General features: G+C 63.7%; 49 protein-coding genes and 2 tRNA genes (1 of these 51 running past the window's edge). 37 read left to right on the top strand and 14 right to left on the bottom strand.

What is annotated here, in order from left to right; all coding sequences use genetic code 11:
* The 5 genes from AC3WR3_RS19710 to AC3WR3_RS19690 form a co-directional block, all read left to right on the top strand.
* Nucleotides 1-319 carry the 3' end of an AzlC family ABC transporter permease gene (locus AC3WR3_RS19710; RefSeq protein ID WP_492293099.1) on the top strand. It extends 395 nt beyond the left edge of the window, so only the last 319 of its 714 coding nucleotides appear in the window; its start codon lies beyond the left edge, outside the window; its stop codon occupies nucleotides 317-319.
* Nucleotides 320-321: 2 nt separating this feature from the next.
* Entirely contained in the window at nucleotides 322-663 is a 342-nt protein-coding gene (locus tag AC3WR3_RS19705) for an AzlD domain-containing protein (protein ID WP_139439610.1), read from the top strand.
* Between the two features lie 115 nt (nucleotides 664-778).
* Entirely contained in the window at nucleotides 779-2305 is a 1527-nt protein-coding gene (locus AC3WR3_RS19700; protein WP_492293097.1) for a YjjI family glycine radical enzyme, read from the top strand.
* A complete protein-coding gene (locus AC3WR3_RS19695) occupies nucleotides 2295-3197 on the top strand; it encodes a YjjW family glycine radical enzyme activase (protein WP_492293095.1) in 903 nt (300 codons plus the stop codon). The genes AC3WR3_RS19700 and AC3WR3_RS19695 overlap by 11 nt, the downstream gene beginning before the upstream one ends.
* A gap of 118 nt (nucleotides 3198-3315) precedes the next feature.
* A complete protein-coding gene (locus AC3WR3_RS19690) occupies nucleotides 3316-3639 on the top strand; it encodes a DUF1820 family protein (protein WP_492293093.1) in 324 nt (107 codons plus the stop codon).
* Between the two features lie 15 nt (nucleotides 3640-3654).
* On the opposite strand, the gene AC3WR3_RS19685 is transcribed toward AC3WR3_RS19690, so the two are convergent.
* Both AC3WR3_RS19685 and AC3WR3_RS19680 read right to left on the bottom strand, forming a co-directional pair.
* Nucleotides 3655-4581, bottom strand: coding sequence for a LysR family transcriptional regulator (locus AC3WR3_RS19685; protein WP_492293092.1), 927 nt, complete (start codon nucleotides 4579-4581; stop codon nucleotides 3655-3657).
* A gap of 100 nt (nucleotides 4582-4681) precedes the next feature.
* On the bottom strand, nucleotides 4682-5878 hold the full coding sequence (locus AC3WR3_RS19680; RefSeq protein WP_404837749.1) for an amino acid aminotransferase: 1197 nt from the start codon (nucleotides 5876-5878) through the stop codon (nucleotides 4682-4684).
* A 397-nt stretch (nucleotides 5879-6275) separates the two neighbouring features.
* On the opposite strand from AC3WR3_RS19680, the gene bcsG reads away from it, so the two are divergent.
* Genes bcsG through bcsC form a run of 7 tightly spaced genes read left to right on the top strand, consistent with a single transcriptional unit; the run spans nucleotide 6276 to nucleotide 18132 of the window.
* Nucleotides 6276-7928, top strand: coding sequence for a cellulose biosynthesis protein BcsG (bcsG, locus tag AC3WR3_RS19675; protein WP_492293089.1), 1653 nt, complete (start codon nucleotides 6276-6278; stop codon nucleotides 7926-7928).
* A 14-nt stretch (nucleotides 7929-7942) separates the two neighbouring features.
* Nucleotides 7943-8143, top strand: a complete 201-nt coding sequence (bcsR, locus tag AC3WR3_RS19670; protein ID WP_041998134.1) for a cellulose biosynthesis protein BcsR — start codon at nucleotides 7943-7945, stop codon at nucleotides 8141-8143.
* A complete protein-coding gene (gene bcsQ / locus AC3WR3_RS19665; protein WP_492293087.1) occupies nucleotides 8140-8808 on the top strand; it encodes a cellulose biosynthesis protein BcsQ in 669 nt (222 codons plus the stop codon). The genes bcsR and bcsQ overlap by 4 nt, the downstream gene beginning before the upstream one ends.
* The gene (bcsA, locus tag AC3WR3_RS19660; RefSeq protein ID WP_492293085.1) at nucleotides 8802-11369 is read left to right on the top strand and encodes a UDP-forming cellulose synthase catalytic subunit; all 2568 of its coding nucleotides are present in this window, start codon (nucleotides 8802-8804) and stop codon (nucleotides 11367-11369) included. Before bcsQ ends, bcsA begins: the two co-directional genes overlap by 7 nt.
* Entirely contained in the window at nucleotides 11369-13591 is a 2223-nt protein-coding gene (gene bcsB, locus AC3WR3_RS19655) for a cellulose biosynthesis cyclic di-GMP-binding regulatory protein BcsB (protein ID WP_492293083.1), read from the top strand. Before bcsA ends, bcsB begins: the two co-directional genes overlap by 1 nt.
* Nucleotides 13592-13594: 3 nt before the next feature.
* Nucleotides 13595-14704 carry a cellulose synthase complex periplasmic endoglucanase BcsZ gene (bcsZ, locus tag AC3WR3_RS19650; protein WP_492293081.1) on the top strand — a complete coding sequence of 370 codons (1110 nt, stop codon included), beginning with the start codon at nucleotides 13595-13597 and terminating at the stop codon, nucleotides 14702-14704.
* Nucleotides 14689-18132: a cellulose synthase complex outer membrane protein BcsC gene (bcsC, locus tag AC3WR3_RS19645; protein WP_492293079.1), complete on the top strand. Its 3444-nt coding sequence runs from the start codon at nucleotides 14689-14691 to the stop codon at nucleotides 18130-18132. The genes bcsZ and bcsC overlap by 16 nt, the downstream gene beginning before the upstream one ends.
* A 28-nt stretch (nucleotides 18133-18160) precedes the next feature.
* Here bcsC and AC3WR3_RS19640 read toward each other — a convergent pair whose 3' ends face one another.
* Nucleotides 18161-18436: a metal/formaldehyde-sensitive transcriptional repressor gene (locus tag AC3WR3_RS19640; RefSeq protein ID WP_265437033.1), complete on the bottom strand. Its 276-nt coding sequence runs from the start codon at nucleotides 18434-18436 to the stop codon at nucleotides 18161-18163.
* 71 nt (nucleotides 18437-18507) lie between these two features.
* Between AC3WR3_RS19640 and dmeF the strand changes: the two genes are divergently transcribed.
* Nucleotides 18508-19455, top strand: a complete 948-nt coding sequence (gene dmeF, locus AC3WR3_RS19635; RefSeq protein WP_492293076.1) for a CDF family Co(II)/Ni(II) efflux transporter DmeF — start codon at nucleotides 18508-18510, stop codon at nucleotides 19453-19455.
* Between the two features lie 22 nt (nucleotides 19456-19477).
* Here dmeF and AC3WR3_RS19630 read toward each other — a convergent pair whose 3' ends face one another.
* Nucleotides 19478-19891, bottom strand: coding sequence for a hypothetical protein (locus tag AC3WR3_RS19630; RefSeq protein WP_247627867.1), 414 nt, complete (start codon nucleotides 19889-19891; stop codon nucleotides 19478-19480).
* A gap of 266 nt (nucleotides 19892-20157) precedes the next feature.
* On the opposite strand from AC3WR3_RS19630, the gene pulA reads away from it, so the two are divergent.
* Entirely contained in the window at nucleotides 20158-24198 is a 4041-nt protein-coding gene (pulA, locus tag AC3WR3_RS19625; RefSeq protein ID WP_492293074.1) for a pullulanase-type alpha-1,6-glucosidase, read from the top strand.
* A gap of 210 nt (nucleotides 24199-24408) precedes the next feature.
* On the opposite strand, the gene AC3WR3_RS19620 is transcribed toward pulA, so the two are convergent.
* A complete protein-coding gene (locus tag AC3WR3_RS19620; protein WP_492293072.1) occupies nucleotides 24409-26805 on the bottom strand; it encodes a zinc/cadmium/mercury/lead-transporting ATPase in 2397 nt (798 codons plus the stop codon).
* Nucleotides 26806-27028: 223 nt separating this feature from the next.
* Between AC3WR3_RS19620 and tpx the strand changes: the two genes are divergently transcribed.
* The 3 genes from tpx to AC3WR3_RS19605 all read left to right on the top strand — a co-directional run bounded on the left by tpx (nucleotide 27029) and on the right by AC3WR3_RS19605 (nucleotide 30529).
* Nucleotides 27029-27529, top strand: coding sequence for a thiol peroxidase (gene tpx / locus AC3WR3_RS19615; RefSeq protein WP_025325781.1), 501 nt, complete (start codon nucleotides 27029-27031; stop codon nucleotides 27527-27529).
* Between the two features lie 188 nt (nucleotides 27530-27717).
* Nucleotides 27718-28938: a DEAD/DEAH box helicase gene (locus AC3WR3_RS19610; RefSeq protein ID WP_492293069.1), complete on the top strand. Its 1221-nt coding sequence runs from the start codon at nucleotides 27718-27720 to the stop codon at nucleotides 28936-28938.
* Nucleotides 28939-29026: 88 nt separating this feature from the next.
* Nucleotides 29027-30529 (top strand): alkaline phosphatase D family protein, encoded by a 1503-nt coding sequence (locus AC3WR3_RS19605; RefSeq protein ID WP_492293067.1) that lies wholly within the window; start codon nucleotides 29027-29029, stop codon nucleotides 30527-30529.
* A gap of 73 nt (nucleotides 30530-30602) precedes the next feature.
* Here AC3WR3_RS19605 and AC3WR3_RS19600 read toward each other — a convergent pair whose 3' ends face one another.
* From AC3WR3_RS19600 to AC3WR3_RS19580, 5 genes are all read right to left on the bottom strand, one after another.
* A complete protein-coding gene (locus AC3WR3_RS19600; protein ID WP_492293065.1) occupies nucleotides 30603-31388 on the bottom strand; it encodes a F0F1 ATP synthase subunit delta in 786 nt (261 codons plus the stop codon).
* A complete protein-coding gene (locus tag AC3WR3_RS19595; RefSeq protein ID WP_492293063.1) occupies nucleotides 31385-32701 on the bottom strand; it encodes a sphingomyelin phosphodiesterase in 1317 nt (438 codons plus the stop codon). Before AC3WR3_RS19595 ends, AC3WR3_RS19600 begins: the two co-directional genes overlap by 4 nt.
* Before the next feature lie 204 nt (nucleotides 32702-32905).
* On the bottom strand, nucleotides 32906-34465 hold the full coding sequence (locus AC3WR3_RS19590; RefSeq protein ID WP_492293061.1) for a methyl-accepting chemotaxis protein: 1560 nt from the start codon (nucleotides 34463-34465) through the stop codon (nucleotides 32906-32908).
* Nucleotides 34466-34632: 167 nt separating this feature from the next.
* Entirely contained in the window at nucleotides 34633-34932 is a 300-nt protein-coding gene (locus tag AC3WR3_RS19585) for a hypothetical protein (RefSeq protein WP_139439058.1), read from the bottom strand.
* 109 nt (nucleotides 34933-35041) lie between these two features.
* Nucleotides 35042-36646 (bottom strand): peptide ABC transporter substrate-binding protein, encoded by a 1605-nt coding sequence (locus AC3WR3_RS19580; RefSeq protein ID WP_492293059.1) that lies wholly within the window; start codon nucleotides 36644-36646, stop codon nucleotides 35042-35044.
* A 173-nt stretch (nucleotides 36647-36819) separates the two neighbouring features.
* On the opposite strand from AC3WR3_RS19580, the gene AC3WR3_RS19575 reads away from it, so the two are divergent.
* On the top strand, nucleotides 36820-37527 hold the full coding sequence (locus AC3WR3_RS19575; RefSeq protein ID WP_492293057.1) for a ParB-like protein: 708 nt from the start codon (nucleotides 36820-36822) through the stop codon (nucleotides 37525-37527).
* A gap of 35 nt (nucleotides 37528-37562) precedes the next feature.
* On the opposite strand, the gene AC3WR3_RS19570 is transcribed toward AC3WR3_RS19575, so the two are convergent.
* The gene (locus AC3WR3_RS19570; protein ID WP_404837765.1) at nucleotides 37563-38228 is read right to left on the bottom strand and encodes a CatB-related O-acetyltransferase; all 666 of its coding nucleotides are present in this window, start codon (nucleotides 38226-38228) and stop codon (nucleotides 37563-37565) included.
* A 291-nt stretch (nucleotides 38229-38519) separates the two neighbouring features.
* On the opposite strand from AC3WR3_RS19570, the gene AC3WR3_RS19565 reads away from it, so the two are divergent.
* Nucleotides 38520-38948 carry a DUF2753 family protein gene (locus AC3WR3_RS19565; RefSeq protein ID WP_429110390.1) on the top strand — a complete coding sequence of 143 codons (429 nt, stop codon included), beginning with the start codon at nucleotides 38520-38522 and terminating at the stop codon, nucleotides 38946-38948.
* On the opposite strand, the gene AC3WR3_RS19560 is transcribed toward AC3WR3_RS19565, so the two are convergent.
* Complete coding sequence (locus AC3WR3_RS19560; RefSeq protein ID WP_492293054.1) at nucleotides 38941-39696, bottom strand: enoyl-CoA hydratase-related protein; 756 nt, start codon at nucleotides 39694-39696, stop codon at nucleotides 38941-38943. The two genes, AC3WR3_RS19565 and AC3WR3_RS19560, sit on opposite strands and share 8 nt — an antisense overlap.
* Before the next feature lie 89 nt (nucleotides 39697-39785).
* On the opposite strand from AC3WR3_RS19560, the gene AC3WR3_RS19555 reads away from it, so the two are divergent.
* The 3 genes from AC3WR3_RS19555 (at nucleotide 39786) to AC3WR3_RS19545 (ending at nucleotide 41695) form a co-directional block, all read left to right on the top strand.
* Nucleotides 39786-40226 carry a copper chaperone PCu(A)C gene (locus tag AC3WR3_RS19555; RefSeq protein ID WP_492293052.1) on the top strand — a complete coding sequence of 147 codons (441 nt, stop codon included), beginning with the start codon at nucleotides 39786-39788 and terminating at the stop codon, nucleotides 40224-40226.
* 92 nt (nucleotides 40227-40318) lie between these two features.
* Nucleotides 40319-40948, top strand: a complete 630-nt coding sequence (locus tag AC3WR3_RS19550; protein WP_139439071.1) for a TIGR04219 family outer membrane beta-barrel protein — start codon at nucleotides 40319-40321, stop codon at nucleotides 40946-40948.
* 66 nt (nucleotides 40949-41014) lie between these two features.
* Entirely contained in the window at nucleotides 41015-41695 is a 681-nt protein-coding gene (locus tag AC3WR3_RS19545) for an SDR family oxidoreductase (protein WP_429110383.1), read from the top strand.
* A 201-nt stretch (nucleotides 41696-41896) separates the two neighbouring features.
* Here the strand turns inward: AC3WR3_RS19545 and AC3WR3_RS19540 are convergent, their stop codons facing one another.
* Both AC3WR3_RS19540 and AC3WR3_RS19535 read right to left on the bottom strand, forming a co-directional pair.
* The gene (locus AC3WR3_RS19540) at nucleotides 41897-42526 is read right to left on the bottom strand and encodes a 3'-5' exonuclease (protein ID WP_371159738.1); all 630 of its coding nucleotides are present in this window, start codon (nucleotides 42524-42526) and stop codon (nucleotides 41897-41899) included.
* 195 nt (nucleotides 42527-42721) lie between these two features.
* Nucleotides 42722-44446 (bottom strand): proline--tRNA ligase, encoded by a 1725-nt coding sequence (locus AC3WR3_RS19535; RefSeq protein ID WP_492293049.1) that lies wholly within the window; start codon nucleotides 44444-44446, stop codon nucleotides 42722-42724.
* A 256-nt stretch (nucleotides 44447-44702) separates the two neighbouring features.
* Between AC3WR3_RS19535 and ruvA the strand changes: the two genes are divergently transcribed.
* From ruvA to AC3WR3_RS19460, 15 genes are all read left to right on the top strand, one after another.
* Nucleotides 44703-45317 carry a Holliday junction branch migration protein RuvA gene (gene ruvA / locus AC3WR3_RS19530; protein ID WP_043128860.1) on the top strand — a complete coding sequence of 205 codons (615 nt, stop codon included), beginning with the start codon at nucleotides 44703-44705 and terminating at the stop codon, nucleotides 45315-45317.
* Nucleotides 45318-45392: 75 nt separating this feature from the next.
* On the top strand, nucleotides 45393-46403 hold the full coding sequence (gene ruvB, locus AC3WR3_RS19525) for a Holliday junction branch migration DNA helicase RuvB (RefSeq protein WP_043128861.1): 1011 nt from the start codon (nucleotides 45393-45395) through the stop codon (nucleotides 46401-46403).
* 937 nt (nucleotides 46404-47340) lie between these two features.
* Nucleotides 47341-48897: a cytochrome ubiquinol oxidase subunit I gene (gene cydA / locus AC3WR3_RS19520; RefSeq protein WP_139439078.1), complete on the top strand. Its 1557-nt coding sequence runs from the start codon at nucleotides 47341-47343 to the stop codon at nucleotides 48895-48897.
* 12 nt (nucleotides 48898-48909) lie between these two features.
* A complete protein-coding gene (gene cydB / locus AC3WR3_RS19515; protein ID WP_042650005.1) occupies nucleotides 48910-50046 on the top strand; it encodes a cytochrome d ubiquinol oxidase subunit II in 1137 nt (378 codons plus the stop codon).
* Between the two features lie 14 nt (nucleotides 50047-50060).
* Entirely contained in the window at nucleotides 50061-50177 is a 117-nt protein-coding gene (gene cydX, locus AC3WR3_RS19510; RefSeq protein ID WP_005331536.1) for a cytochrome bd-I oxidase subunit CydX, read from the top strand.
* The gene (locus AC3WR3_RS19505; protein WP_111913291.1) at nucleotides 50164-50475 is read left to right on the top strand and encodes a cyd operon YbgE family protein; all 312 of its coding nucleotides are present in this window, start codon (nucleotides 50164-50166) and stop codon (nucleotides 50473-50475) included. Before cydX ends, AC3WR3_RS19505 begins: the two co-directional genes overlap by 14 nt.
* A 208-nt stretch (nucleotides 50476-50683) precedes the next feature.
* Nucleotides 50684-51091: a tol-pal system-associated acyl-CoA thioesterase gene (ybgC, locus tag AC3WR3_RS19500; RefSeq protein WP_005331541.1), complete on the top strand. Its 408-nt coding sequence runs from the start codon at nucleotides 50684-50686 to the stop codon at nucleotides 51089-51091.
* Nucleotides 51081-51770: a protein TolQ gene (gene tolQ / locus AC3WR3_RS19495; protein WP_025325802.1), complete on the top strand. Its 690-nt coding sequence runs from the start codon at nucleotides 51081-51083 to the stop codon at nucleotides 51768-51770. Before ybgC ends, tolQ begins: the two co-directional genes overlap by 11 nt.
* Complete coding sequence (tolR, locus tag AC3WR3_RS19490) at nucleotides 51771-52217, top strand: protein TolR (RefSeq protein WP_005331545.1); 447 nt, start codon at nucleotides 51771-51773, stop codon at nucleotides 52215-52217. It abuts the gene before it with no gap.
* Nucleotides 52218-52222: 5 nt separating this feature from the next.
* Nucleotides 52223-53362 carry a cell envelope integrity protein TolA gene (gene tolA, locus AC3WR3_RS19485; protein ID WP_492293044.1) on the top strand — a complete coding sequence of 380 codons (1140 nt, stop codon included), beginning with the start codon at nucleotides 52223-52225 and terminating at the stop codon, nucleotides 53360-53362.
* Nucleotides 53363-53455: 93 nt separating this feature from the next.
* Entirely contained in the window at nucleotides 53456-54781 is a 1326-nt protein-coding gene (gene tolB, locus AC3WR3_RS19480; RefSeq protein ID WP_025325804.1) for a Tol-Pal system beta propeller repeat protein TolB, read from the top strand.
* 50 nt (nucleotides 54782-54831) lie between these two features.
* On the top strand, nucleotides 54832-55356 hold the full coding sequence (gene pal / locus AC3WR3_RS19475) for a peptidoglycan-associated lipoprotein Pal (RefSeq protein ID WP_005331552.1): 525 nt from the start codon (nucleotides 54832-54834) through the stop codon (nucleotides 55354-55356).
* A 158-nt stretch (nucleotides 55357-55514) separates the two neighbouring features.
* Nucleotides 55515-56318, top strand: coding sequence for a tol-pal system protein YbgF (ybgF, locus tag AC3WR3_RS19470; protein ID WP_319912526.1), 804 nt, complete (start codon nucleotides 55515-55517; stop codon nucleotides 56316-56318).
* 174 nt (nucleotides 56319-56492) lie between these two features.
* A tRNA-Lys gene (locus AC3WR3_RS19465) sits at nucleotides 56493-56568 on the top strand.
* 32 nt (nucleotides 56569-56600) lie between these two features.
* Nucleotides 56601-56672 (top strand) — tRNA-Val (locus AC3WR3_RS19460).

Here is a 56672-nt window from a genome sequence, read left to right as displayed (position 1 = left end):
CCACGGCGTCTTCAACCCCGCCTATGCCCTGATCGCGGGCTTCGTGTTCTACCTGTTCTGGAACCTGGCGACCCTGCTCGGCATCGCCGCCGGCCAGTACATCGAGGGGCTGGACAAGATGGGGCTGGACTTTGCCATCGCCGCCACCTTCATCGCCATGACCATACCCGCCATGAAGAACCTGCCCATGGTGGCGGCGACTGTGGTGAGCGGCGGCACTGCGCTGCTCACCAAGCCGCTGCTGGCGGAGATCCACATCATCATCTCGGCCCTGGCTGGCATGGTGGTGGGCTATGTATTGCACCGGATGAGGAGATGACCATGGGCTGGCTGATGATTGGCCTGCTGGCCCTGATCACCTTCTTCAACCGCTTCGCCTTCTTCTCGCGGCTGACCCGCTATCAGCCCGGTGCCGAGATGGGGGCCTTCCTCAGCTTCTCGGCCCAGTCGGTGCTGACCGCCATCTGGCTGCCCATCGTCTTCAGCTATGAGCCGGGCAAGGGACTGGAGTGGGATCCGGACTACCTGGCCGCGACCCTGCTGGTGACGGTGCTGACCCTGCTGCGGCTGCCGACCCTGGTGGTGGTGGTGGTCGGCATGGGGGGCTTCTTCCTGCTGCGCTGGCAGGGGGGACTGGCGGCGCTGCTGCCCTGGTTGGGTTGAGCCGTGATCCGACATAACGGATGTCTCTATCAGACATCCGTTATGTTATGAATGTCACTTCAAAAAAGGCCTCTCGAGTGTGAGGATTTAGGCATCATCCGCCAAGGAGTTTCCCATGTCCCTCACCGCCAGCTGCCAGCGCATAGTGCGCGACCCCCTGCTCTCACCCGCTCAGAAGAGCCATGCCCTGGCGCTTGCCGCCGAGAATGCGCTGCCCTATCCCGCGCTGCCTGCCGAGGTGGCCGAGGCGATGGCGCAAGGGGTGCTGTGCGACATGTTCGAGGGACATGCCCCCTACAAGCCACGCTATGTGCTGCCGGACTACCAGAAGTTCCTGCGCCAGGGCTCCTCCTGGCTGGAGCTGGCGCCGCCACGGGATTTCGACGAGGCCCTGGATGCCCTGCGCATCCTCTATCACCATGTGCCCTCGGTCACCGGCATGCCGGTCTGGCTGGGGCGCCTCGATCACCTGCTGCTGCCCTTCGTCGGGGAGCTGGATGACGAGACGCTGTATCGCAAGCTGAAAGGCTTCTGGATCTACCTGGACAGGGTGCTGCCGGATGCCTTCATGCACGTCAACCTAGGCCCCGACGACAACAGGATCTGCCGCCTGATCCTGCGCATCGACGGAGAACTCAAGCAGGTGGCGCCGAACCTCAGCCTGTTTCACGATCCCGCATCGACCCCGGACAGTCTGCTGATGCAGGGGGTGCAGAACATAGCCCTGTGCGGCAAGCCCCACATCGTCAACTACCCGATCCACAGGGAGACCTTCGACGAGCGCGGCTTTGGCATCGTCAGCTGCTACAACGCCCTGCCGCTCGGGGGCGGCGCCAATACCCTGGTGCGCCTCTCCCTCAAGGGGATGGCCGAGCAGAGCGCCGACCTCGAGGAGTTCATGACGCGCTGGCTGCCCCACTACTGCGAGCAGGCCTCCCGGCTCATCGAGGCAAGGGCCGCCTTCCTGCACGAAGAGTCCGGCTTCTTCGCCAGCTTCCTGGTGGAGGAGGGCTTGATCGAGGAGGCGCGTTTCGTCCCCATGTTCGGCATCTTTGGCATGGCGGAGGCGGTGAACCTGCTGATGGATAAGGCGGGGCTGCCCGGACGCTATGGCCACGACGAGGGGGCGAACCAGCTCGGCCATCGCATCTCGGCCCGGCTCTCGGCCTGGGTGACGGCCCGGCCCCAGCCCCACGCCTGGGGCGGGCGTGCCCTGCTGCACTCCCAGGGCGGGCTCAGCCTGGACCAGGGGGTCACCCCCGGGGTGCGCATCCCTTATGGGGAGGAGCCGGATCCCGCCAGTCACCTGCTGGCCCTGGCGCCGCACCACGGCTACTACCACTCCGGGATCAGCGAGATCCTGACCCTGGATCCCACCATACGCCAGAACCCGCAGGCGCTGCTGCAGCTCTGCAAGGGGGCCTTCGCCCTCGGCATGCGCGAATTCAGTGCCAACGTGGCGGACAGCGATTTGGTGCGGGTGACCGGCTACATGATCCGCAAGAGCGACCTGGCCCGCTTCGCCGCCGAAGGGTCGCGGTTGCAGACCACCTGCCTCGGCGCCGAGGCGAGCGAGCTGACCGGGATCCGCCAGCGGGCGCCGCGGGTGCTGGGCCTTGAGGCAAGCCTGTGTGACTACTGAGGATGACAAGGGGAGGCGCACGGCGACGGTCAGTCGCTGGCTGCCCTTCTCCTGCGTGGATGGGCCGGGCAACCGGCTGGTGCTCTTCCTGCAGGGGTGCAACTTTCGCTGCCCTGGCTGCCACAACCCCCACACCATAGGGCGGTGCGATCACTGTGGCGACTGTGTGCCCGGCTGCCCGAGCGGGGCCCTGACGCTGGTCGAGGGCCGCCCTGGCGAGAGAAGAGTGCGCTGGCAGGCGTCGCTCTGCACCGATTGCGACCGCTGCCTGGATGCCTGTCCCCGCAGCGCCAGCCCCAAGACCCACCCGATGTCGGTGGCCGAGGTGCTGGCCCTGCTGCGGCGCTACGGCCCGCTGCTCAACGGCCTCACAGTCTCCGGCGGCGAGGCGACCACCCAGCTGCCGTTCGTGATCGCGCTGTTTGCGGCCATCAAGGCCGCGCCGGATCTGGCCCACCTGAGCTGCCTGCTCGACAGCAACGGATCCCTTGGCGAAACTGGCTGGCAGCGGCTGCTGCCGGTGCTGGACGGCGCCATGATCGATCTCAAGGGGTGGTGCGAGTCGGTGCATCACTCGCTCACCGGCCAGGGCCGCGAGCGGGTGCTGGCGTCACTGCAACTGCTGGCGCAGGCGGGCAAGCTGGCGGAAGTGCGGCTGCTCCATGTACCGGGGCGCACTGATTTCATCGATGCAGATGGCAAGCTGGAGGCGGGCCTGGCCAGCTTTCTGCAAAGCCTGGGGCCCGTCCCCATTCGTCTCAACGGCTTTCGCCATCACGGGGTGCGCGGGGAGGCGACGCTCTGGCAGGAAGCCGCCATGGAGGAGCTTGAGAGGTTGTCCAACGCATTGAAGGTGAAAGGATTTGGCCCTGTTTCCCTGCCGCCGCTGTGACGGGCGCCGAATGTTCTGCCTCCTGAGACCCGATATGACGCAACTGTGAAGTCTGTCTATTTGGTGTGCGCAACGTGGCGGCTAGAATGGGAAAACCGCCCACCATCAACAGATACCCATGAGTGAAGCCAACTCCATATATCGAGTGCAGTTTATTTGTCACAACGAGCGTTACGAGGTCTATGTCAGGGACGTGAATCAGGGCCAGCTGTTTGGCTTCATCGAGATCGCGAACTTCGTGTGGGACAACCACACGGCGCTCATCGTCGATCCCAGCCACGAGAAGCTCAAGAGTGAGTTTGCCGACGTCAACCGCACCCTGATCCCCATGCACCAGGTGCTGCGCATCGATCAGGTGCGCAAGCAGGGGGCTGCCCGCATCACGGAGCTTGGCAACAACGTCGCCTCCTTCCCGAGCCCCATCTACACCAAGAAGCCCTGAGCCCCCCGGGCACTCTCAGGCACCCAGCTCCCGTGCGAGCTGCAGGATCCGCTGGCGGAACCAGTGCAGGGCGGGATCTTCCCCCAGGGGGCCGTACCACACCAGGCTGTGGGTCACGGCGCCGTAATCGAAGGGGACGGGCCGGCTCACCAGCCCGGACGGCCTGGCCTGCCCGGCCCAGCCGTCGATGGCGGTGAGGATGAGATCGCTCTGGCGCAGCAGGGCGGTGGCACTGCCAAAGTCCGGCAGGGTCGCACCAATCTGGCGCCTTACCTGGCGCTGGGCCAGGCTCTGCTCGAAGAAGGGGTCGGCCAGCTCGCTGTCGCGAATGACGATATGGCGCCAGCTTAAGTAAGCATCCAGATCCCAGGGCTGATCCTGCGCCGGATGATCCGCGCGCAGCAGGCAGACCAGCTTGTCTTCCCACAGCGTCTCCCATACCAGGCCAGGCTGGCTGGGCAGGGGCTGGCTCTGATCGTGGGGCAGGATCACGAAGTCGAGCTTGCCCGCCGCCAGCGCCGCCAGTCCCTGCTGATCCTTGTTCCAGATGACGGGCACCAGCCCGGGCACCTCCCGCATCAATTTCCCCAGCACGGGCCCCATGGGCCAGATCATGCTGCTCTCCCGCATCGCCAGATTCAGCTCCCCCTGCCAGCTGGCGGGGTTGAAGCCCTCCGGACTGGTGAGGCCGTTCAGCTCGCTCAGCAGCCGGCGCAGGCTGGGGCCGAGCCGCTCGGCAAAGGGGGTCAGCAACAGCTGGTTGCCCTGGCGGTAGAGCAGCTGATCCCCCAGCAGCTCCCGCAGCTGGTTGAGGGTCTTGCTGACGGTGGAGGGGGTGGTGCAGAGACGCTCGGCGCTGCGGGTGACGCTCTGGGTGTCCAGCAGCAGGTGCAGGGTCACCAGATGGCGTCCGCCGAGGCGTGAGAGCGCGATGAGATCCATGAAACCTCCCGGGATGAAGCCCGTGCGGGCGAGGATGAGGGGGGCGTCTGCCCTTCCAGCCGGAGCAAACAAAAAGCCCCGCCTGAGCGGGGCATGGGGCTTAACCCTTGAGCACGGCGGCCATGGCATCCGCCACGTAGTCGACGTTGCGGCTGTTGAGGCCCGCCACGCACATGCGGCCGGAGCGCACCAGATAGACGGCGAACTCCTCGCGCAGGCGGTCCACCTGCTCCGGCGTGAAGCCGGTGTAGCTGAACATGCCGCGCTGGCTGATGAAGTAGCCGAAGTCGCGGCCCGGCACCTTGGCGCTCAGCACCTCGAACAGCTTCTGGCGCATGGCCTTGATGCGGGTGCGCATCTCGGTCACCTCGCCGACCCAGAGGGCGTGCAGCTCGGGCTGGCTCATCACGGCCGCGGCTACCTGACCACCGTGAGTGGGGGGGCTGGAGTAGTTGCGGCGCACAGTGGCCTTCATCTGGCCCAGCACCCGGCTCGCCTCTTCGGCATCCTGGCAGATGACCGACAGACCGCCGCAGCGCTCGCCGTAGAAGGAGAGGTTCTTGGAGAAGGAGTTGCTGACGAAGAAGCTGACACCGGCGGCCACCATGGCGCGGATGGCGTAGGCATCCTCTTCCAGCCCGTCGCCGAAGCCCTGATAGGCGATATCCATAAAGGGGATCAGGTTCTTCTCGACCACCAGGGCGATCACCTGGTCCCACTGGGCGCGGGAGAGATCCACCCCGGTCGGGTTGTGACAGCAGGGGTGCAGCAGCACTATGCTTTTCGCCGGCAGGGTGCCGAGGCAGTCGATCATGGTGTCGAACTGCACGCCGCCGGTGGCCGCGTCGTAGTAGGGGTAGTCGTGCACCTTGATGCCGGCCCCCTCGAACATGGCCTTGTGGTTGTCCCAGGTCGGATTGCTGACCCACACCTCGGAGGTCGGGAAGTAGCGCTTGAGCAGATCGGCGCCGATCTTCAGGGCGCCGGAGCCGCCTATGGTCTGGATAGTGGCGATGCGACCCGCCTTGACCGCCTCGTGATCGGCGCCAAACAGCAGGTGCTGTACCGCGGTGCGGTAGTTGGCGGCCCCTTCCATCGGCTGATAGGGGCGCGGCGCCGGCGCGGCTGCACGCTGGGCTTCGGCCTGCTGCACCGAGGGCAGCAGCGGAATGCGGCCCTGCTCGTCGTAATAGAGGCCGATCCCCAGGTTCACCTTCTGCTCGCGGGTGTCTTTGTGGAAGGTCTCGACGAGCGTGAGTATGGGGTCGCCAGCATAGGCATCGACGTGTTCAAACATGGGGGGTCCTTGAAGTTGACTGTCCAATTTTCGCCGGCCCTGGGCCGGGGCCGTTATCATGGCGTAATCTGGAAGTGGCCTCAAGTTGTTCGGCATGGCGGCAAGGATGACAGCTGTTGTCGTAGCAAGCGGGCGGCGTGGTTCCTGCAGAATCTGCCAGCCATGACATTAATCCCCCCCATTTTGGCCGCTGAGGATGCCTTTTATAGTGTCACTTGGATAACATTGTCGTGCATATGGCACTCAATCATGAGAGTCACCCGGTTGCCAGGAGCTCATGCAGGGCCACCTGAGACAAGTGATCAGTTGCATAATAAACCGAGAATTTTCTGACAACACATTGCAGTGTGCCTGGGTCCCGTTGCGGGGCCCCACCATAACGGGTGACCCATCGCCGATGACTCGACACGTTTCTAATGCCTCTTCCCCCTGGCTGGACTGGCACGGCCTGGGTGGCTGGAATATCTATTTCCTTGCCAAGTTTGCCCTGCTCTGGGCGGGCTACCTCAATTTCCATCCCCTGATCAACCTGGTGTTTGCCGCCTTCCTGATCTTCCCTCTGCCCCGGGCTGGGCTGCGGCGCATCCGGCACTGGCTGGCACTGCCTGTCGGGGTGGGGATCTTCTATCACGACACCTGGCTGCCGGGCATGGAGAGCATTCGCGCCCAGGGGGCGCAGGTCTTCTCCTTCACCCTGGATTACTGGCTTGAGCTGCTCGGCCGCTTCATCAATTGGGAGATGGTCGGCGCCGGCTTCGTGATGCTGACCCTCTATCTGTTCATCGCCCAGTGGCTGCGCTTCACCCCCTGGATCCTGCTGGCCCTGCTCTGGCTGTGGCTCTCGCCCCTGGTGGGGGATCCCTTTGCTTCGCAGGCAACCCGGGTCGCCAGCACCGACAAGGGCCGCGAGCCGACGGCCGAGCCTGAGGACAAGCAGGTATCCATGGCGGAGCAGCTGGATCAGAGCGCGCCGCCGACCAACCAGAATCTCAATGCCTACCTCGACAGCTTCTATGCGCAGGAGCGGGACAGGGTCGTGGATTTCCCGCAGCAGTTGCCAGCGGATGCGGCCCCCTTCGACGTGCTCATCATCAACATCTGCTCCCTGGCCTGGAGCGACGTGACGGCCAGCGATCTGATGGCTCACCCCATAGGTCGCCACCTGGACCTGATGTTCAAGCACTTCAACTCGGCCACCTCCTACAGCGGCCCGAGCTCCATCCGTCTGCTGCGGGCCAGTTGCGGACAGACCAGCCATCAGGGGCTCTACACGACAGCGCCCAGCCAGTGCCTGCTGTTTGACAACCTGGCCCAGCTCGGGTTTGAGAAGCAGGTCGCCATGGATCACTCGGGGGCATTCGGCAACTACCTCAAGGATCTGCAGCAGTATGCCAGCCTGGATGTCCCCCTCATGAGCAAGGAGGGGATGCCCCACGATCTCGCCTCCTTCGATGGGGAGCCCATCTATCGGGATGATGCCCTGTTCGCCCGCTGGCTGAGTGAGCGGCAGAAGAGCAAGGCCGAACGCAATGTGACCTTTTTCAACCTCATCGCCCTGCACGACGGCAACCGCTACGCGGCCACCCGCCAGATTGCCCCCTACAAGGCGCGACTGCAGACCCTGCTCGATCAACTGGATCAGTTCCTCACCTCGCTGGAGCAGTCTGGTCGCAAGGTGGCGGTGATCCTGGTGCCCGAGCACGGGGCGGCCATCGCCGGTGACAAGATGCAGATGGCCGGTCTGCGGGACATCCCCAGTCCCAGCATCACCCAGGTGCCGGTCGGGGTTGCCCTGATCGGTGCCAAGGGCGGCCATGGAGCGACCAAGGCCATAGACACACCCAGCAGCTTCCTGGCCATCTCTGAGCTCGTCTCGCGCCTGGTCGGCGGCAACACCTTCGGCAGTGCCACCATAGATTGGGACGGGCTGCTCAAGGGATTGCCCGAGACGCCAGCGGTCTCGGAGAACCAGGGCTCGGTCGTGCTCGAATATCAGGGCAAGTACCACATCAAGCTGGGGGAGGGGGACTGGGTCCCCTATCCCCTATGACACCGGAGGCTGAGATGCAGAGTGAACGGCGACCCGTGACGCCCACCCCCTTCGGTGTGCCGGTCGAAGGCGGCATGATGAGCGATGTGGCCATGGTGCAGCAGGCCTTCGGCGTGAGCCTCTCCTATCAGGACATCGCCTTCAGGGAGCGGCTCGTCGCCTTGCGCGAGCGCTTCCCCCTGCTGGCGGAGCTGGAGATGAGGGGGCCTGAATGAATTGCGTTGCCCTGCAAGGGATCCGTGGCGGCGTGGGCACCAGCTCCCTCGTCGCCGGCCTGGCGCTGGCGGCCCGGGAGCAGGGGGCCCGGGTGCTGGCGGTGGATCTGTGCCATGACAACCTGCTTGGCATCCATCTGGGGTTGCCCCATGCCGATGCCAGGGGCTGGAGCCGGCTGGCGGATCCGGCCCGGGAGTGGCGCTCGGCACTCTATCACTATGAGGAGGGGCTGGATCTGCTGCCCCATGGCGGCCAGCCGGGGGCATCCGCAGGGGAGTGGCTGCAGGCCCTCGACGGTTATGATCTGGTGCTGCTGGATCTGCCCCTGGGTCCGGCTCCCGCGCTCCCTTGCCGGCTGCTGACCATAGTCAATGCCGATGCCAACTGCCATGTGCGGCTCCACCGCCATGCCTGGGCGGCCGGGGAGCGATTGCTGGTGACCCAGTTCAGCAGCCGCCGGGCCCTGCAGCAGGATCTGCTGGATCTCTGGCAGGCGGCCGGCCTGCCCCTGCTCGGCCTGCGGCTGCACCGGGACGAGGCGATGGCCGAAGCCATGGCCGCCAAGCAGCCGGTGGGCCGCTATGCCCCCACCAGCCTGATCGCCCACGAGCTGGCCTCCCTGGCCAGCTGGTGTCTGGGCGCCGGGGGCGACGACCCATGCTAGCCCGGCTGTTGACGCCGACGGCGAGCCTCTGGTGCTCCCGGCACTACCAGGGGCTGCGCCGCCAGGGCGGCTCCCGGCTGGGATCCGCCGGTCTGACCCTGGTGTGGCTGCTGGCCTGGACCCTGTTCCCCCTGGAGCGCCATGGCTGGCAGTGGGTGCTGAGCCATGCAGAGGGGCTCTATCCCCACCTGGCCCGGCCCCGGGTCGGGGATCCCCTGCGCATCCTGTTGCAGAGTCTCTGGATCATAGTGCGCCGTCCCAGGCCGATTCCCCTGCGCTGGCCCGCCTCCTGGCAGCGTGCCTGGCAGTGGGGCACCCAGGCCCTCGGCCGCTTCCTGATCCGGCAGGAAGAGAAGGGGCTGGCGGCGGCCAGGGCCACCCCCAGGGAGGCGCGCTGGAAGAGCGTGCTGCTGTGCGCGGTGGCCGGCACCCTCTCCCTGCTCTGCATCACCCAGCCATTCACCCTCGAGGCCCAGCTGGTGTTCGTCATCATGCTGATGGGGATGGCCTTCATCCTGCGCGCCGTGCCGGGCCGCTACCCCATGCTGATGATGATGGTGCTCTCCCTCACCGTCTCCTGCCGCTACATCTGGTGGCGCTACACCTCCACCCTGGACTGGTTCGATCCCGTCAGCCTCACCTGCGGCCTCTTGCTGCTGGCCGCCGAGACCTATGCCTGGATAGTGCTGCTGCTCGGCTACTGGCAGACGGCCTGGCCGCTGAATCGCCCCCCGGCGCCCTTGCCGGCGGACCCGGCACAGTGGCCCAGCGTGGATCTGATGATCCCCACCTACAACGAGGATCTCGCCATCGTCAAGGGCACAGTCTACGCGGCCCTGGCCCTCGACTGGCCCGCCGACAAGTTGACCGTCTGGCTGCTCGATGACGGGGACAGAGCATCGTTTCGCGCCTTCGCCGAAGAGGCGGGGATCCGCTATGTGGCGCGGCCGACCCACGAGCACGCCAAGGCCGGCAACATCAACTACGCGCTCAGGCAGGCGAGCGGGGATCTGGTCGCCATCTTCGACTGCGATCACCTGCCGACCCGATCCTTCCTGCAGATGACGGTGGGCTGGTTCTACCGGGATCCCAGGCTGGGGGTGGTGCAGACTCCCCATCACTTCTTCTCCGCCGATCCGTTCGAGCACAACCTGCAGCGGTTTCGCAAGATGCCGAACGAGGGGGCGCTGTTCTACGGCCTGGTACAGGATGGCAACGACATGTGGGACGCCAGCTTCTTCTGCGGCTCCTGCGCCGTCATCAAGCGCTCTGCCCTGGACGAGATCGGCGGCATCGCGGTGGAGACGGTCACCGAGGATGCCCACACCTCGTTGCGGCTGCACCGCCTTGGCTACACCTCCGCCTATATCCGCATCCCCCTGGCGGCGGGGCTGGCCACCGAGAGTCTCTCAGCCCACATAGGGCAGCGCATCCGCTGGGCGCGCGGCATGGTGCAGATCCTGCGCCTGGACAACCCCCTGTTTGGCAAGGGGCTCAACCTGGGGCAGCGGCTCTGCTACTTCAACGCCATGCTGCACTTCCTGTCGGGCATACCGCGCCTCATCTTCCTGACGGCGCCACTCGCCTTCCTGATCCTGCACGCCTACATCATCTATGCCCCGGCGGCGGCCATTGCCCTCTACATGCTGCCGCACATCTTCCACAGCGCCCTGACCAACTCCCGGCTGCAGGGCAAGGTGCGCCACTCCTTCTGGGGGGAGGTCTACGAGACTGTGCTGGCCTGGTATATAGCCAGGCCGACCACGGTGGCGCTGTTTGCCCCCCACAAGGGCAAGTTCAACGTCACCGCCAAGGGGGGCATGACGGAGGAGGTGTATCTGGATCTGTCGGTCTCCAGGCCCTATCTGATCCTGATCCTGCTCAACCTGTGCGGGCTGGGCTACGGCATCTGGCGCATCTGTACCGGCCCGGCCGACGAGGTGCTGACCCTGATCCTCAGCATGCTGTGGACCCTCTACAACATGACCATACTGGGCGGGGCGCTGGCGGTTGCGTTCGAGTCGCGACAGGTGCGCACCAACCCCAGGGTGGAGATGGTGATGCCGGCGGCCATCAAGCTGGCCAACGGCCACCTCTACCCCTGCACCGTCAAGGACTACTCCAATGGCGGGGTCGGCGTCCTGCTCGAGGACGCCCTGCCCCTGGCCGACAAGGAGAGGGTCTGGCTGCTGCTGCGCCACGGCCAGCGGGAGCAGGCCTTCGCCGCCAAGGTGCAGCGGGTGTTCGGCCGCAAGCTGGGGCTGGAGCTGGAGCCCATGGAGCAGGCCCAGCACATCGCCTTCATCCAGTGCACCTTCGCCCGGGCCGACACCTGGTCCCTGTGGCAGCAGCGCCTCGGCAAGGATCGCCCGCTCCACAGCCTGCTCGACATCACGCTGCTTGGCTGGGGAGCCTACTGGCGCCTGGCGCGCACCTCACCCATAGGCTTTGTTTGTATCCTGCTTGAGAAGCTGGCTCGCTGGCTGCTCTCTTTCGTTCCTCGTCGCGTCTCGCCGGATTTCCGGTCCGGGGCTCCGACCACACAGACAGTGAAAGGATGATGAAACCACAACGCTACCTTATCCCTCTCCTGCTGATGACGCAGAGTGCGCTGGCCGCCGAGGCCGGCGGCCCCTTGCCACCGGTGCCCGCGCCGGTGCGCAGTCAGGACCTGAGTTTCGAACAGATGTCCTCCTCTCCGGGCACCCTCTCCCTGCGTGGCAATGCCCCTGACGGTCAGGCGGACTTCACGGTGCGGCGGGACGAGGTGGTCACCCGGGCCAGCCTGGATCTCGACTTCACTCCGTCCCCCTCCTTGCTGCCGCTGCTCTCCCAGATCAAGGTCTACCTCAATGACGAGCTGATGGGGGTCACCGCCCTCACCAAGGAGCAGATGGGGGAGCGTACCCATGCCCGCATCGAGCTGGATCCGCGCTACGCCAAGGACTTCAACCGGATCAAGGTGAGCTTCGTCGGCCACTACCAGAAGGTGTGCGAGAACCCGGCGAGCGATACCCTGTGGCTCAACGTCAACCGGGACAGCAAGTTGAGCCTGCAACTGCAGACCCTGCCGGTGCGCAACGAGCTCTCCTTCTTCCCCATGCCGTTCCTCGACGTGCGGGACAATGGCAAGCTGATCCTGCCCATGGTGTTCAGCGGCACAGTCCCGCTCCTGCAACAGCAGGCGGCGGCCGTGCTGGCCTCCTGGTTCGGCACCAAGGCCCAGTGGCGGGGCCAGCACTTCCCGGTGCTCATCAACCAGCTGCCGGATCGCAACGGGGTGATCTTCGCCACCAACGACGCCCGTCCCGACTTCCTGGTCGACTACCCCAAGGTGAAGGGGCCCACCATCGACATGATCAGTTCCCCGGACAACCCCTATGTGAAGCTGCTGCTGATCCTGGGACGGGATCAGCAGGATCTGCTGACCGCGGCCAAGGGGCTGGCTCAGGGGGAGGTGCTGCTGCGCGGCCAGAGCGTGCTGGTGGACGAGGTGAAACCCCTGGCCCCGCGCCAGCCTTATGATGCCCCCAACTGGGTGCGGCTCGATCGCAAGATGCGGTTCGACGAGCTGACGGACTATCCGGGCCAGCTGCAGGCGACGGGCAGCCGGCTCTGGCCCATGAGCCTGACGCTGCGGCTGCCGCCGGATCTCTATCTGCTGGGCGCCAACGGCATCAAGGCGGATCTCAAGTACCACAACACGGCACCGATCCAGCGGGATGGCTCCCGCCTGGACGTGGCGGTCAACGGCCAGTTCATGAAATCCTTCCCGCTCGAGCCGGGTGAGGCCAAGAGCGAGCAGTTGCTCACCCTGCCGCTCTGGTTCGCCGCCGATGACGACGCCACTGTGCTGCGCATGCCCGGGCTCAAGACTACCCAGTCCAACAGCCTGAGCTTCTCGTTTGAATATGCCAGGGAGATGAAGGGGGGCAATGAGAACGGCCGCTGCGATCTGGTGCTGCCCCCCGCCCACCAGGTGCGCATCGACGAGGGCTCCACCATCGACTTCAGCGGCTATCGCCACTTCATCGAGATGCCGAACCTCAAGGCGTTCGCCTATGCGGGCTTCCCGTTCAGCCGGATGGCGGATCTTGCCGACAGCCAGGTGGTCATGCCCGCCAGGGCGCACCCGGCGCAGATCACCACATTGCTCGATGCGGTGGGAGCCATCGGGGCTGAGACCGGTTATCCGGCCCTCTCCCTGCGAGTCCTGGATGACTGGGAGCAGGCCCGTACCGCCGATCTGGATACCCTGCTCATCGGCACCCTGCCCGAGGAGTTTCAGGGGGATCTGGCGCCAGACGCCCTGCTGCAGGCCACCCGCAGCTGGGTCAACGAGCCGACCCGCCAGCACCAGGGGGATCTGCTGCACAGCATGGCCGATCGCCAGCCCCAGGCCAGGGTCGGCATGACGGGCAACCGCGCCATCGCCGTCATCCTGGGCCTGCAGTCGCCGACCCACGAGCAGCGCAGCCTGGTGGCCCTGCTGGCCGACGGTCCGGCCGGGGTCAGGCTGCTCAACGAGACCCTGCAAAACGCCACCCTGCGCGGCCAGGTCGCGGGCTCTGTGGCCATCATCCGGGAGTCCGGGGTGAAGAGCCTGGAGGTCGGGGATCGTTATGAGGTGGGCTATCTGCCCTGGTGGGAGCGAGTCTGGCAGCTGTTTGCCGAGTACCCGCTGCGCCTCGCCGGACTGACGCTGCTCTGCATGCTGGTGCTGGGCTGGGGCCTGCGGGTGCTGCTGGCCGGTGCCAGCCGTAGCCGCCTGAAGGAAGATTAAGAGATGACTCAGATGAAAAAAGCCTGTGGTGCCCTGCTGCTCTGGGCCCTGTGTACCCTGCCTGCCCTGGCGGCCTGTGACTGGCCGGCGTGGCAGCATTTTCGCCAGCACTACATCAGCGAGGAGGGGAGGGTCATAGACCCGGCCGACGGTCGGCGGATCACCACCTCCGAGGGCCAGAGCTACGGCCTCTTCTTCGCCCTGGTCAACAACGACAGGGAGACCTTCGCCCGCCTGCTCGACTGGACCGAGCGGCGACTCGCCCGGGGGGATCTGACCGGCTTCCTGCCATCCTGGCTGTGGGGCCAGCAGGAGGATGGCAGCTGGGGCGTGCTGGATGAGAACAGCGCGTCCGACTCGGATCTCTGGATAGCCTACAGCCTGCTCGAGGCGGGGCGCCTGTGGGACAACCACAGCTACGAGTCCATCGGCACCCTGCTGCTGCGGCGCATTGCCCGGGAAGAGGTCGCCACCGTCCCCGGTCTGGGCCCTGTGCTGCTGCCCGGCGCCCACGGCTATACGGGGGAGGGGCGCTGGACCCTGAACCCGAGCTACCTGCCGCCCCAGCTGCTGGCTCGCTTCGCGGCGCTGCAGGGGCCCTGGCGCGAGATGCGCGGGCAACTGCCGAGGCTGCTGCAGGAGAGCGCCCCCCGTGGTTTTGCCCCCGACTGGGTGGACTGGCAGGGGGAGAAGGGGTGGCAGGTGACGGCCGACAAGGGGCCCCAGGGCAGCTACGACGCCATCCGCGTCTACCTCTGGCTCGGCATGCTGAACGACGAGGATCCCGCCAAGGGGCCCCTGGTAGCACACTTCGCCCCCATGCTGGAGAGCACGGCGACCCTCGGCGCCGTCCCCGAGCGGGTCGACACCCAGAGCGGCCAGACCCAGTTGCGGGGACCGGTCGGCTTTGCCGCCGCCCTGCTACCCCTCTCCCAGGGGCAGCCGATGCTGGCCAGCCTGCGTGAGCAGGTGAAACAGCATGGCGAGCAGGCCGACGCCTATTACGGCAGCGTCCTGACCCTGTTTGGCGCAGGCTGGGATCAGGGCCGCTATCGCTTCGCCGCGGACGGCACCCTGCAGCCAGGCTGGAGCGAGTCATGCCAAGCAGATTGACCCTGGGTTGCCTGCTCGCCTGCCTGATGAGCGGCAACCTGGCGCTGGGGGCGGTGCAGCCGGTGGACTGGTTGCTCGAGCAGGTCAGGATAGGGGAGGCCAGCGGGCGTGAGGATCTCGTCAGCAACAGCCTCTACTCCCTCTCCCTGGTGGAGCCCAATCACCCGGAACTGCTGGCGGCCCAGGCGCGCCAGGCCCTGCGTCAGGGCAAGATCAAGGAGGCGAAGGCGCTGCTGGCCCGGCTCGGCAAGCTGGCGCCGGACTCCCCAATTTACCGCCAGGGCATGGCCAATCTCGCCCTGAGCGACTCGGCCCAGCGCCAGCAACTGCAACAGGCGCGGCTGCTGACCAATGCCGGCCGGCTGGAGGAGGCCGAGCGCCTCTATCGCTCCCTGTTCGTGGGGGATCTGCCCCCGAATCTCGACGTGGCGGTGGAGTATGCCCTGCTGCAGATGCGCATGCCCGCCATGAAGGCGAAGGGCATGGCCTCGCTGGAGAGCCTGAACCGGCAATATCCGGGTGAGCCACGGGTGCGCAGCGGGCTGGCCCGCCACTACCTGGCCGACGGTCGGCGCCTGCAGGCCCTGGGGCTGCTGCGGGAGATGGCGAAGGATGACAACAGCCGTGGGGAGGCGGCGGAGATCTGGCTGGCGGACATCGAGGCCATGCCGGTCGGGCCCAGTAGCATCGACGAGTTGAAGCAATACATAGCCCTCTTCGGTACCGAGATGGAGGCCGACAAGGCCGAGGCGCTGCTCGCCACCCAGGAGGCGCAGTGGGCCTCTCCTGCCTATCGCTCCCGACAGCTGGCACTGGCCCGTACCGCCAGTGGCGGAGCCTCCATCGCCGAGCTGCAGCGGGCCCTCGCCGCCAATCCTGGGGATCCCGACCTCATGGGGGCCCTGGGTCAGGCCTATTCCCGCCACGATCAGCGCGCGCTCGCCATCGCCCAGTTCGAGCGGGTGCTGCGCCATCCCGATGTGACCGACAAGGAGAAGTGGGCCAGCCTGCTGGCCACCAACCGCTACTGGCTGCTGGTCAACCAGGGCTCCCAGGCCCTGGAGCAGCAGCAATGGGAGGTGGCGGCGACCCGCTATCGCAGCGCCATCGCCCTGGATGGCAAGGAGCCGGAGGCCTGGCTCGGATTGGGGGACAGCGAGCGGGGCCGTCATCGCGACGGCGAGGCCGAGCTCGCCTATCAGAAGGCCTTCGCCATGCCGGGAGCCCGTGATCGGGCTCTGGCCCGGCTGTTCGATCTCTACAAGGGGCAGGATCCGGCGCGGGCGCTGGCCCTGCTGGATCAACACGGCACCCCGGCCATGCAGGCCGAGGGCAAGCGGCTCAAGGCCGAGCTGTTGCAGGAGCAGGCCGATCAGCTCGACAAGGCCGGCAAGCTGCCCCAGGCCCTGGCCCAGCGCCAGGAGGCGCTGCGGCTGATGCCGGATGATGTCTGGCTGGCCTACCGGGTGGCCACCACCCAGGCCCGACTCGGGGATGTTGCAGGCGGGGAGCGGCTGCTGCGGGGGCGGTTGGCGGCGCAGCCACAGAACGACAGCCTGCGCTACGCCACTGCCCTCTACCTGTCGGGGCAGGATCAGTCGCCCCAGGCCCGCGCCGTGCTGGCCGAGGTGCCGGCCACGCGCTGGTCGGCGGACATGCAGGCGCTGGATCGCCGCCTCGCCCGTGGCGAGCTGCTGGCCAACGCCAGGCAATTGCACCAGCAGGGGGATGAGGCGGGTGCCGAGCGCCTGCTGCAGCCGTTGCAGCCCGATGACGAAGTGACTCTGATGCTGGCCGAATGGGCCGCGGAGCGCGGGGACGTCGCCGGGGCCGAGCGCCATTACCGCGCTGTGCTGGCACACGCCCCCCAGCACCCCGAGGCCAGGCTCGGCATGGCCGAACTGGCTCAGGCCAGAGGCGATCCGGCAGAGGCTCGCCACTGGCTGCCGGCCTGGCCGGTCAGCCCCTTGCCCCCAGACGAGTTCAACTACTACCGCCGGGTGGCAAACCTCTATCAGGCGCTGGGGGAGGGGGAGACGGCCCGGGCCATCTTCACCGGCTACGAGCCCCTGGTGTCGACACAGCCCGCCTCCCAGCAGACGGCCCTGTTCTGGCGGGACGCCGCCCGTCAGCGCTTCGCCAATGGCGACGCCGAGGGCGCCCTGGCGCGGGATCGCAAGGGACTGGTGGCGGCGGGCCTGGCCCCCGGGGAGGATCTGGATGGGGGCGCCCTGACCGCGCTCGCCCGCAGCCGCGACGGCGAGGAGTGGCTGGCCTCCGGGCTGCGCGGGGATCTGGACAGTCACTATCGGCAGAGCCAGACCACAGTCTCCCTCGACAGCGACTACTGGGGATCCAGCGGCACCGGCGGCGTCTCCGATCTGCGGGCCCTGACCCAGATGATGCAACTGGACACCCCCCTGGCCGGCGGCACCGCCTTTGGCCGCCTCGAGCTGGTGGACATGGATGCGGGCCAGCTGCCGGCCTCCCCCTACCGGGAGGAGTTCGGCACCTGCGCCGCCCGCGACTGCCGGGGAGGGGAGCACCAGCAGAGCCGGGGCACCACACTGGCGGCGGGCTGGCACAAGGGGGCCTGGGCCTTCGATCTCGGCACCACGCCCCTCGGCTTCGAGGTGGTGGACTGGGTCGGCGGCGCGACGGTGACGGGAGACTGGCGCGAGCTGGGGTGGGGGCTCACCCTCTCCCGGCGGCCCGTCAGCAGCTCGCTGCTCTCCTATGCGGGCACGGTGGATCCGGGGACCGGCATCAGCTGGGGCGGGGTGCGGGCGAACGGGGTCCGCCTCGATCTCAGCCATGATCTCGGGGGGGCCGTCGGCTTCTGGGGCAGCGCCCAGCAACACCTGCTGACGGGCAAGAACGTGCCGGACAACTGGCGCACCCGGCTCATGGGAGGGGGCTACTACAAGCTCATCAACGAGACGAACCGCCGGGCCAGCGTGGGGCTGAGCAGCATGCTGTGGCATTACCAGCAGGATCTGAGCGGCTATACCCTGGGTCAGGGGGGCTATTACAGCCCGCAAGGGTACTTCTCGATCTCGGTGCCGGTCAGCTACCGGCAGCGCACCCCCGACTGGTCATGGGAGCTGGGAGGCTCGGGATCCTGGTCCCGCTCCCGCACCGACGACAGCCGTCGCTACCCCCTGGAAGGCCTGCTGCCCGCCGGTTTGCCGGACAGGAACGAGCCGGTGCAGGGGGGCAGCAGCAGCGGCTTCGGCTATACCCTGAATGCCGTGGTGGAGCACCGCCTGACCGAGCACTGGCGCATCGGCGGGCGGATCGACATCCAGCAGGCGGATGACTATGCCCCCAGCCATGCCACCCTCTTCCTGCGCTACACCTTCAAGCCCTGGCAGGGGGATCTCGACATGCCGCCAAGGCCGTTGACCCCCTACGCAGACTTCGACTGACTCCTGCGCCCGGCTTGCCCGGGCGCCCTTATTTCAGGTAGGAGCGCAGCACCCTCACCACCTGGTCCAGATCCTCCAGCCGCTCGGCCGGGGTCGCCTCCGGTGCCCCCAGGTGCTCGCGCATATGGCCTTCCAGCACCTCCAGCATCAGGCCGTTGACGGCGCCGCGGATGGCGGCAATCTGCTGCAAGATGGCGGCGCAGTCGGTCTCCTGCTCCAGGGCACTCTCCAGGGCACCGGCTTGTCCCTTGATGCGTCTGACCCTGGCCAGCAGCTTCTTCTTGTCGTGAACCGTGTGTGACATGCAGGATCCTCTCGCGCGATAAAACTATACTGGGGTATAGTATATTGCATTGTCGCTCTCAGGAGAAATCCATGTCATCCCTCGCCTCATCCCACTGCCAGCAACCCGTCGTTCATGAAGGGAATCCGCTGGCGGAACAGAAGACCCGCTGGGCCGTGCTGCTCACCCTCGTCATGATGGTGGCGGAGATAGGTGGCGGCTGGTTCTACAACTCCATGGCGCTGCTGGCGGATGGTTGGCACATGAGCTCCCATGCCCTGGCCCTCGGTCTCTCCGTCGTGGCCTATCGCGCCGCCCGCCACTTCGCCCGGGATCACAGATTCAGCTTCGGCACCTGGAAGATAGAGGTGCTGGGAGGCTTCAGCAGCGCCCTGCTGCTGGTGGGGGTGGCGGGCCTGATGCTGTTCGAGTCGGTGGCCCGGCTGCTGGATCCCAGCCCGATCCATTATCAGCAGGCGATCGGCATCGCCACTGTCGGCCTGCTGGTGAACCTGGCCTGCGCCTGGCTGCTCAAGGACGATCACGGCCATCACCATGGTCACGACCATCATCACGGTCATCACGACCACGAGCACTCGCATGATCACCACCACGGCCATCAGGATCTCAACCTGCGTGCCGCCTACCTCCATGTGCTGGCGGACGCGGCGACCTCTGTGCTGGCCATCCTGGCGCTGGTGGGGGGCATGCTGTGGGGCGCCGACTGGCTGGATCCCCTGATGGGCATAGTGGGGGCCGTGCTGGTGGCGGTCTGGGCCCGGGGGTTGCTGCGGGACACGGGACGGGTACTGCTGGATGCGGAGATGGACGCTCCCCTGGTGGCGGAGATCCGCGAGGTGATAGCCGAGCTGCCTGACGTCGAGATCCACGATCTGCACGTCTGGCGGGTGGGGCAGGTGCAGTATGCGGCCGTGCTCTCCCTGCGGATGGCGGTTCCCATCCCGGCACAGGCGATCCGCGAGCGGCTCGCCATCCACGAGGAGCTGGTGCATCTGACCATAGAGATAGCGCAGGGATGAGGCCGGGCCCCGGGGCCCGGCCTCAGTGTGGCGGGCGCTCGTGTTCCCCCTTGGCCTGATCCTGCCAGAGGGAGCCCAGCATCAGCTTGAGCAGCAACCCCGGGGGGTCATCCAGCAGTCGACCCGGCTCCAGCAGCAGGTGGCCGTCGGCGCGAAAGCCCAGGCTGGCGTGGGTCTGTCCCTCGTCATCCAGGATCTGGATGATGCCGACCAGGGTTCCCCGCTCACCGGGCTGACAGCGCAGCCGCAGCTCGCGAGGCTCGCCCAGCAGGGTGAAGGCCCGGCAGAGGGGCGGCGTCTCTTCGTAATCGGGCCAGCTGAAGAAGTGATACTGCTCGGCGAGTCCCCCGGCCTGCTGGCAGAACTGGTGGAACAGCTGGGCAATTCCCTGATACTCCTGATCCAGCCGCTTTGCCTGCTCCTCGATCCGTTTCATAGGCCATGGCTCCTTGCTATCCATTTGATCGGAAATTGATTTTTCCGGCATGAACCCCTCTCTTTGCTGGTATGGGCCCAAAGCGGGGGCGAGTCTGTGAGCGCGATCCAATTTTCGTTATGAAAACGTTATCTTGTTGAATCGGGTTGGTTTTTTTTGCCCGGTCGCTCACATTTACAACAATCTCCGCTGATTAATATGGCATCGCTCGGCTACGACCGGGTACCTCGAGTATCGAGACCAACTACAGCGGGAATTATAAAAAAATGGATATGAAAAAGACCAAGGTGGCGCTGGTAACAGCCTCACTGCTCGCGCTTTTGTCAGGCTGTAACGACAACAGTTCTTCACCCTCCACCCCTCCCACCCCCCAGGATGAGCCCGTCGCGCGCCTTCCCAATGTCCAGCCCCCGGCCGAGCTGCTGGTGGCCGGTCCCGACCAGGCCGTGGTCGCCCTGGTGGATACCCAGAGCAGTGCGGCGCGCGGGATCACAGGTCCCTTCGCCAGCCACAGTCTGCACCTGTGGAACAACGAGGCCTGCGGCGCAACGTCGGCGGGCGGACTCAACACAGGTTGGGATGACGCCAGCAAGACCCCGGCGGCGGCGGACAGCTTCGGCCCGGCCTGGGTGGTGCCGCTCGCCAAGATGGAGGGCTGCATCAACTTCATCGCCCGCAACGGCGATCTGGCGAACCTGACCGGCAGCGACATGAAGGTGGTCTTCAGCGATCACCCGGATCGCACCGTGGCCATAGTCGCGGGCAAGAACGAGATCTTCGGCAGCCGGGCCGAGGCCTTCACCGCCGCCTTCGGCGTGGCGGGGGCCAGTGCCCACCTGATCGACGGCAACACCCTGATCTGGCAAGGGGGCAAGGACAAGCCCTATGTGCGCCTCTACTACACAGAGTCCGGCACCATCACCGCCAACAGCGAAGGGGTATTCGATTTCCCCTACCTCAAGCTGACCCCGGCCAGCCTCAGTGCCGAGCAGCAGGCCAAGTACCCGCACCTCAAGGATGCCGCCGCCTTCGCCCTGCCCGCCGGGAAAGATCTCAAGCCCCTGCTCAAGGGTGAGCTGGTGGCCATCGGCACCGATGCGGACGGCATCCTGCAGGGGGCCACCCTGGTGCAGAGCGCCGGTGCCCTCGATGCCCTCTACGCCGAGGCCGCCACCAAGCTCGCCTACGGCGCCATCGTCGAGGGGGGCAACGTCACCTTCCGGCTGTGGGCACCGACCGCCAGGTCGGTCAAGCTGGCACTGTTTGACGAGCAGCACAACTCCCTCGGCGAGCGCGCCATGACACAGGACGAGGCCAGCGGCAGCTGGAGCCTGCAGGGGGGCAGCGACCTGGTGGGCAAGTACTATCGCTATGCCGTCGAGGTCTATCACCCGGTCAGTCGCAAGCTGGAATCCTACCAGGTGACCGATCCCTACTCCCTGAGCCTGGCCATGAACTCCGAGTTCAGTCAGGTGGTGGATCTCGATGATCCTGCCCTCAAACCCGAGGGCTGGGACAGCCTCAAGGCCCCCCACAGCCAGGCCAATCCCGCCGACATCACCATCTATGAGGCCCATGTCCGGGATCTGACCGGCAACGACGACTCCACCCCGGCCGAGCACCGCGGCAAGTTCCTGGGGCTGACCGACACGGACAGCGTCCCCGTCACCCACCTGAAATCCCTGGCCAAGAGCGGCGTCAGCCACCTGCACCTGCTGCCGGTGTTCGACATCGCCACCGTCAACGAGGATCCGGCCAGGGTGGCCAACATAAGCGATGACTTCAGCAAGCTGTGCGAGGTCAATGCCGAGGTCAAGAACTCCAGGTTTGCCAGCCACTGCGGCGGCGGCCAGACCATAGCGTCCGTGCTGGAAGATCTGCAGGCCAGCGACAGCAAGGAGAACCCGGTTGTGCAGGAGCTGTACGGCTATCTGCGCGGCGTCGACTCCTTCAACTGGGGCTATGACCCCTACCACTACACAGCGCCGGAAGGCTCCTACGCCACCAATGCGGAGGGGACGGTCCGGATCAAGGAGTTCCGCGAGATGGTCAAGGCCATCAAGCAGAACATCGGCATGAACGTGGTGATGGACGTGGTCTACAACCACACCAACGAGGCGGGTCTCGGCCCCAAATCCGTGCTCGACAAGATAGTGCCCTGGTACTACCAGCGCCTCAATCCGGAGACCGGCTCGGTTGAGAACTCCACCTGCTGCTCCAACACGGCGCCTGAACACGCCATGTTCGCCAAGCTGATGGATGACTCCCTGGTCACCTGGGCGCGGGACTACAAGATCGATGCCTTCCGCTTCGATCTCATGGGTCACCACCCGAAAGATCAGATGGTGCAGGCCCTGGCCGAGGTGAAGAAGGTCAATCCGGACATGTACTTCTACGGCGAGGGGTGGAACTTCGGCGAAGTGCAGGATGACAAGCGCTTCGTGCAGGCGACCCAGAAGCACCTGGCCGGCACCGGCATCGGCTCCTTCTCCGACCGGCTGCGGGATGCGGTGCGCGGCGGCAGCCCGTTCGACGGCGGCGACGCCATCCGCAAGACTCAGGGCTTCGGCAACGGCGCCTTCGTGGATGTCAACGAGGTGGACGGCGTCGATCTCGCCACCGCCCTGCATCAGTCCGACCTGGTGCGCCTCGGCATGGCGGGCAACCTCAAGGAGTTCGTGCTGACCGACAAGGACGGCGTGCCGAAGAAGGGGGCCGACATCGACTACAACGGTCAACCAGCGGGCTATGCCCAGGATCCGACCGAAGTGCAGAACTACGTCGACAAGCACGACAACCAGACCCTGTTCGACAACCTGGTCTACAAGGCGCCAGCAGGAGCCGATCTGGTGCGGATGCAGGGGGTGTCGCTGGCCACCGCCATGCTGGGGCAGGGGATCCCCTTCACCCACGCCGGGGTCGAACTGTTGCGCTCCAAGTCCATGGAGCGGGACAGCTACGACTCCGGTGACTGGTACAACAGGGTCGATTACAGCCTGGGGGACAACAACTTCGACAAGGGCTTGCCGCGCAAGGACAAGGACGAGGCCAACTACGCGCTGATCGAGCAGGTGCTCGACCAGCACGCCAAGCCGGGCTCGGTCGAGATGGCGCAGATGGTGAGCTTCTACCAGGAGCTCTCCGAGCTGCGTCAATCCTCCCGTCTGCTGCGTCTTGGCAGCGGGTCTGAGGTGATCAAGCGGGTCGACTTCCGCAACACCGGGCCTGAGCAGATCCCGGGCCTCATCGTGATGAGCGTGGATGATGGCAGCAAGGCCGGTGCGGATCTGGATCCCGCCATCGACGGCCTGGTGGTGATGATCAACGCCACCAATGCCCCCCAGAGCATCGGCGACTTCCGTGACGGAGACGATCAGCCCATCGATCTCTCCGGCATGGTGCTGAGCGGGAAACATCGCGGGGTCGACAGCATCGCCAGTGGCGCCGCCTACGACAACGGCCAGCTGACGCTGGGAGCCTGGTCTGCCGCCGTCTTCGTCAAGCCGCAGAGTGGCGCCCAGGGCGCGGGCCTGCCGGTAGGCAAGAAGACGGATCTGAGCACATTGCCTCCCTTCGGTGACACCGCGGTCTATCTAAAAGGCTTCCTCGGGGAGTGGGGCGAAGCGAACCCGATGAGCTTCACCAGCAACTTCATGTACGAGTTCACCACCGAAGTGGCAACCGACAAGCTGGGCTCGACGGAAGTGAAGATCGCCGACGCCAGCTGGGGGCCGGTCAACTACGGCAGCTGCAACGCCGGTGACAAGCTGGTGGTGGGCACGCCGCTGACCCTTTGCAAGGGGGGAGATACCGGCAATATCGGGATCGATCTGGCCAAGGCCGGTACCTACAAGTTCGTCTTCACTGCCATGAACAAGGAGAAGCCCACCCTGAGCGTCAGCTACACCGAGCCGGTGCAGGGCTGCAAGGTGCTGGATACGGTGGCGGGCAACCCGCTGGGCTACAACCTGTTCGTCAAGGGTGAGCTGTCCGGCTGGAATCCCCAGCCTCAGTACCAGCTGAGCTACAAGGGGATGGAGGGGGATCTCGCCATCTATCAGGTCGCGTTCAACTACACCGGCACCACAGAGTTCAAGGTGGCCAACGAGGACTGGAGCAAGGAGTACCTGATCAATGGCGGTGGTGAAGTCCAGGCCGAGACAGGCTATCCGTTTGCCTTCTCCCAGCCGGCCAGCGCCAACAACAAGATCACTCTGCCGCAGGGTCTGTGGAGCGTGCTGGTGAAGGTGGATCCGGCTGCAGCCAAGCCGGGCACTGCCGTGATCCAGGAGTGCAGCGCCAAGTAAGCCTTCCTATCGAGCCCGGGGCTGACTCGGCAGCCCAGGGTTGAATTCCACCTCGCCAAGGGTGGGATAAGCCGAGAGAGTAAGAACAAGGCGCGGACTGCCATCATCAGCCGCGCTTTGATTTTTTGGGCAACGCCTCGGCGCCCGCATAAAGAAAAGCCGCAACCCAGGGTTGCGGCTTTTTGTTTGCGCCTGTCCGGGCCAAGTGCCTCAGCGCTTGCGCAGCAGGCGCAGGGCGTTGGCGGTGACCAGGGCGGTGGCGCCGGTGTCGGCCAGCACGGCTATCCACAGACCCGTGATGCCGAGCAGGCTGGTGACCAGGAAGATGGCCTTCAGTCCCAATGCCAGGGCGATATTCTGGTGGATGTTGGCGAGCGCCGCGCGGGAGAGCCGGATCATGGCGGCAACCCCGCCGAGCTGGTTGTGGGTCAGGGCCGCGTCGGCTGTCTCCAGCGCCACGTCGGTGCCACCCCCCATGGCGATGCCGATGCTGGCCCGCTTCATGGCGGGGGCGTCGTTGATGCCATCCCCTATCATGGCCACCTTGCGGCTGCTGGCGAGCAGGCTTATCTCCTCCACCTTGCCTTCCGGCAGCAGGCCGGCGCGCCAGCCCATGCCGAGCTCGGTGGCGATCGCCTCGGCGGCACGGGGGTTGTCCCCGGTCAACATGATGCTCTGCAGGCCGAGCTGGTTGAGCTCTTGCAGTGCCGCAGCCGCGTCCGGCCGGATCTGATCCCGCAGCGCCAGCAGGGCACTGGGCGTCTCTCCCATCCGGCAGAGCAGGATCACCGTCTTGCCCTGCTGCTCCAGGGCGGCGATCTGTGCCTCGAGCGCCTCGTCCAGAGAGGGGACCCGACTCGGGGCCAACAGTTGCCAGAGGGCGCCGTCGATGCGCCCCTCCACCCCCATGCCGGGGAGGGCGCGCAGATCCCGGGCGCTGGCCAGGGCCAGCCCCTGCTCGGTCGCGGCAGCCACCACGGCGCGGGCCAGAGGGTGATGGGAACCCTGCTCTATGGCGGCGGCCAGGGCCAGCAGTTCGGCTTCCGGTCGGCCATTGAGGCTGACCAGCTCGGTCAGCTGCGGCTTGCCCAGGGTCAGGGTGCCGGTCTTGTCAAACGCGACTGTGTCTATATGGGCCAGTCGCTCCAGGGCCGCACCGCCCTTGATCAGTGCCCCCTGCCGGGTGGCGGCGGCCAGGGCCGAGGTGACCGCCGCCGGGGTGGAGATCACCAGGGCGCAGGGGCAGCCGATGAGCAGCAGCGCCAGGGCGCGGTAGATCCATTCATCCCAGCCCTGGCCGAAGGCCAGCGGCGGTACCAGCATCACCAGCAGGGCGACCAGCATCATGGCCGGGGTGTACCAGCGGCTGAAGCGGTCGATGAAGCGCTCTATGGGGGCGCGCTGGCTCTCGGCCTCCTCGATGAGGTGCAGGATGCGGTCGATGGCGTTGTTGCCGGGCTCGGAGACCACCTCGAGGCGCAGCACCCGATCCGCCGCCAGACTGCCGGCCGGCACCTTGTCCCCCTGACGGCGCTCCACCGGGATGGACTCGCCGGTCAGGGCGCTCTCGTCAAAGGCGCCGAGGGGGTCGAGCAGGCGGGCATCCGCGGGCAGACGGGCACCGGGGGCGATTTCGATGATGTCGCCCGGGCGCAGCATCTCGGCGGCCACCTCTTCCCGTACGTCACCTTCTGCTGTGGTACGAATGCGCAGCGCCTGGTCGGGCACCAGGGCCATCAGGGCGGTGACCCCGGCACGGGCACGGCCGGCGGCGTAGGCCTCCAGGTGTTCCCCCAGCATGAAGAGCAGCAGCACCATGGCCGCCTCGGCGGTCTCCCCGAGGAAGAGGGCGCCGAGCGCCGCCACCGTCATCAGGGTCTCGATGGCAAAGGGGGAGCCGCTTCTGGTCAATGCCCAGGCCTTGCGGGCGACGGGCCAGAGCCCCCAGAGTGTCGCCAGGGTAAAGAGCGGCTGGCCGAGCTGGGCCGGCAGCAGGGCGGCCACCCCCATCAGGGCGCCCAAGGAGAGGGGCTGCCAATACTTGCCAAGGCGCGTCATCAGGGGGCTGAGCCGTTTGTCATCGCGCTCTGTCGCCTGAGTGTTGCCCTTGAGCCGGAAGCCTGCGGCCAGCACGGCAGCGGTGACGGGGTCGGGGGAGAGGCCGGGGGCGAGATCCACCACCAGCTTCTCGGTGGCGAACAGCACGCGAGCCTGGGTGACACCCTCGACACGGTTGACGGCCGTCTCTATCTTGCGGGCGCAGCTGGGGCAGTCCATCCCCAGCACCTGCCAGCTGTGGCGGCGACTGTCGCGGGTCGGGGCGGGCAGAGGCCCCTCGGCCGCCGCTCCATGGCCGCGATGATCATGGTCGTGCGAATGAGAGGGCTTGGCTCCGGCGTCACGGCCCCTGGGGGGGTCTTCATCCCCGGGCCCCTCGTCTACCCCGTGCGCCTGGTGATCCTGGGGCGCCGGGCTGGCGCAACAACTGGCAGAGGCGACCTTGTCGCAGCAGTGGCTGTCGTGCCCGTGCTCGTGTTGATGGGGGGCGGCCTTGCCGATGGCCTTGATGGGGGCGGCATGGGAATGGCTGCAGCAGGATTTGCTCATGATGAGTCCCTCTTGAGTGGATCCCGCCCCTGCGGGATCGCCTATGTCTGAGCCCAGTGTAAACCTTGGTGTTAAGTCCAAGGTCAAGCCCTTCTCTTTCCCGCCTCGGCGGGGCGGACGAGACAGGGTGGCAACAAATCCCTCATGTTAGCGGGTGTTTGTCCCCTGCCGCTGGGCCTATACTGGGAACCCTGGATCCCCCATCGATAATCAAGGACCTAACATGAGCAATACCGTCACCCTGCAAGGCAACCCCGTCTCCGTCTCCGGCCACTTCCCCGTTGCCGGCGAGCAGGCCAAGCCCTTCTCCCTGGTTGCTGGCGATCTGTCCGATGCGACCCTGGCGACCTTCGCCGGCAAGCGCAAGATCCTGAACATCTTCCCGAGCGTCGACACTCCGACCTGCGCCACCTCGGTGCGCAAGTTCAACGAGCAGGCCAGCGCTTTGAACAACACTGTGGTGCTGTGCATCTCCGCCGATCTGCCGTTCGCCCAGGCCCGTTTCTGCGGCGCCGAGGGTCTGGACAAGGTGGTGAACCTCTCCACCCTGCGTGGCGTCTCCTTCCTGCAGGACTACGGCGTGGCCTTCTCCTCCGGTCCCCTGGTAGGCCTGGCTGCCCGTGCCATCGTGGTGCTGGATGAGCACGACAAGGTGCTGCACAGCGAGCTGGTGGCCGAAGTCGCCGACGAGCCGAACTACGCCGCCGCCCTGGCTGCCCTGTAAGTTTCGTCTTGCGCTGATTGCCGACGGCCTGCCGATGCAGGCCGTTTTTATTGCGGGCGCAGTGACCCTCAAGGTTGAGGTGATCAGACTCGTTGACCCATATTCCCCTGCTTCTTCTCACCGGCCTTTTACTTATGGGGTCAGGCTGGCTAGACTTCGCCTCCCACTTCTTCCTGCCGCGTAGCCCCATGACTTTTAACGAACTCCACCTCGATCCCGCTCTGCTGGCTGCCTTGCCTGCCGAGCTGCACACCCCGACCCGCATCCAGCAACTCGCCATTCCGGCGGCATTGGCGGGCCAGGATCTGCTGGCCCTGGCCCGGACCGGCAGCGGCAAGACACTGGCATTCGGCCTGCCACTGCTGCAGGGGCTGGACGCGGCATCCGACCGGGTGCAGGGGTTGGTGCTGGTGCCGACCCGGGAGCTGGCGACCCAGGTGAGCGCGGCGCTGCAAGGGGTGGCCGAGGCGCTGGGACTGCGTCTCCTGACCCTGTGCGGCGGGGTGGCGCAGGAGCAGCAACAGGCCGAGCTGGCCCTGGGGCCCCAACTGCTGGTGGCGACCCCGGGGCGACTGCGGGACTTGCTGGCCCAGCGGCTGCTGGGCCTCGGCAAGCTGCGCACCCTGGTGCTGGATGAGGCGGATCGCCTGCTGGAGATGGGCTTCTGGCCCGATATCCAGTGGCTGATGAATGCCATGCCGACCGAGCGGCAGACCCTGCTGTTTTCCGCCACCCTGCCCCCCGAGCTCGAGGCCCTGGCCACCGGCTTGCTGAATGAGCCGGTGCAGGTGGAGGCGGATCCTCGCAACAGCGTGGCCGACGACATCGAGGAGCGGCTCCATCTGGTCAACAAGAGCAGCAAGGTGCCTGCGCTCATCAGCCTGCTCAAGGGGCAGGCGTGGTCCCAGGTGCTGGTGTTTATCAGCGCCAGGGACGATGCCGACGCCGTGGCCAGAAAACTCGCCAAGGCGGGGATCGCGGTGGCGGCCCTGCACGGCGAGAAGGATCAAGAGGCGCGGGAGCAGGCGCTCAGCGATTTCAAGGGGGGTAAGGTGCGGGTGCTGGTGGCCACGGATCTGATGGCGCGGGGCATCCACGTGGAGGCGCTGCCGGTGGTGATCAACCTGGACCTGCCTGCCAATGCCCCCGTCTATGTGCACCGCATCGGTCGCACCGCCCGCGCCGGGCAGAAAGGCCTCGCCCTCTCCCTGGTCTGCCACGGGGAGGCCGAGACGCTTGCGGCCATCCGTACCCTGACCGGTCGCGCGCTGCCGCTGGAGGAGCTTGAGGGCTTCCCGGTCACCGACCAGCCTGCGAGCGGGGAGGGCAAGCGGGCCCCCCGGGACAAGCAGGCGAATCGCCGTACCCAGGCCAAGCGCAGCGTCAAGCAGTTCAAGGGCAGGGGCTAAGTCCAAGCCTTCTGCTCGCCCAACTGGTCAGTATCAAATAGATACCGTTTCGCTATGCTCCATGGGTTTCACCATGGAGGGATGACGAATGACCAGTCTGGTAATGGGGCCCTTGCTCGGGCTCGAATCAGAGACCCAATACAGCCTCTGCTTCATGACGGAGGCCGGTTGCAAGAGCGCGGCCGTGAGGATCAACGGCGAGGTGCTGGCTGCCAGCAAGCAGGCGGATACCCCGAAAGGCGCTTTCTGGCGGCTCGTCTGGCAGGCGAGCCCCAAGAAGGCCGGTACCCCCATCGACTATGAGATCCTACTGGACGACAAGCCTGCACAAGATCTCGGTGGGTACGATAAATGGCAGTTTTATCTGCCGGGGAAGAAAGAGAATGTGCTGATAGGCTACGCCTCCTGCAACGGTTTCTCCGATTTCAAACTGCTCACCTCCACCCCGGCCCCCTACGCCATGTGGGACAAGCTAGCTGCCGAACACAAGGCCCATCCTTTCTCCCTGCTGCTGATGGGAGGCGATCAGGTCTATGCCGACTCCCTCTGGACCTCGGTACCGACCCTGAAAGCCTGGAACGAGCTGGATCGGGTGGACAAGGTCAAGCGCAAGGCGACCCGGACCATGGTGGAACAGCTCGATCGCTTCTATTGCGAACTCTACTGCCGGCAGTGGAGCCGCCCCGAGGTGGCCACCATGCTGGCCCGGGTGCCGAGCGTCATGATGTGGGACGATCACGACATCTTCGATGGCTGGGGCAGCTATCCCGCCGACTTGCAGGGCTGCGAGGTCTATCAGGCCATCTATGCCGCCGCCGCCAAGTATTTCCGGCTGTTCCAGCTGCGCTCCGCTGCCAATGTCTCCCTGCTGGATCCTGTGCACCTGACCCATCACTCCTGGCGACTGCGTTTTCGGGGTTACCAGATCCTGGCGTTGGACAACCGGGCGACCCGCAGCCAGAACCAGGTGATGAGCCGGGAGCAGTGGGATCAGATCAACGGGGCGCTGGCCGATTGCGGTGAGGGACACCTGTTGGTCATGACCGGGGTGCCCGTGGTCTATCGGGATTTCTCCTTCACCGAGGCGGCGTTCGATGCGACCCCCTGGGAGGAGGAGCTGACCGACGATCTCAAGGATCACTGGCGCGCCAAGTCACACCAGGGGGAGCGGGCCCGCCTCATCATGCGGCTGCTGGACAATGCCAGACTGCGGCGCCAGGCCGTCAAGGGCGAGAATCAGGCGATCCCCAAGACCCTGATCCTGTCCGGGGATGTGCACGTGGGTTGCCTCGGGGTGATCCAGGACCGGCGGGGGGAGGGGGTGATGAATGTGCACCAGCTGGTCTCCTCCGGCATAGTGCATCCCTGCCCCACCCAGTTCCAGTGGACGGGGATCCTCGCCATGACCAACGACGATCCCGAATACCTCGACGAGAGCCGACTGATCCGTGCCGAGCTGATCAAGCCGTTCGGCGCCCCCGTTTATCTGCGCACCCGCAACTTCGCCACCCTGCAGATGGGCAGCGACAACAAGCTGTGGGCCAACTGGCATTGCGAGAACGATCTGGCCGCCAGCTATCCACTGGCCTGATGCCGGGGAATTGCGAAGGGCCCTGACGGGCCCTTTTTCTTGTCGAGATCAGATACCCCAAGCCGTTGCCTGCTCAGGGCTGGTCCTGCGTCTGGGCGAAGAAGTCGCGCCGAAACTGGCCGAGTACCGCTTCCCTGTGCTGCTGCCAGCTTGCCTCGTCCATGTTGCCCCGGCTGGCCATCAACTGCTGCTCCAGCTCGGCCAACTGCTGCTGGTAGTGGCCGCGCTGATCCAGCTGCTGCTGGCGGGTGGCGGCAAACTGCACGGTCGCTTCGGCCTGCCCGGTCGGCAGGAAGTGGCGGGCCAATGTCTCCAGCTCCTCATCCCCCCACAGCTGGCGCGCCTGCTGCAACCTGGCATCCGGGTTGAACAGATCCGCCGTCAGATCCGGGTGATCCGCCGCCCACTCATCCTGCAGCCGGGTCAGGGCCGCCAGCCGCTCGGCCAGCGGCAACTGCTCGTTCTCCTGCGCCAGCTGCTCGAGTGCCTGGGCGTAGCGCCCCTGCAACCGTGTCAGGCTCTCCCCCTCACTCATCCACTGGGATTCCAGCGCGATCAGATTGGCGAGCCGCTCGCTCAGCGGCTGATCGCTGTCCGTTATCTCGCTGGCGAGCTGGTGGTTCATTTCGTCCGGCATGGCCCGCCAGCTGGCGGGCAGTGGCCCGGTGGTGATGGGCCCTGAGGCGGCAGTCTGGCCGGCAGCGGGCGCCAGCGGCGCCGATGTCTGTGGCGATGGGGCAGCGGTGACAGAGCTTGGCCTGCTTGCTGGCACTGGCTGGTCCGGATCATCCCGCCCGCCGAGGTTGAGCAGCAACAGCGCCAGCACCGCCAGGGCCAGAAAGCCGTAGCGGCGCTTCATCGGCTGATCTCTCCCTTGACCGGGAAGTGATCGGAGAGGTTGCTGGCGGGCCAGAGGCTGCCATCGCTGGAGCGCGGGATCCAGACGCTGTTGAGGTTGTGACTGGCGGCGCCGTACTCCCGGCTCACCACCAGATAGTCCAGGTACTCGACGTTGGCGCCGCCGGAGAGGGGCCCGCCGGCGTAGGGGTTGAGCCTGGGATCGAAGGTGGCCTCGGTGTAGCCGCCATAGCTGGGCTCATGAGCGTTCAGGTTGGCCAGCATGTTGGCGTAGTCGTCGGCGAACTTGCGCTTGTTGACGTTGAAGTCACCGCCGTAGATGACGGTGTCGCTGGCCGGGATCTTGAGGCTGGCGGCCAGGGTGCGGATCTGGCCGAACTGGATCTGGCGCAGCCGTCTCGCCTCGTCTGTGTCGAAACTGGCGGTGTGGGTGGCGAACAGGTGCCAGGCCTTGCCCCCCTTGATCACCTCGGCGTACATCACCCCCTTGTCGGCGAAGCAGTCGGTGCCGGTGCACTGGGGATAGACCAGCTGGGCCTCGCGCACTATGGGGTAGCGGCTGACGATCACCACGCCGCCGTCGTGGATGTTGACCCCCGGCTTGTCGAGCACCTTGGTCTGGTAGGGATACTCTTTCGCCAGCGCCTGCAGGAAGCCCTCGCGACGGCCATCGAACACCTCCTGCAACAGCAGGGCGTCATAGCCTTTGAGGTGCTCGGGCAGCAGCGCCAGCCGCTCGCCGATACTGGCGGCGATCACCGGCAGGGCCCAGACGTTGTAGCTGGCGACCTTGAGCTTGTCCTCCGCCGGCTCCGGCTGCTCCTCTTGCCGGGCGGGCGTCAGCATATAGTGCAGATCGTCATAGCGGCCGGTGAACTTGGCGGCAAAGGCCAGCTCCTGTGGCCCTGCAACGCGATGGATCACCCGATCGCTCTGCCAGCCGGAGCCGTCTGCCGGCGTTTCGCCGCCGTGCTGCAGGGTGCTGTTCCACCAGGTGCCCTCCATCTTCTGGTTGAGGCGATAGGTGTCGCCGCTTGAAGTGGTGACCCGGGTTTCGAACAGATAGCTCTTGCCCGCCTTCACCCCCTCGTAGCGATTGAAGCTGAGCACCATGGCGCTCTCCCAGGGGCCGAGCTCCGTCCTGTGCTGAGTCCACTGGCTGCCCGCCTGCAGCTCGCCGGAGCCGCTCTGGTGGATCGTCAGTTGCAAGGGCTCGGGGCCGTTGTTGGTGAGGTAGACATCGGTATCGGCCAGCGCCTGCAACGGAAACTGGCTGGCCAGCAGCAGGGCGGCATAGCTGAGGGGCTTGTGCATCATGAAGTCCTTCTTGTCGAGGCACGCTGGAAAGTGACAGTTATGGCGGGCGTTGGGGTTATTTCATTTACATTTTTGTTACAAATAAATGAAAGGCCCCATATGGGGAGGAAGAACCAGGGGGAGGGAGCACATCCGGATAGGGTTGGCGGCCGAGACATAGCAGCGCGTCCGCAGACGCGCCTGGCTACACGGGGGGCAAGCTCAGTCGTGGAACTGATTGATCAGGCGGGAGAGGTTTTGCAGCCGCTCTACCAGCAGGGTGATGCCATCGAGGGCCTGCCTGCTGTTGTCGGCGGTGTGGCTGGCCAGCTGGTGGATCTGGTGAATGCCCTGATCCAGGGTGCTGGTCACGTCCGCCTGCTGGCTGACGGCCTGGGCTATCTCGTCGCTGGTGTGGGTCACCTGGGCCAGCATCTGGTTGATCTGGTCGAGCACCTCGGCGGTGGCGCCCATGTGCTGCTGGCAGAGGGCCGAGGTCTGGGCCCCTTGGGTCATGCCGTCTGAGAGTTGCCGGGTGCTCTGCTGCAGCGCCCCTATCATGTCGCTGATCTCGCCGGTGGAGCTGCGGGTCTTCTGGGCCAGCGCCCGGATCTCGTCGGCCACCACAGCAAAGCCACGCCCCTGCTCGCCGGCCCGGGCCGCCTCTATGGCCGCATTGAGGGAGAGCAGGTTGGTCTGATCCGCAATCTGCCCGATCACCTCCAGGATCCCGCTGATCTTCTGGCTGTCCTGGGTCAGGTGCGCCAACACCCCCTGACTGGCGTCCAGCTCCTGGTGGAGTCGGTTGACCGAGGCGCGGGTGGTCGCCAGCGCCTGCTGGCCGCTGGCTGAAACCTGCTGCACCTCGCTCACCAGGGCGTTGGCCTGATGGGCGTTGTCGGCCACATCGCGGATCGACTGGCTCATCTGGGTGATGGCGGCGGCCAGCTGTTCGCTCTGGGCCCGCTGCTGCTGCAGGTGGGTGTCTATGGTCTGGATATGCCCCCTGTCATCCTCCGCCGCCTGCAGTATCTGCTGGTTGGTGTCGGCGCTGCGCCCCACCACGGCCCTGAGCTCGGCCTTCTTCATGCGCAGCAAGAGCTCGATGGCCGCCAGGCTGTCCTGACGTCTGGCATAGAGCACCTGACAGAGGGGGGTGCCCAGCTCCTCCCCCGCCATGGCCAGCAGCCGGGTCAGCCGCCGTTGCAGATGCCAGCCATGCCCCATCTGGGCCAGCAGGCAGAGCAGGGTGAGACCACCCCAGGCGGCCTGGCCCGTCATCAGGCTGGCCCCCATGCCGACCAGGGCGGTGCCCGCGAGCAGCAGGCCGAGTTGCCCCGGCTCCAGGGTGAAGCGACTCTGCCAGGGCAGTGCCTTGCCCGCCCGGATCCGGGCATAGAGCCGCTCCGCCCAGGCGATGTCGTGATCCTGCGGGCGGGTGCGCACCGACTGGTATTCGATGATCTGCTGCCGTTCGTTGAGGATGGGGGTGACATAGGCATTGACCCAGTAGAACTGGCCGCTCTTGGCACGGTTCTTCACCAGCCCCATCCAGCTCTTGCCTTGCTGCAGCCGCTGCCACATGTCGGCGAAGGCGGCCCTGGGCATGTCCGGATGGCGTACCAGGTTATGGGGAACCCCTTCCATCTCGGTAGCGCTGTAGCCGGCCACGTCGCAGAAGTGCTGGTTGGCATAGGTGATGTGGCTGGCGGGGTCCGTGGTCGAAATCAATGATATGTGATCGGGGAAACGGATCTCCCCTTCTTGCCGGGTAGTGGTCATGTGCGCATCCTGAATGAGCCAAGTAACTGATAAATTTGTTTTTATTGTGTGTTGTCGTTACGGCTTCATTGTAGGGGCGACCCAAGTGGTTATCTTGGCTTGGGTCAATAAATCAACACTATGGCGACTGAAAAAAGGAGTAGATGAAGGGCGACGTCGGGGCGGGGTCAACTGCGGGGGGTGAAGTCGTGGATCTCCCCCGTCCGGGGCTTGAAGCGGGGATCCTGGCTCTGGTCGCGGGAGACCCAGGCCATGGCCTGGCAGAAGCTCTCCTGCTTGGCGAACTCGTCACGGGCCTGATCGATGGCTCGCTCGGCATTGCGCCGCTCCATCTTGCTGGCCTTGCGATCGCTGAACTGTTTCTGCTGGCTCAGCATCCATTCGAGAAAGGCCTGGCGGCATTGGCTTTCATCGGCGGCCTTGGCGGGGAGAGCAAACAACAGGGCAAGCAGGAGCAGACAAGGCATAGGGAGATCTATCTAACGGGCTGATGGACGAAGAGAGGCGGCATTTTATGCCGGGAACTTGAATGGGTACAGTGGGAAGAGGGGGCCAGCCGGGCTGGCCCCCGAGGGATCAGTGTTTGACGAGGTAGAGCTGGCGGCTGTAGGCCACGTCTTCCGGGTTGTTGATGGGATAGCCCCTGAGCCAGGGCTTGATCAGACGGGCGTTGGTGTACTGGTAGATGGGGGCGATGGGCGCCTCCTCCTGCAATATGGTCTCGGCCTCGTCGAACAGGCGTGCCCGCGCGGCGGGATCCTGGCTGCTGGCCGCCCGGGTCAGCAGGGCGTCGTAACCGGGGTTGGCGAAGCGGGCCATGTTGCCGCTGTGGTGGGATCCCCACAGACCGAGGAAGGCGGAAGGATCGTTGTAATCGGCGACCCAGGAGGAGCGGATCACCTCGAACTGGCCGCTCTGGCGGCTGTCGAGGTAGGTCTTCCACTCCTGATTGGTGAGCTCGACCCGGGCCCCCAGCTTCTGCTTCCAGAGGTTGGCGATGGCCAGCGCCATCTTCTTGTGAATTTCAGCCGTGTTGTAGAGCAGGGTGAGCTTGAGGGGCTTGTCCGGGCCATAGCCCGCCTCTTTCAGCAGCGCCCTGGCCTTCTCGTCCAGCGCCTGCTGGCTGCTGGTGGAGAGCAGGTTGGGCTTGGGGACGAACCCTGAGGTCACATCCGGGGTGAAGTGGTAGGCGGGTTTTTCCCCTGTGCCCAGCACCTTGTCGGCGATGAGCGCCCGGTCGATGGTGTAGGAGAGCGCCTGACGCACCCGCACGTCGTTCAGGGGGGGCCGCTGGGTGTTGAAGGCGTAGTAATAGGTGCCGAGCTGCTCCGGTGTATAGACCTCCCCCGGGATCTGCTTCATCAGCTTGTGGTACTGCTCCTTGGGGAAGGACTCGGTGATGTGCAGATCCCCCGCCAGATAGCGGTTGGTGGCGGCACTCTCCTGATTGATGGGGACGAAGGTGACCCGGGTCAGCACCGTATGGGCGCGATCCCAGTAATAGGGGTTAGGGGTCAGCTCCAGCTTCTCGTTCACCACCCTGTGGCTCAGCACGAAGGCGCCGTTGCCCACCAGCTTGCCCGGCTGGGTCCACTGGTTGCCGTATTGCTCCATGCTGGCCCTGTGCAGGGGGGAGAGGCTGGGGTGGGTCAGCAGGCTCAGGAAGTAGGGCACCGGCTGGGAGAGGGTCACCTGCAGGGTGTGCTCATCCAGGGCTTGCACCCCGAGCGCCTCGGGAGGCAGCTTGCCCTCGACTATCTCGTCCACCTTGTCGAAATGGGCCAGCTGGGCAAACCAGGCGAAGGTGGCGGCCTCCTTGGGATCCACCAGCTTGCGCCAGCCATAGACGAAATCGCTGGCGCGCACCGGATCCCCGTTGGACCAGCGGGCATCCGGCCTCAGGTGGAAGGTGAATCTCTGGTTCCCCTCGTTATCCCAGCTTGCGGCCACACCGGGCAGCACCTTGCCGTCCGCCCCCTGGGTCAAGAGCCCCTCATAGAGGTCTCTGAGCACTTGCAGCTCGGGCAGACCGACCAGTTTGAGCGGGCTCAGGCTGGTCGGTTCGTCCTTGAGATGACGCACGACGGCCTGTTCGGCGGCGAGTTGGGTGCCGGCCGGCACATCGGCGGCCTGGGCACAGACACAGCCCAGCAGGGCCAGCAGGGGGCTCCATCCTTTCATGGCGAATCCTTCAAATTGTGTGAAGCGGGGAGAAAACTCGGCGAGAATTCATCGCCGGCAGACGGGGAATCATGATATCCCCTTTGCTGGTCAGACCGCCAGAGTGAGTCCCATGATATCCGGGACGGCAACCCTATGTACGCCCGCCCCGAGTGCGGGCAGAGGAGCAAGCGATGAGAGTATGGATGTTATTGGCCTGTGTGCTGAGCCAGGGGGCCTGGGCACTGGCCCCTTGCGAGCAGACCAGCCAGGTGGGGCGCTGGTGCGAGGTGAGCATAGATCAACTGCATCCGACTCAGGGCGGGGTGGGGCAGTTGCAGGTCGATACCACAGTGGCTGAGCTGGCGGACAAGAGCGAGAAGCAGCTCGACAAGCTGATGAAAAAGAAAGAGATACCCGTGGTCATCGCCCCCGATGGCGGCTACTGGCTGGTGGACAAGCATCACCTGACCAAGGCGCTGTGGCAACAGGGGGTGAAGGCGGTGAGGGTCAAGGTGATCGCCCGCTTGCAGGACAGGGCCAGTTTCTGGAGCCAGATGCAGAACAACCACTGGGCCTGGCTCAAGGATGAGCGGGGTCAGCCGCTCACCCCGGAACAGCTGCCCGGCCATATCGGCGAGCTGCCGGACTATCCCTACCGTACCCTGGCGGGCCTGCTGCAGGATGCGGGCTACTTCAGCAAGCAGGATCAGGTCTACTTCGTCGAGTTCGCCTGGGCCAGCTGGCTCGGCCAGCAGATGGCCTGGCAGCCGGTCAATGCCGCCAATCTGGCGGATCGCCTCGCCGAGGCCAAGCGCCTGGCCTGCAACAGCAAGGCCAGTGCCTTGCCCGGCTATCCCGGCAAGCAGTGCCGCCTCAACCCGCCGCGCAGCGGCAGCTGACGCGGGATCAGGAAGGGGCGCCCAGGCGCCCCTCGTCATTCTCCCTGACCGGCACCTTGCCAGCGGGCGGCGGCCTGCTCCAGCAGGGCCACCTCTCCTTGCTGGATCAGCGGCAGCAGGGCCTGCACCTTGTCATCCGGCCAATCCCACCAGGCGAGCGCCTGCAGCCGGGCAATCTCGTCGTCGCCAAAGCGCATCCGCACCACCCTGGCCGGGGTACCCGCCACCATGGCATAGGGCGGCACATCCTGATTGACCAGGGCCCGGGCGGCTATGATGGCGCCATCCCCTATGGTGACCCCCGGCATGATCATGGCCTCCATGCCGATCCAGACGTCATTGCCGATGCGGGTATCACCGGCGGGTCTGTAGCTGCGCTTGAGCGCCGCCACTTCGGCAAACGGATAGGTGCTGATGAAGTCGGTATTGTGGGTGTGGTTGCCCCCCATGATGATCTTCACCCCGGCGGCGATTTGCACATAGTCGCCGAGATGGAGCCTGTCTATGTGCCAGAGGGGGTCCCAGCCGGTGTCGGCTGAGCGGCTCCAGCGGTCGCCGTGCAGGTAGCGCACGGCCTCCTCTTCGAAGGGGCCGTCCCAGGCGCCCGAGTAGTAGCTGTGTCGCCCCTTGAGGCAGATGTTGGGATTGGTCACCGTCAGGTGCAGGTACTCGACCTGCGACCAATGCTGGCAGAGGGTCATGGCTCTGTTCCTCGTTGAATGGATAGGTATTGGATGCGCGGATTGGCGCAGCTAATGGATCCAGACCAGCAGGCGGGGCACGCACAGGGTGGAGCAGCCCAGCGCCTGGGATGAACGGGGTCGTTGCATGAGGAGGGGTTCCCGACAGAAGAGGTCAGATGGTAAGGGATGGGGAGGGCAATGCCAAGCAGAGGGGCTCTGCTGGTCAAAACCTGCACAAAGGGTCTGGTTGATATTTATTCTCGATTAGCCATGATACAGGCTCCACTCGTATCGGCAGGAGAGAGGACAATGACGAATCAGAACTGGCAGCGTTACATGCTGGAGGCGGAGAATGCCCTGGGCATGGGGGCACTGGGCACGGCCATCTGCCTCTATCAGCAGGCCCTGGGGGAAGTGTATGAGCTGGCGTCCGGGGATCTGGACGAACTGGCCAGCATGCGGGTCGCCACCTGTCACCGCATGGCCGACTTCTGGCGCGCCATGGAGGAGCCCGCCTATGAGCTGCGCTACCTCAAGCTCGCCTCCGAGCTGGTCACCGCCCTGGTGCCCCAGTGCCCGAACCGGGAGTGCGAATCCCTCATCAGCGAGCTGGGCTGCTGCCGCGCCGCCCTGCTCTCCTTCTTGAAGCGCCACCCCAACCCCGATATCGCCAGGTTGATCCAGGTGCAGGACAAGGTGCAGGGCTGCGAGTTGATAGGCCGCTTCCGCCTCAACTAGCGGTTGTGCGCCCGAGCCGCCGTGCGATGCGGCCCTGGGCTTCCTCCCCTTGCAGGGCGAGGGAGAAGGCGCGGGCCTCCAGATCGATGATGAAATGCACCGCCTGCCTGAGCTCCTGCTTGAGCAGCGCCTTGTTCTTTTGCAGTGCCTTGGGCGCTTTGGCCGCGAGCTTCAGCCCCTGCTCGCGGGCGAAGGGGAGCAGTTCCTCCACCGCCAGCACCCGGTTGGCCAGCCCGAGCCGCAGCGCCTCCCCGGCGTCTATGGCCTCCGCCAGCAACAGCAGCTCCGCCGCCTTAAGGTGCCCCACGGTGCGGGGCAGCAGCAGGCTGGAGGCAAACTCCGGCACCAGCCCCAGCTCGACGAAGGGCAGTTGCAGCCGGGCGTTCTCCCCCAGATAGACCAGATCGCAGTGCAGCAGCAGGGTGGTGCCTATGCCCACCGCCGGGCCGCCCACGGCGGCGATCACCGGCTTGGGGAAGTCGGCCAGGGTGTGGAGGAACTGCAGGATGGGGTCATCCGCTTCCAGACTGCTCTTGCCCATGAAGTCCGCGAGATCATTGCCCGCGGTGAAGCACTCCTGCTGCCCTTGCAGCAACACCACATGCACGCTCTCGTCCTGGGCGGCCTGCTGAAAGGCCTCGGTGAGGGCCAGGTACATCTCTGTGTTGAGGGCATTGCGCTTGTCCGGCCGGTTGAGGGTCAGGAGGAGCAAGCCATCCTGCTGCTCGGCCAGAATTGTGAGGGCCATGTCTGAATCCTTGTGTTCGGGGGCTGCCAAAAGCTTGCCATAGGGGTAAGCTTCGCTTCATTTAACAACATCATAAAAGGATCTCAACCATGTTTAAACGTGCGTTTTATTCCAGCCTGGCCCTGCTGCTGGCCGCCCCCGCGCTGGCCAAGGTCGAGGCCGTCGACGGTTATGTGCGCCTGCTCCCCCCGGGTTCGCCCAACACGGCGGCCTTCATGGTGCTCAAGAATGACGCGGACAAGCCGGTGACCCTGACGGCTGCTGTCTCCCCTGACGCGGGCCGTGCCGAGCTGCACACCCATCTGCACGAGAATGGCGTCATGAAGATGCGCCAGGTGGAGAGCATCGAGGTGCCGGCAAAAGGGGAAGTGGCGCTCAAACCCGGCAGCCTCCACATCATGCTGTTCGAGGTGCGGGATCTCTCTGAGGACAGGCCCTTCCCCCTGACCCTGACCCTGGACGATGGTCAGACCCTGAGCCTGAGTCTGCCGGTGAAGCCGGTCGAGCCGATGAAGGGCATGCAGCACTGACATTAATGGACGCTTGTTCAGCTTTTTGCTCTAGGTATTCCTTGCTCACCGGGTAAAATGAGGGTCTTTCCAGTCCATAATGGAGCTATGTAATGAAGAAGACCCTGATTGCCGGCAGCCTGATTGCCCTGTTCAGCCATGCAGCCATGGCCGCCGATGACTGGCGTTTCGCGGCGGGTGCCGATATGTGGAACTCCCAGGGGAGCGGCCAGGTCAGCGGTGTCGGTGCCGATGGCAGCTATGACGACAATTACAACTGGAGCGGCTACCTGCAACTGGAGCACGGCATCTTCCTGCTGCCGAACGCCAAGTTCGAGATGTCCGATTTCAGCACCAGCGGCGGCTCCTTCAGCAACGATCTGCTGGCCTATGATCTGAGCCTCTACTACCGCCTGATGAACAACGACCTGTTCCAGCTCGATCTGGGTCTGACCGGTCGTCGCTACGATGGCGACTTCAACACCCAGCACTACTCCTACGACAAGGACGTGCTGATGGCCTACACCGGTGGTGAAGTGCGCATCCCGGGTACCGGCTTTGCCGCCTTTGGTGATCTGCGCGTGCAGGATGCCGACAACTATGACTACCGCCTGGGTGGTTCCTACAAGTTCTCCACAGTGCCGCTCAAGATCCGTGCCGGCTGGCGTGAGGCCGAGATGGACTTCGACCGTGTCGACCAGAGCATCGACGGCTGGTTCATCGGTGGCGAATTCACCTTCTAATCTGACGAAGGGTGGCGATGGGCCACCCGGACGTGTTTGACGGGCAAGGGTGAGGAAGGAGAGATAATGGGCCATATCATAGTGACTGGCGCGGGCTCCGGCCTTGGGCGCGCTCTGACAATCGGACTGGTTGAGCGCGGTCATAGGGTCTCCATGATGGGGCGCCGTTATCACAAGTTGCAGGAGCAGGAACAGCGACTCGGCAGCGCCGTGGTCGGCATCGCCGCCGATCTGTCCCACCACGAAGAGGTGGAGATGGCCTTCGGTGCCGCCGTGGCCTGGGGTGGCTTGCCTTCCCTCGTGATCCACTGTGCCGGCGTCGGGGAATTCGGCCCTGTCGGTGTCTACACCGCCGAGCAGGTGCGCCGGGTGGTGGAGAGCAATCTGGTCTCCACCATACTGGTGGCCCAGCAGACGGTGCGACTCATCGGCGAACAAGGCGGGGTGCTGGCCAATGTGCTCTCCTCCGCGGCCCAGACCGGCAAGGCCAACGAGAGCCTCTACTGCGCCTCCAAATGGGGGATGCGCGGCTTTCTGGAGTCCCTGCGGGCCGAGCTGAAAGGCTCTCCCCTGCGGCTGGTGAACCTCTACCCGAGCGGGATCCGCAGCGAATTCTGGGACAACTCGGATCATGTGGACCCGAGCGGCTTCATGACCCCGGAAGACGCGGCGGCCTATATGCTCGACGCACTGGAGGCGAGAAGCAGCTGCCACGTGACCGATCTCTTTATCGGTCGCAACGCCTGAGGCGATCTCCTGCCAGCAGGCTCCCGTCGTTCACGAAAGCAGAAACAAAAAGCGCGCCATTTGGCGCGCTTTTTTCATTGATGTGCAGTGCTAAATTATCTTCTTGCCTGCCTGTCTTTACGCCGGGCCATCATGGATTTGAAGGCGGGTAAATTTAATGCCGACATGGCATGAATGAGTGATGATGCATGTCGGCACATATTATTTCCGAGCCGCATATTCCCGCAGGAAGGATGGGATCACCTGTTTTGGCTTCTTGCCAAGGGTCAGCAGCAATTCAAAATCCGGGTCGATAATGCCATATCGACACGCCAGCTCTTCCAACAAGGCAAGCCAGAGGTGGGCCGTCACCTCGGCATCCGCCAGGGCGCGGTGAAACACCCCGTCATTGGGCAGGCACCGGTATTGCACCAGGGTACCTAGCTTGTGATCCGGGGCATCGTGAAACAGGCGCCTCGACAGCAGCAGGGAACAGGCGAACTGCCCGCAGTATTGCGCCGGCAATCGCTCTATTTCCGCATCCAGAAAGCGCTTGTCGAAGGAGGCGTTGTGGGCGACCAGATTGTCATCACCGATAAAGTCGACGAAATCCGCCATCACCTCGTTGCAGGGGGGAGCCTGTTTCAGCATGGCATTGCTGATCCCGGTATATTGCTCGATGAAGCTGCTCACGTTGAAGCCCGGATTCATCAATGCCGAGAAACGCTCACTGATATGGCCATCCTTGATTCTGACTGCACCGATCTCGATGGCTCTATCCCCTTGTCCGGGTGAAAGCCCTGTGGTCTCGAAGTCGAGCACGACAACGGTATTGGCTGAGGCGATGGACATAACTTCTCGGGCAAGCTGGGTAAAGAGCGTCAGTCTAGGAAATCAGCCGTGCCGTGTACAGGGCAATACAGTTATCTCATTGGTTCACGCTGGAGACGCATTTTTGTGCATCATGGCTGAAAGCCATATAAAAAGCCCCGAGTGCCGTGGCACTCGGGGCTTTCTTATGAAAAGTGAAAGGTGGTGTCGGCGTTATCAGCGACCCAGCTTGCCCTTGAGCAGGGCGACGATCTCGCTGATCGCCACTTCCTGCTTCTCGCCGGTGCGGCGGCACTTGTACTCCACCACGCCGTTGTCCAGGCCGCGATCGCCGATGACGATGGCGTGCGGCACACCGATCAGCTCCATGTCGGCGAACATCACGCCCGGACGCTCCTTGCGGTCGTCGAACAAGACGTCCACACCGGCGGCCTTCAGCTCGGCGTAGAACTGCTGCGCCTGCTCGGCGACGCGCTCGGACTTGTGCATGTTCATCGGCACTATGGCCACTTCGAACGGGGCTATGGCCTCCGGCCAGATGATGCCGTACTGGTCGTTGTTCTGCTCGATGGCGGCGGCCACCAGACGGGAAACACCTATACCGTAGCAACCCATCTCCATGGTGACGGACTTGCCGCCCTCGTTCAGCACGCTCGCCTTCATGGCTTCGGAGTACTTGGTACCCAGCTGGAAGATGTGGCCCACTTCGATGCCGCGCTTGAGCAGCAGCTTGCCCTGGCCGCAGGGGCTGGGGTCGCCTTCCACCACGTTGCGCAGGTCGGCAACTTCATAGGTAGCGATATCGCGATCCCAGTTGGCACCGGTCAGGTGGAAGCCGGTCTCGTTGGCGCCGCAAACAAAATCGCTCAGCTGGGCGGCGCTGCGATCGACGATGATGCGACCGGCAAAGCCGACCGGGCCGATGGAGCCTGCATCGCAACCGGCGGCAGCCTTGATCTGCTCGTCGTTGGCGAAGGTGAGCGGGTTGGCAACACCAGCCAGCTTCTCGGCCTTGATTTCGTTCAGCTCGTGGTCGCCACGCAGCACCAGGGCGATAACGGCCTGCTTGCCGTGCTCGTCTGCTTCGGCCAGTACCAGCAGGGTCTTGGCGATGGCGGTCGGTGCCACGTTGAGGAAGGCGGCCACTTCGTCGATGGTGTGAACGGCCGGGGTGGCGACCTTGGTCAGGGCAGCGGTGGCAGCGGCGCGCTCGCCAGCCGGTGCCAGCGCTTCGGCCATCTCGATGTTGGCGGCGTAATCGGATGTATCGGAGAAGGCGATCAAGTCTTCACCGCTCTCGGCCAGCACCTGGAATTCGTGGGAGCCGGTGCCGCCGATGGAGCCGGTGTCGGCCTGCACCGGACGGAAGTTCAGACCCATGCGGGTGAAGGCGGCGCAGTAGGCGGCGTGCATCTTCTCGTAGGTCTCGATCAGCGAGGCCTTGTCGATGTGGAAGGAGTAGGCATCCTTCATCAGGAACTCGCGGCCGCGCATCACGCCGAAACGGGGACGCACCTCGTCGCGGAACTTGGTCTGGATCTGGTACAGATTCAGCGGCAGCTGCTTGTAGCTGTTCACTTCGTAACGGATCAGGGCGGTGATCACCTCTTCGTGGGTCGGGCCCAGCACGAAGGGACGGTTGTGACGGTCGGTCAGGCGGCACAGTTCGGGGCCGTAGTCATCCCAGCGGCCGGACTCCTGCCACAGCTCGGCGGGTTGCACCACCGGCATGGAAACTTCGATGGCACCAGCATTGTTCATCTCTTCGCGAACAATGTTCTCGATCTTTTTCAGTACCCGCAGACCGGTTGGCAGCCAGGCGTACATGCCGGAGGCCAGTTTACGGATCATGCCGGCGCGCAGCATCAGCTGGTGGCTGATGACTTCAGCGTCGGAGGGGGTTTCCTTGAGAGTGGAAAGCAGATATTGGCTGGTACGCATCGCGGTAGACCTTCGCTAGTTCGGGCCCTTGGCCCTGGAAAATTTCAAGTGCGGAATTTTAACAGGCCGAGCCCCGTGGCCCAAGGGCTAAATTCAGCCAGGCAAGGGGGAAGGGCCGCGTTGGCACGGGCCTTGTCCCCCCGGGCAGGGGAGGGGGAGCGGCAGATCGCGGGACAAGCCCTATGCTGGATACTTATCCAGTTATTCTTTATGCTATGACCCAATTTGCAAGAGTCTGCGTGGCGAGGAAGAGAACATGATCGGTCGCTTGAGAGGCGTCATCATCGAGAAACAACCCCCTGAGGTACTGATCGAAGTGGGGGGCCTGGGCTATGAAGTGCACATGCCCATGAGCTGCTTCTATGATCTGCCCGAGCTCGGGAAGGAAGCTGTCATTCACACCCACTTCGTGGTGCGCGAAGATGCCCAGCTGCTCTATGGCTTCAACCACAAGCAGGAGCGGGCGCTGTTTCGCGAGCTGATCAAGACCAACGGGGTCGGCCCCAAGCTGGCGCTGGCCATTCTCTCCGGCATGACGGCCACCCAGTTCGTGATGAGCGTCGAGCGCGAGGAGATAAGCTCCCTGGTCAAGTTGCCCGGTGTGGGCAAGAAGACCGCCGAGCGGCTGGTGGTGGAGATGAAAGACCGCCTCAAGGGCTGGGTCAGCCACGATCTCTTCTCCCCTGCCGCCATCAGCCTGCCCGCCCAGGAGAGCCAGCTGCGTGCCCCCGATGCCAGCGAAGAGGCGGCCAGCGCCCTGGTGGCGCTCGGTTACAAGCCGCAGCAGGCGAGCCAGATCGTGGCCAAGGTGGCCAGCGAGGGCATGTCGGTGGAAGCCATCATCCGTGAATCCCTGCGCAGCCTGGTGTGAGGATGACAATGAAGCAAGCGGATCATCCCGGGTCACTGGACGGTGACCGCGGGGATGCAGAGCGTGAGGTAGTGCATGATTGAAGCGGATCGTCTCATCTCGGCCGGTGCTGCCCGCGAGGACGAGGTCATCGATAGGGCCATCCGGCCCAGGAAGCTGGCGGATTACACCGGGCAGGATCACGTCTGCGACCAGATGGAGATCTTCATCGAGGCCGCCCGCCAGCGCGGGGAGGCCCTCGATCATCTGCTGATCTTCGGCCCGCCCGGGCTTGGCAAGACCACGCTCGCGAATATCGTGGCCAACGAGATGGGGGTCAACATCAAGACCACCTCGGGCCCGGTGCTGGAGAAGGCCGGCGATCTCGCCGCCCTGCTCACCAACCTCGAACCGAACGATGTATTGTTCATCGACGAAATCCACCGCCTCAGCCCCGTGGTGGAGGAGGTGCTCTATCCGGCCATGGAGGATTACCAGCTCGACATCATGATAGGAGAGGGGCCTGCCGCCCGCTCCATCAAGCTCGATCTGCCCCCCTTCACCCTGATCGGGGCCACCACCCGGGCCGGCTCCCTGACCAGCCCGTTGCGTGACCGCTTCGGGATAGTCCAGCGCCTGGAGTTCTACAACGTCAAGGATCTCACCGACATCGTCTCCCGCAGCGCCCGCTGCCTCGGGCTCGACATGTCGGGGGACGGGGCGCTGGAGGTGGCTCGTCGCTCCCGGGGGACCCCGCGGATTGCTAACCGTCTGTTAAGACGGGTGCGGGATTTCGCCCAGGTGAAATCCGATGGTCGCATTGATGGACCCATAGCGGCCCGTGCCATGGACATGCTGGACGTGGACAATGAGGGGTTCGACTTCATGGACCGCAAGCTATTGTTGGCCGTCATCGACAAGTTTATGGGGGGGCCAGTGGGTCTCGACAACCTGGCCGCCGCCATAGGGGAAGAGAAGGACACCATAGAGGACGTGCTGGAGCCTTATCTGATCCAGCAAGGCTATCTGCAACGTACACCCAGAGGGCGGATCGCGACACCGAGAGCTTATGCGCACTTTGGCCTGCAACGGCCAGATGAGCAGTAAAAGCAGCCTTTTGAACGACAAACCGCCCCCAGGGCGGTTTTTTATTATCCGGGCAAAAAAAAGCCCACGGCGGATGCGGTGGGCAAAGACAATTCAGGATGGATGTTCACAGACAGTGAGTGCGTCTGCAGACCGGTCGGGAAAAAACAAAGGAGCCGTCGCGAGGCCTCAGAGTCGGTTCATTTGATAGAGTTGAACGAACGAAAGCTTGTAGTAACGGATGGTCTTGGCAACAAACTTTTTCATCATTAATCCCAACAAACAGGTTCGAAATGTTCATCGAATACGTACCGGGAACCCGGAATGACCGGCCTGTATCCAGAGGTGTGCCCTCACTGCGAGGCGCATTGTAGGAGCTCTTGCCGGGCCGGACAAACAAGAAAATCTATGTGTTTCGGATTAGATAAATTAATGATTTTTCGAGATGGCCCTATCCGCATAAACATGTGTTTTTGTTGGTTTTAAATTGATTTCATGATGGCCTGCACCATTCTTGAAATATCGGATTGATAAGGGTGAGCCTGCTCATATCGTCTATTTGTTTAACAGAATTGAAACTATTTTGACGAGAGTTAAAATTGATTTAAATCAAGTATTTACGGTTTGATTTTTTTTGTGAGCAAGCTCCCAAAATTAATGGGAAACGGCTTGTAAGTTGCCTTGAAAAGGCATGTATTGATGATGGGTTTACATTGATTTCAATCAAATAAAGATGATATAAAACAGCCATCATTATAGGCGAGAATAGAACTGCAGTTAATGTTTACTAGATGTTAAACATTAGCTTTTTTTGTTCCTCTATATTGCCTTGTTGTTAATGTGGTGGCAGTCGAATCCGGTCAGTCCGCGAGGGGTGATCGACCATTCGGGGACTTCCAATGGAAGCTTTGTCCTTAAAACTTAAAATAGCCGTGCCAATAATCGGTGAGGAAACATCATGATTGCTGAGCATGTGGTAGACCTATCGCGGTTCCAATTCGCTGCGACGGCCCTTTATCACTTCCTGTTTGTACCCCTGACGCTGGGAATGGCCTTCCTCCTGGCGATCATGGAGTCTGTCTATGTGATGACCAACAACACAGTGTACCGGGACATGACCAAGTTCTGGGGCAAGTTGTTTGGTATCAACTTTGCCCTTGGGGTTACCACCGGGCTCACCATGGAGTTTCAGTTCGGTACCAACTGGGCTTACTACTCCCACTATGTCGGCGATATCTTCGGGGCCCCGCTGGCCATCGAAGGCTTGATGGCCTTCTTCCTGGAGTCCACCTTCGTCGGCATGTTCTTCTTCGGTTGGGATCGCCTCAGCAAGCGCCAGCATCTGGCGGCAACCTGGCTGATGGCACTCGGGACCAACCTCTCCGCCCTCTGGATCCTGGTCGCCAACGGCTGGATGCAGAACCCGGTCGGCGCCGAGTTCAACTTCGAATCCATGCGCATGGAGATGGTGAGCTTCGCCGATCTGGTGTTCAACCCGGTGGCGCAGGTCAAGTTCGTCCACACAGTGGCGGCGGGCTACACCACGGGCGCCATGTTCGTGCTGGGCATCTCCTCCTACTACCTGCTGAAGAATCGTGATGTGGCCTTCGCCCGTCGCTCCTTCGCCATCGCGGCCGCGTTCGGCATGGCCTCCATCCTCTCCGTGCTGGTGCTGGGTGACGAGTCCGGCTACGAGACCGGGGAAGTGCAGAAGGTGAAACTGGCGGCCATCGAGGCCGAGTGGAACACCGAGCCGGCCCCCGCGTCCTTCACCCTGTTCGGCATTCCGAACCAGGAAGAGATGCGCACCGACTACGCCATCAAGATCCCTTATGCCCTCGGCATCATAGCGACCCGTTCCCTGGACGGTCAGGTGACCGGTCTCAAGGATCTGAAGAGCGAGCATGAAGTGCGCGTGCGCAGCGGCATGACAGCCTACGATCTGCTGACCAAGCTGCAATCCGGCGACAAGTCAGACGAGACCCGCGCTCGCTTCGACGAGGTGAAGCAGGATCTGGGCTACGGTCTGCTGCTCAAGCGTTACACCGCCAACGTGACCGACGCGACCGACGATCAGATCAAGGCCGCCGTGGATGACTCCATCCCGCAGGTACTGCCGCTGTTCTTCGCCTTCCGCATCATGGTTGCCTGCGGCATGTTGATGCTGGTGCTGATCGGTCTGGCCTTCTATGACAGCACTCGCCACAAGATCGGTGAGCGCAAGTGGTTGCTCAAGGCGCTGCTGTACGGCATCCCGCTGCCCTGGATCGCCATCGAGGCAGGCTGGTTTGTCGCCGAGTACGGTCGCCAACCCTGGACCATCGCCGAGATGCTGCCGACCTCAGTCTCCGCATCCAATATCCCTGCGTCCGAGATCTGGTTCTCCCTGATCGGGATCTGCCTGTTCTACACCGTACTGCTGATCATCGAGATGTACCTGATGTTCAAGTATGCGCGTCTGGGCCCAAGCAGCCTGAAGACGGGCAAGTACCACTTCGAACAGAGCAAGGCATAAGGAGAGTAACCCATGTTTGATTACGAAATGTTGCGTCTGGTCTGGTGGGTGCTGGTCGGCGTGCTGCTGATCGGCTTCGCCATCACCGACGGCTTCGATATGGGGGTCGGTGCCCTGCTCCCCTTCGTCGGCAAGAAGGATGTGGAGCGTCGGGTGATGCTCAACACCATGGGGCCGCACTGGGAAGGCAACCAGGTCTGGCTGGTCACCGCGGGCGGTGCCCTGTTCGCGGCCTGGCCCATGGTCTATGCGGCGGCCTTCTCCGGCTTCTACATCGCCATGATCCTGACCCTGATGGCGCTCTTCTTCCGTCCGGTCGGCTTCAAGTACCGCTCCCTGCAGGAAGGTGCCCAGTGGCGCACCAGCTGGGACTGGGCGCTGTTCGCCGGTAGTGCCATTCCCCCCGTCATCTTCGGGGTGGCCTTCGGCAACCTGCTGCAAGGGGTTCCCTTCAGCTTCAACCAGTTCCTGATGCTGACCTACCACGGCAACTTCTTCGGCCTGCTCAACCCGTTCGGTCTGCTGGCCGGTCTGGTGAGCCTGTTCATGATAGTGACCCAGGGCGCTGCCTGGCTGATGATGAAGACCGAAGGTGAAGTGCTGGCCCGCTCCCGCACCGCCGCCATGATCTTCTCCCTGCTGACCCTGGTGCTGTTTGCCCTGGCCGGTGTCTGGGTGAGCGGCATGGATGGCTATGTGATCGTGGGCGCCGTCGCCACCGACGCCGTCACCAACCCGCTTCACAAGGAAGTGGTGGTGCAGGCCGGTGCCTGGATGCAGAACTACAACCTCTACCCCTGGATGATTGCCGCCCCCGTACTGGGTCTGGTGATGAGCCTGCTGACCGCGCTTGCGGCCAAGCTGGGCAAGGGCTGGATGGCGTTCCTGTTCTCCTCCCTGGCCATTGCCGGCATCATACTGACCGCGGGCTTCTCCATGTTCCCGTTCGTGATGCCCTCCAGCCTGGAGCCGTCCCAGAGCCTGACCATGTGGGATGCCACCGCCTCCTTCAACACCCTCAAGGTGATGACGGTAGTCGCAGTCGTCTTCGTACCGACAGTGCTTGCTTACACCATCTGGACCTACATCAAGATGTTTGGCCGGGTGAGCAACAAGCACATCGAAGACAACCAACAATCGCTCTACTAAGAAGGTGCCCTGATATGTGGTATTTCACCTGGATCCTGGGGCTGTTGCTGGCCTGTGCGTTTGGGATCATCAATGCGCTCTGGCTGGAGCACACCGAGAACCTGGATCGTCAGATCGATGAAGACAAGTGACAGGCTCGCCCGGCTGGCCGCTCCCCTGGAGCGCCAGCCATGGCAAGGTCTGATGTTGCTGGCGGCGGCCCTGCTGGGCGTCGCCATCTTGCAGGCACCGAATCTGGTGGCCGCCAACACCAGTGACCACGGTCTCTGGCTGGCCCCCTGGCTGATGTGGGCGGTCTGCTGCGGCGTCATGCACGGACTGGGGTTCCACCCTCGCAGCCTGGTCGGGCGCCTGCTGTTTTTCCCCTGGCTCGCCTTGCCAAGCCTGTTGTACGGGCTCTGGCTGACCAGCGGTTATTACCTGCCATAAACACAGGGGGAGGCCAGACATTTTCTGCCTCCCTCTGCTTTTGTACCCCGCAGTGCGGCCGTGATTTTGCCCCCGGCGGATCGGCCGTTATTACCTGCCATAAAAAACAGGGGGAGATGGGATTTCCCTGTCTCCCCCTGCTTCTTTCCTATTCAGCCCTGCGCTATGATAGCCCCCCATCTGACTGTCGAATGGATCACAGATTTTTATGGGGGAAGTCTCTGAGTTTCCGGTACGTGTCTACTACGAAGACACAGACGCCGGAGGCATCGTCTACAACGCCAATTATCTCAAGTTTATGGAACGGGCTCGCACCGAGTTCCTGCGCGCCGGCGACATCGAGCAAGATGTCCTGTTGCAGGCGGGGATCGCCTTCGTGGTGAGTCGCACCGAGATCGATTTCCGCTCCGCGGCCCGCTTCAATGAACTGCTGACCGTATTGACGCAAGTGACTGAAGTGAAACGTGCTTCCATGCGCTTTTCACAGCAGATCCTGGCGGCTGATGGACGACTGATCACCCAGGCCATGGTACAGATTGCCTGTGTCAGTCATCCGCAAATGAAACCTGTTGCAATACCTGAAAAAATCAAGGGAGTGCTGTTAAGTGCACGCTGAAATTTCGTTTATTGGTCTGTTCTGGCAAGCCAGCCTGCTGGTGAAACTGGTCATGATGACCCTGATGGGCATGTCGGTCGTCTCCTGGGCGCTGATCATCCAGCGTTCCAAGGTCATCAAGGCGGCCAACCTCGCCTCGGAGCAGTTTGAAGACAGATTCTGGTCCGGCGTCGACCTCAACCGTCTCTATCAGGAGTCCTCCTCCCGCCGCGATGACATCGAAGGCATGGAAGACATCTTCTATTCCGGCTTCAAGGAGTATGCCCGCCTGCTCAAGGCCGGTGCCCGTGGTCAGGATGCGGTGATGGACGGTACCTATCGTGCCATGCGCGTCTCTCTGTCCCGTGCGGTGGACGAGCTGGAATCCAACCTGCCAGTGCTGGCGACCGTCGGCTCCATCAGCCCCTATATCGGCCTGTTTGGTACCGTATGGGGCATCATGAACGCCTTTATCGCCCTGGGCCAGGTGCAGCAGGCGACGCTGCAGATGGTGGCACCGGGCATCGCGGAGGCGCTGATCGCCACCGCCATGGGTCTGTTCGCGGCCATTCCCGCGGTTATTTTCTATAACAGATTCACCAACAAGGTGGAGAAGCTGGAGAACGCCTACGCCAACTTCATGGACGAGTTCACCACCATACTGAACCGTCAGATTGCACAGCAGCAGGGTGACAAGTAAATGCAAACCTATCAGCGGATCCGGCGCAAGAAGGTCGCCGAGATCAACGTGGTGCCCTATATCGACGTCATGCTGGTGCTGCTCATCATCTTCATGGCGGTGACGCCGGTGATCACGCAAGGGGTCAAGGTGGACCTGCCCCAGGCGGAGTCCGAGCAACTGCCCGAGGACGCCAAGCCCCCCTTCATCGTCAGCGTCAACACCGAGGGTGAGTACGTCATCAAGGCCGGTGAGGCGGATGACGAACCAGTGCCAAGCGGCACGCCCGAGGCGATGCAGCAATACATCACCGAGAAGGCCATGGGCTATCTGGCCATCAACCAGAACGCTCCCGTGGTGGTGGCGGGTGACAAGTCCGTGCGTTACGAAGAGGTGATCCTGCTGATGGTGGCCCTCAAGAAAGCCGGTGTGCCTCAGGTTGGCCTGATGACGGATCCGGTGAACTGACGGAGATGGATGTGAAGCGTGGTATTTCCGGTTATCTCGTCGCGTCGCTGCTGCTGCATCTGATCATCGGCATCATACTGCTGGTCGGCGTCGACTTCAGCAAGCCCAAGCGCCCCGAGTCGAAGGGACAGATCGTCAATGCGGTGATGCTGGACAGCGAGTTCCTGGAGCAACAGGCACAGCAGATCCAGCAGCAGAAAGCTCAGCCCAAGGCTGCCCAGCAGCAGAAAGAGAAGGACAAGGAAGACGCCGATCAGGCCCGGCGCGAGCTGGCGAAGGAGCAGGAGCGTCTGCGCATCGCCGAGACCAAGCGCAAGGAGGCCGAAGAGGCCACCCGCAAGGCCGAGACCGAGAAGCAGAAGAAGGTAGCCGAGCAGAAGCAGGCGGAAGAGCAGGCCCAGAAGGCCGAGGAGGCCCGCAAGCTGGAGGCGCAGAAGACCAAGCAGGCTGAAGCCAAGCGCCAGGAAGAGGAACTCGCCAAGGCGCTGGCGCTCAAGAAAAAGAAAGAAGAGCTGGAGAAGAAGCAGGCCGAAGAGAAAGCCAAGGCGAAGGCGGATGCGGCTAAGAAGGCTGAAGCCGACAAGAAGGCCAAGGCCGAGGCCGAGAAGAAAGCCAAGGCGGAAGCCGAGAGGAAGGCCAAGGCTGAGGCAGAGGCAGAGAAAAAGGCTGCAGATGAAGCCGCCAAGAAGGCAAAAGCTGACGCAGAGAAGAAGGCGAAGGCCGAGGCTGACAAGAAGGCCAAGATAGAGGCGGAGCGCAAACGCAAGGCGGCCGAGGAGGCCAAGCTGCAGAAAGAGATGGAAGCCATGATGCAGCAGCAGCTGGAGGCCGAGGCCAGTTCCCGCAGCCAGGCCGCATCGGCTGCCGCCAAGGGGGAGGTCGACAAGTACGCCGCCCTCATCAAGGCAACGGTCGAGCGCTACATGATTTTGGATCCCACCATGCGGGGCAAAACCTGTACTATCGGTGTCAAATTGGCCAGTACCGGCTTCGTCATCTCGGTGGACAACGGCCAGGGTGACCCGGCGGTCTGCCGCTCCGGCAAGGCGGCTGTGCTGAAGGCGAATCAGTTGCCGGTGCCGAAGGATCCGGCGGCGTTCGAGATGTTGAAGGAGTTTAACCTCAAGTTAGAACCTAGCATCTAGACGTGATAAAACGGGGTCATTGACCGTGGTTGGCAGCATCTGCTGATAAAGGAATTTCACCTCTCATTTTTATTGGAACAGAGTATTTAAGCCATGATAAGAAAAGTGTTTTTTGCTTTGGTTGGCTGCCTTCTGCTAGGCCAGAGCGCTCAGGCGGCCTTGGACATCGTCATCACCGGCGGTATTGACAGTGCGCGCCCCATCGCCATCGCCCCCTTCAAGTGGGAAGGCAATGGTCAACTGCCACAGGACATCGCCGAGGTGGTCTCCAACGACCTGATGCGCAGCGGCAAGTTCAAGCCGCTGGCCCGTGGCCAGATGCCGCAGACCCCGAGCACCAGCGGCGAGATCAACTTCGCTCCCTGGGCGTCCCAGGGTGTGGAGGCCGTGGTGGTCGGTTCCATCGCGGCTGTGGGTGATGGCACCTACAAGATCAACTTCGAGCTGGTCGACGTGCTGAAGGGCCAGCTGGCCAAGACCCAGGGCGGGGAAGCGAACGGCTACATCCTCGACAGCCGCATGGCGACCATACCGGGTGCCCAGATGCGCCAGTTCGCCCACCGCATCTCCGACATCGTCTACGAGCGTCTGACCGGTGAGCGTGGTGCCTTCCTGACCCGTCTGGCCTATGTCTCCGTCCAGCAGGGCACCCAGTTCCCGTACCAGCTGCGGATCTCAGATTACGATGGCTACAACGAGAAGACCCTGCTGCGCTCCCGCGAGCCGCTGATGTCACCGGCCTGGTCGCCGGATGGCAGCAAGCTGGCCTATGTGAGCTTCGAGAACCAGAAGTCCGAGATCTATGTGCAGGACATCTATACCCAGCAACGCAGCCTGATCACCAGTTTCCGCGGCATCAACGGTGCCCCCGAGTGGTCACCAGATGGTCGCCGTTTGGCTATTGTTTTGTCCAAAGATGGGCAGCCTGATCTCTATGTTGTTGATGTTGCTAGCAAGCAACTCACTCGAGTCACAAATAACCGTACCATAGACACCGAACCCTCCTGGATGCCGGACGGTCAAACTTTGCTGTTCACCTCTGAACGTGGTGGCAAACCCCAGATTTATAGCGTAAATTTGGCGACTGGCGTCACTCGCCGGATGACCTGGGAAGGGGATTCCAACCAGGGGGCATCCATCACGCCGGACGGCAAGTCCATGGTGATGGTGACCCGGGTTCAGGGACAATATCGCATCGCTCGCCAGGATATGGAGAACGGAGCCATGTTGGTACTGACCCAGAGTGCTCTGGACGAGTCGCCAAGTGTGGCACCCAATGGCAGCATGATCATTTATGCCACCATCTATCAGGGTCGTAAGAGTCTTGCGTTGGTGTCGACCGATGGTCGCTTCAAGGCAGTGCTTCCGACCAGTAGCGGTGAAATTCGTGCACCAGCTTGGTCGCCCTTCTTGAATTGATAAAAAAATCGATTGTTTTTTGTTTTGTTATAAAGGTTTAAGGAAATAGCATGCAACTCAATAAACTGCTCAAGGGTCTGGCCATCGCACTGCCACTGTTCACCCTGGCTGCCTGTAGTTCTTCTTCCGACTCCGACGCCGCTGGCGCCGAGTCTGGCATGACCGACGGCATGGGCGGTGTACAAACCGGTGGCGCCAACGGCATGTTGTCCCCGGAAGAGCAGATGCGTCAGAAGTTCGAAGCTCTGCAGCGCGATAACGTGATCTACTTCCCGTACGATGGTTACGACATTCAGGGTCAGTACGCCGACCTGCTGGATGCCCATGCCAGCTACCTGCGTGAGCGTCCGAGCGTCAAGGTATTGATCGAAGGCCACGCCGATGAGCGCGGTACTCCGGAATACAACATCGCCCTGGGTGAGCGTCGTGCCAAGGCCGTTGCCAAGTATCTGCAAACCCTGGGTGTGCAGGCCGAGCAGCTCTCCATCGTCAGCTATGGCGAAGAGAAGCCGCTGGATCTGTCCCACACCGAGGACGCCTTTGCCAAAAACCGCCGTGCGGTCCTGGTTTACTAAGGTTTGAACCGAACGAAGTTCGTTTATATGCAAGCGGCCATTTCGATGGCCGTTTTATTTGCACTAAACGCCAAGGTTTGATCCGAATGAAATCTGTATAAGCGAGCGACTATGGCGCTGGCCGTTTTATTTGCACTAAACGCTAAGGTTTGATCCGAATGAAATCTGTGTACAAGCAAGCTGTTGTTGCGCTGGCCGTATTGGTTGCTCTGAATGCGCATGCGGCGGCTCCTGTCAGCGATCTGGGCGGTGACTCGGGTGGTGTTGTCCTTAGCGGCAACAACGGCGCTATCGTGCCTACCGGTAGCCTGGAAGACAGGGTCGCCCTGCTGGAGCGCACCCTGAATGCCCGTCTGCGCCTGCAGGCCGAGCTGCAGCAACAGGTCGACTCCCTGCAAGGGGAAGTCTCCGAACTGCGTGGTCAGCTGGAGCAGCAGACCTACCAGATGGAGCAGTCGCAAGAGCGTCAGCGCCAGCTCTATCAGGAGCTCGACAAGGTGGCCAACAGCCAGCCTGCCGCCGCAGCGCCCGCGACCCCGGCAGCCGGCGCCACGACACCTGCCGCCGCGGCCAACTACTCGACCAATCAGGACGAGAACCAGGCCTATGACGCCGCCGTGAACATGGTGCTCAAGGAGAAGAACTACGACAAGGCCATTCCTGCCTTCGAAGGGTTCATCAAGCAGTTCCCGAGCTCCAGCTATGTTCCCAATGCGCACTACTGGCTTGGCCAGCTGATGTTCAACAAGGGTGACAGAGCCGGTGCCGCCAGCCAGTTCTCCACTGTGGCGAACAAGTACAGCAAGTCGCCCAAGCGGGCCGATGCCCTGCTGAAGCTGGGCATGCTGGCGCAGCTCGACGGCAAGAAAGCGGAAGCCAAGGCCTTCTATGAGCAGGTGATCAAGGGCTACCCCAATACCTCGCCGGCCCAGTTGGCCAAGCAGAGCCTCGGCAAGCTGTAACATTGCTGCATGTCACTGTTTTCGTAACAGTCTTGTAAATACGGCTCTGCTTTGTATGCGCAGTGAACAAACAGATTTAATTTAAGATTTTTCTATTGCGCCAGGATGATAAATCCGTAATATAGGCCGCCGTCAGAGCCGGTGCAGCAGTGCGCTCGGAACTGGTCGTGGTGAGGGTCGTTAGCTCAGTCGGTAGAGCAGTTGACTTTTAATCAATTGGTCGCTGGTTCGAATCCAGCACGACCCACCATTTCTTCACAACGGGTGAAGACAGCATTCCCAGGTCGTTTAGCTCAGCTGGGAGAGCACCTCCCTTACAAGGAGGGGGTCACTGGTTCGAGCCCAGTAACGACC

It is taken from the genome of Aeromonas sp. EU05-FHT14A05 (assembly GCF_058791175.1).
This window is presented reverse-complemented; position numbering and strand designations above follow the sequence as displayed.

Coding starts and splice junctions, on each gene's coding strand:
- AC3WR3_RS19690 (WP_492293093.1), top strand. CDS start 3,316: ATGAGTGAAGCCAACTCCATATATCGAGTGCAGTTTATTTGTCACAAC.
- AC3WR3_RS19575 (WP_492293057.1), top strand. CDS start 36,820: ATGAGAGTATGGATGTTATTGGCCTGTGTGCTGAGCCAGGGGGCCTGG.
- pal (WP_005331552.1), top strand. CDS start 54,832: ATGCAACTCAATAAACTGCTCAAGGGTCTGGCCATCGCACTGCCACTG.
- AC3WR3_RS19630 (WP_247627867.1), bottom strand. CDS start 19,891: ATGAAACGGATCGAGGAGCAGGCAAAGCGGCTGGATCAGGAGTATCAG.
- AC3WR3_RS19620 (WP_492293072.1), bottom strand. CDS start 26,805: ATGAGCAAATCCTGCTGCAGCCATTCCCATGCCGCCCCCATCAAGGCC.
- AC3WR3_RS19610 (WP_492293069.1), top strand. CDS start 27,718: ATGACTTTTAACGAACTCCACCTCGATCCCGCTCTGCTGGCTGCCTTG.
- AC3WR3_RS19600 (WP_492293065.1), bottom strand. CDS start 31,388: ATGAAGCGCCGCTACGGCTTTCTGGCCCTGGCGGTGCTGGCGCTGTTG.
- pulA (WP_492293074.1), top strand. CDS start 20,158: ATGGATATGAAAAAGACCAAGGTGGCGCTGGTAACAGCCTCACTGCTC.
- AC3WR3_RS19590 (WP_492293061.1), bottom strand. CDS start 34,465: ATGACCACTACCCGGCAAGAAGGGGAGATCCGTTTCCCCGATCACATA.
- AC3WR3_RS19705 (WP_139439610.1), top strand. CDS start 322: ATGGGCTGGCTGATGATTGGCCTGCTGGCCCTGATCACCTTCTTCAAC.
- AC3WR3_RS19580 (WP_492293059.1), bottom strand. CDS start 36,646: ATGAAAGGATGGAGCCCCCTGCTGGCCCTGCTGGGCTGTGTCTGTGCC.
- bcsC (WP_492293079.1), top strand. CDS start 14,689: ATGCCAAGCAGATTGACCCTGGGTTGCCTGCTCGCCTGCCTGATGAGC.
- tolA (WP_492293044.1), top strand. CDS start 52,223: ATGGATGTGAAGCGTGGTATTTCCGGTTATCTCGTCGCGTCGCTGCTG.
- ybgF (WP_319912526.1), top strand. CDS start 55,515: ATGAAATCTGTGTACAAGCAAGCTGTTGTTGCGCTGGCCGTATTGGTT.
- AC3WR3_RS19555 (WP_492293052.1), top strand. CDS start 39,786: ATGTTTAAACGTGCGTTTTATTCCAGCCTGGCCCTGCTGCTGGCCGCC.
- ruvB (WP_043128861.1), top strand. CDS start 45,393: ATGATTGAAGCGGATCGTCTCATCTCGGCCGGTGCTGCCCGCGAGGAC.
- ruvA (WP_043128860.1), top strand. CDS start 44,703: ATGATCGGTCGCTTGAGAGGCGTCATCATCGAGAAACAACCCCCTGAG.
- cydB (WP_042650005.1), top strand. CDS start 48,910: ATGTTTGATTACGAAATGTTGCGTCTGGTCTGGTGGGTGCTGGTCGGC.
- ybgC (WP_005331541.1), top strand. CDS start 50,684: ATGGGGGAAGTCTCTGAGTTTCCGGTACGTGTCTACTACGAAGACACA.
- AC3WR3_RS19685 (WP_492293092.1), bottom strand. CDS start 4,581: ATGGATCTCATCGCGCTCTCACGCCTCGGCGGACGCCATCTGGTGACC.
- AC3WR3_RS19565 (WP_429110390.1), top strand. CDS start 38,520: ATGACGAATCAGAACTGGCAGCGTTACATGCTGGAGGCGGAGAATGCC.
- bcsA (WP_492293085.1), top strand. CDS start 8,802: ATGCTAGCCCGGCTGTTGACGCCGACGGCGAGCCTCTGGTGCTCCCGG.
- AC3WR3_RS19545 (WP_429110383.1), top strand. CDS start 41,015: ATGGGCCATATCATAGTGACTGGCGCGGGCTCCGGCCTTGGGCGCGCT.
- tpx (WP_025325781.1), top strand. CDS start 27,029: ATGAGCAATACCGTCACCCTGCAAGGCAACCCCGTCTCCGTCTCCGGC.
- bcsQ (WP_492293087.1), top strand. CDS start 8,140: ATGAATTGCGTTGCCCTGCAAGGGATCCGTGGCGGCGTGGGCACCAGC.
- tolR (WP_005331545.1), top strand. CDS start 51,771: ATGCAAACCTATCAGCGGATCCGGCGCAAGAAGGTCGCCGAGATCAAC.
- AC3WR3_RS19570 (WP_404837765.1), bottom strand. CDS start 38,228: ATGACCCTCTGCCAGCATTGGTCGCAGGTCGAGTACCTGCACCTGACG.
- tolB (WP_025325804.1), top strand. CDS start 53,456: ATGATAAGAAAAGTGTTTTTTGCTTTGGTTGGCTGCCTTCTGCTAGGC.
- AC3WR3_RS19540 (WP_371159738.1), bottom strand. CDS start 42,526: ATGTCCATCGCCTCAGCCAATACCGTTGTCGTGCTCGACTTCGAGACC.
- AC3WR3_RS19550 (WP_139439071.1), top strand. CDS start 40,319: ATGAAGAAGACCCTGATTGCCGGCAGCCTGATTGCCCTGTTCAGCCAT.
- cydA (WP_139439078.1), top strand. CDS start 47,341: ATGATTGCTGAGCATGTGGTAGACCTATCGCGGTTCCAATTCGCTGCG.
- AC3WR3_RS19640 (WP_265437033.1), bottom strand. CDS start 18,436: ATGTCACACACGGTTCACGACAAGAAGAAGCTGCTGGCCAGGGTCAGA.
- AC3WR3_RS19605 (WP_492293067.1), top strand. CDS start 29,027: ATGACCAGTCTGGTAATGGGGCCCTTGCTCGGGCTCGAATCAGAGACC.
- bcsR (WP_041998134.1), top strand. CDS start 7,943: ATGCAGAGTGAACGGCGACCCGTGACGCCCACCCCCTTCGGTGTGCCG.
- AC3WR3_RS19560 (WP_492293054.1), bottom strand. CDS start 39,696: ATGGCCCTCACAATTCTGGCCGAGCAGCAGGATGGCTTGCTCCTCCTG.
- bcsG (WP_492293089.1), top strand. CDS start 6,276: ATGACTCGACACGTTTCTAATGCCTCTTCCCCCTGGCTGGACTGGCAC.
- bcsZ (WP_492293081.1), top strand. CDS start 13,595: ATGACTCAGATGAAAAAAGCCTGTGGTGCCCTGCTGCTCTGGGCCCTG.
- AC3WR3_RS19680 (WP_404837749.1), bottom strand. CDS start 5,878: ATGTTTGAACACGTCGATGCCTATGCTGGCGACCCCATACTCACGCTC.
- cydX (WP_005331536.1), top strand. CDS start 50,061: ATGTGGTATTTCACCTGGATCCTGGGGCTGTTGCTGGCCTGTGCGTTT.
- bcsB (WP_492293083.1), top strand. CDS start 11,369: ATGAAACCACAACGCTACCTTATCCCTCTCCTGCTGATGACGCAGAGT.
- AC3WR3_RS19595 (WP_492293063.1), bottom strand. CDS start 32,701: ATGCACAAGCCCCTCAGCTATGCCGCCCTGCTGCTGGCCAGCCAGTTT.
- AC3WR3_RS19585 (WP_139439058.1), bottom strand. CDS start 34,932: ATGCCTTGTCTGCTCCTGCTTGCCCTGTTGTTTGCTCTCCCCGCCAAG.
- dmeF (WP_492293076.1), top strand. CDS start 18,508: ATGTCATCCCTCGCCTCATCCCACTGCCAGCAACCCGTCGTTCATGAA.
- AC3WR3_RS19505 (WP_111913291.1), top strand. CDS start 50,164: ATGAAGACAAGTGACAGGCTCGCCCGGCTGGCCGCTCCCCTGGAGCGC.
- AC3WR3_RS19700 (WP_492293097.1), top strand. CDS start 779: ATGTCCCTCACCGCCAGCTGCCAGCGCATAGTGCGCGACCCCCTGCTC.
- AC3WR3_RS19535 (WP_492293049.1), bottom strand. CDS start 44,446: ATGCGTACCAGCCAATATCTGCTTTCCACTCTCAAGGAAACCCCCTCC.